The sequence below is a fragment of the Paraburkholderia aspalathi genome, from assembly GCF_900116445.1.
GTDB lineage: Bacteria > Pseudomonadota > Gammaproteobacteria > Burkholderiales > Burkholderiaceae > Paraburkholderia > Paraburkholderia aspalathi.
In genome coordinates, this window is sequence record NZ_FPBH01000002.1 from 57,322 (window position 1) to 114,992 (window position 57,671).

Annotated in this window: 49 protein-coding genes and 1 pseudogene (2 of these 50 only partly in view); 21 read left to right on the top strand and 29 right to left on the bottom strand. The window is 61.7% G+C overall.

Going from position 1 to position 57,671, the window contains the following annotated elements; translation table 11 throughout:
- On the bottom strand, positions 1-916 hold the 5' end (the start) of the coding sequence (gene katG, locus BM438_RS02940) for a catalase/peroxidase HPI (protein WP_093632832.1). It extends 1,334 nt beyond the left edge of the window; only the first 916 of its 2,250 coding nucleotides appear in the window; its start codon is at positions 914-916; its stop codon lies beyond the left edge, outside the window.
- Positions 917-1,442: 526 nt separating this feature from the next.
- Between katG and BM438_RS02945 the strand changes: the two genes are divergently transcribed.
- Together BM438_RS02945 and BM438_RS02950 are read left to right on the top strand one after the other, a co-directional pair.
- Positions 1,443-1,745 carry an ArsR/SmtB family transcription factor gene (locus BM438_RS02945; protein WP_093632833.1) on the top strand — a complete coding sequence of 101 codons (303 nt, stop codon included), beginning with the start codon at positions 1,443-1,445 and terminating at the stop codon, positions 1,743-1,745.
- A gap of 94 nt (positions 1,746-1,839) precedes the next feature.
- Entirely contained in the window at positions 1,840-2,901 is a 1,062-nt protein-coding gene (locus tag BM438_RS02950) for an alkene reductase (protein WP_093632834.1), read from the top strand.
- Positions 2,902-2,921: 20 nt separating this feature from the next.
- Here the strand turns inward: BM438_RS02950 and BM438_RS02955 are convergent, their stop codons facing one another.
- Entirely contained in the window at positions 2,922-3,449 is a 528-nt protein-coding gene (locus BM438_RS02955; RefSeq protein WP_093632835.1) for a GNAT family N-acetyltransferase, read from the bottom strand.
- Positions 3,450-3,584: 135 nt separating this feature from the next.
- On the opposite strand from BM438_RS02955, the gene BM438_RS02960 reads away from it, so the two are divergent.
- Both BM438_RS02960 and BM438_RS02965 read left to right on the top strand, forming a co-directional pair.
- Positions 3,585-4,232: a VTT domain-containing protein gene (locus BM438_RS02960; protein WP_093632836.1), complete on the top strand. Its 648-nt coding sequence runs from the start codon at positions 3,585-3,587 to the stop codon at positions 4,230-4,232.
- Between the two features lie 64 nt (positions 4,233-4,296).
- On the top strand, positions 4,297-4,908 hold the full coding sequence (locus BM438_RS02965; RefSeq protein ID WP_093632837.1) for a LysE family translocator: 612 nt from the start codon (positions 4,297-4,299) through the stop codon (positions 4,906-4,908).
- A 28-nt stretch (positions 4,909-4,936) separates the two neighbouring features.
- Here the strand turns inward: BM438_RS02965 and BM438_RS02970 are convergent, their stop codons facing one another.
- From BM438_RS02970 to BM438_RS02990, 5 genes are all read right to left on the bottom strand, one after another.
- Positions 4,937-5,443 carry an SRPBCC domain-containing protein gene (locus tag BM438_RS02970; protein ID WP_093632838.1) on the bottom strand — a complete coding sequence of 169 codons (507 nt, stop codon included), beginning with the start codon at positions 5,441-5,443 and terminating at the stop codon, positions 4,937-4,939.
- Complete coding sequence (locus tag BM438_RS02975; protein ID WP_093632839.1) at positions 5,440-5,778, bottom strand: ArsR/SmtB family transcription factor; 339 nt, start codon at positions 5,776-5,778, stop codon at positions 5,440-5,442. The genes BM438_RS02970 and BM438_RS02975 overlap by 4 nt, the downstream gene beginning before the upstream one ends.
- Positions 5,779-5,781: 3 nt before the next feature.
- Positions 5,782-6,243, bottom strand: coding sequence for a VOC family protein (locus BM438_RS02980; protein ID WP_093632840.1), 462 nt, complete (start codon positions 6,241-6,243; stop codon positions 5,782-5,784).
- A gap of 133 nt (positions 6,244-6,376) precedes the next feature.
- Complete coding sequence (locus tag BM438_RS02985) at positions 6,377-8,128, bottom strand: IlvD/Edd family dehydratase (RefSeq protein WP_093632841.1); 1,752 nt, start codon at positions 8,126-8,128, stop codon at positions 6,377-6,379.
- Positions 8,129-8,176: 48 nt separating this feature from the next.
- Positions 8,177-9,127 carry a GlxA family transcriptional regulator gene (locus BM438_RS02990; RefSeq protein WP_093632842.1) on the bottom strand — a complete coding sequence of 317 codons (951 nt, stop codon included), beginning with the start codon at positions 9,125-9,127 and terminating at the stop codon, positions 8,177-8,179.
- A 204-nt stretch (positions 9,128-9,331) separates the two neighbouring features.
- On the opposite strand from BM438_RS02990, the gene BM438_RS02995 reads away from it, so the two are divergent.
- Genes BM438_RS02995 through BM438_RS03005 form a run of 3 tightly spaced genes read left to right on the top strand, consistent with a single transcriptional unit; the run spans position 9,332 to position 12,524 of the window.
- Positions 9,332-10,639, top strand: coding sequence for an epoxide hydrolase family protein (locus tag BM438_RS02995; protein WP_093632843.1), 1,308 nt, complete (start codon positions 9,332-9,334; stop codon positions 10,637-10,639).
- A gap of 50 nt (positions 10,640-10,689) precedes the next feature.
- Complete coding sequence (locus BM438_RS03000; protein ID WP_093633232.1) at positions 10,690-11,433, top strand: SDR family oxidoreductase; 744 nt, start codon at positions 10,690-10,692, stop codon at positions 11,431-11,433.
- A gap of 23 nt (positions 11,434-11,456) precedes the next feature.
- A complete protein-coding gene (locus tag BM438_RS03005) occupies positions 11,457-12,524 on the top strand; it encodes an alpha/beta fold hydrolase (RefSeq protein ID WP_425270721.1) in 1,068 nt (355 codons plus the stop codon).
- Positions 12,525-12,658: 134 nt separating this feature from the next.
- Here the strand turns inward: BM438_RS03005 and BM438_RS03010 are convergent, their stop codons facing one another.
- The 4 genes and pseudogenes from BM438_RS03010 to sauS form a co-directional block, all read right to left on the bottom strand.
- Complete coding sequence (locus BM438_RS03010; RefSeq protein WP_208620602.1) at positions 12,659-13,570, bottom strand: NAD(P)-dependent oxidoreductase; 912 nt, start codon at positions 13,568-13,570, stop codon at positions 12,659-12,661.
- A 272-nt stretch (positions 13,571-13,842) separates the two neighbouring features.
- Positions 13,843-15,224 (bottom strand): annotated as a pseudogene (locus tag BM438_RS03015) (MFS transporter).
- A 155-nt stretch (positions 15,225-15,379) separates the two neighbouring features.
- Positions 15,380-17,056, bottom strand: coding sequence for an AMP-binding protein (locus tag BM438_RS03020; protein WP_093632846.1), 1,677 nt, complete (start codon positions 17,054-17,056; stop codon positions 15,380-15,382).
- Positions 17,053-18,498 (bottom strand): acylating sulfoacetaldehyde dehydrogenase, encoded by a 1,446-nt coding sequence (gene sauS, locus BM438_RS03025; protein WP_093632847.1) that lies wholly within the window; start codon positions 18,496-18,498, stop codon positions 17,053-17,055. The genes BM438_RS03020 and sauS overlap by 4 nt, the downstream gene beginning before the upstream one ends.
- Positions 18,499-18,699: 201 nt before the next feature.
- Here sauS and BM438_RS03030 point away from each other — a divergent pair, with 201 nt between their 5' ends.
- Together BM438_RS03030 and BM438_RS03035 are read left to right on the top strand one after the other, a co-directional pair.
- Positions 18,700-19,464: an IclR family transcriptional regulator gene (locus tag BM438_RS03030; protein WP_093632848.1), complete on the top strand. Its 765-nt coding sequence runs from the start codon at positions 18,700-18,702 to the stop codon at positions 19,462-19,464.
- Between the two features lie 146 nt (positions 19,465-19,610).
- Complete coding sequence (locus tag BM438_RS03035; RefSeq protein WP_093632849.1) at positions 19,611-20,363, top strand: IclR family transcriptional regulator; 753 nt, start codon at positions 19,611-19,613, stop codon at positions 20,361-20,363.
- 10 nt (positions 20,364-20,373) lie between these two features.
- On the opposite strand, the gene pdxR is transcribed toward BM438_RS03035, so the two are convergent.
- A complete protein-coding gene (pdxR, locus tag BM438_RS03040) occupies positions 20,374-21,900 on the bottom strand; it encodes a MocR-like pyridoxine biosynthesis transcription factor PdxR (RefSeq protein WP_093632850.1) in 1,527 nt (508 codons plus the stop codon).
- 354 nt (positions 21,901-22,254) lie between these two features.
- Here pdxR and tauA point away from each other — a divergent pair, with 354 nt between their 5' ends.
- The 6 genes from tauA (at position 22,255) to pta (ending at position 29,799) form a co-directional block, all read left to right on the top strand.
- On the top strand, positions 22,255-23,256 hold the full coding sequence (tauA, locus tag BM438_RS03045) for a taurine ABC transporter substrate-binding protein (protein WP_093633233.1): 1,002 nt from the start codon (positions 22,255-22,257) through the stop codon (positions 23,254-23,256).
- A gap of 32 nt (positions 23,257-23,288) precedes the next feature.
- Positions 23,289-24,104, top strand: coding sequence for a taurine ABC transporter ATP-binding protein (locus BM438_RS03050; protein WP_093632851.1), 816 nt, complete (start codon positions 23,289-23,291; stop codon positions 24,102-24,104).
- Positions 24,097-25,017, top strand: coding sequence for an ABC transporter permease subunit (locus BM438_RS03055; RefSeq protein WP_200619660.1), 921 nt, complete (start codon positions 24,097-24,099; stop codon positions 25,015-25,017). Before BM438_RS03050 ends, BM438_RS03055 begins: the two co-directional genes overlap by 8 nt.
- Before the next feature lie 104 nt (positions 25,018-25,121).
- Positions 25,122-26,579 carry a phosphonoacetaldehyde dehydrogenase gene (phnY, locus tag BM438_RS03060; RefSeq protein ID WP_093632852.1) on the top strand — a complete coding sequence of 486 codons (1,458 nt, stop codon included), beginning with the start codon at positions 25,122-25,124 and terminating at the stop codon, positions 26,577-26,579.
- Between the two features lie 166 nt (positions 26,580-26,745).
- Positions 26,746-28,548, top strand: a complete 1,803-nt coding sequence (xsc, locus tag BM438_RS03065) for a sulfoacetaldehyde acetyltransferase (protein ID WP_208620603.1) — start codon at positions 26,746-26,748, stop codon at positions 28,546-28,548.
- A 213-nt stretch (positions 28,549-28,761) separates the two neighbouring features.
- A complete protein-coding gene (pta, locus tag BM438_RS03070; RefSeq protein WP_093632854.1) occupies positions 28,762-29,799 on the top strand; it encodes a phosphate acetyltransferase in 1,038 nt (345 codons plus the stop codon).
- 31 nt (positions 29,800-29,830) lie between these two features.
- Here the strand turns inward: pta and BM438_RS03075 are convergent, their stop codons facing one another.
- The 4 genes from BM438_RS03075 to BM438_RS03090 all read right to left on the bottom strand — a co-directional run bounded on the left by BM438_RS03075 (position 29,831) and on the right by BM438_RS03090 (position 35,862).
- Positions 29,831-31,573 (bottom strand): cobaltochelatase CobT-related protein, encoded by a 1,743-nt coding sequence (locus tag BM438_RS03075; protein ID WP_093632855.1) that lies wholly within the window; start codon positions 31,571-31,573, stop codon positions 29,831-29,833.
- Positions 31,573-32,562 (bottom strand): AAA family ATPase, encoded by a 990-nt coding sequence (locus tag BM438_RS03080; protein WP_093632856.1) that lies wholly within the window; start codon positions 32,560-32,562, stop codon positions 31,573-31,575. Before BM438_RS03080 ends, BM438_RS03075 begins: the two co-directional genes overlap by 1 nt.
- 145 nt (positions 32,563-32,707) lie before the next feature.
- Positions 32,708-34,012, bottom strand: a complete 1,305-nt coding sequence (locus BM438_RS03085) for an MFS transporter (RefSeq protein WP_093632857.1) — start codon at positions 34,010-34,012, stop codon at positions 32,708-32,710.
- A 188-nt stretch (positions 34,013-34,200) separates the two neighbouring features.
- On the bottom strand, positions 34,201-35,862 hold the full coding sequence (locus BM438_RS03090; protein WP_093632858.1) for a GMC family oxidoreductase: 1,662 nt from the start codon (positions 35,860-35,862) through the stop codon (positions 34,201-34,203).
- Between the two features lie 218 nt (positions 35,863-36,080).
- Between BM438_RS03090 and BM438_RS03095 the strand changes: the two genes are divergently transcribed.
- The gene (locus tag BM438_RS03095) at positions 36,081-36,914 is read left to right on the top strand and encodes an IclR family transcriptional regulator (protein WP_093632859.1); all 834 of its coding nucleotides are present in this window, start codon (positions 36,081-36,083) and stop codon (positions 36,912-36,914) included.
- Positions 36,915-37,008: 94 nt separating this feature from the next.
- Here BM438_RS03095 and BM438_RS03100 read toward each other — a convergent pair whose 3' ends face one another.
- The 8 genes from BM438_RS03100 to BM438_RS03135 form a co-directional block, all read right to left on the bottom strand.
- The gene (locus BM438_RS03100; protein WP_093632860.1) at positions 37,009-38,436 is read right to left on the bottom strand and encodes an amino acid permease; all 1,428 of its coding nucleotides are present in this window, start codon (positions 38,434-38,436) and stop codon (positions 37,009-37,011) included.
- A 236-nt stretch (positions 38,437-38,672) separates the two neighbouring features.
- Positions 38,673-40,088 carry an NAD(P)/FAD-dependent oxidoreductase gene (locus BM438_RS03105; RefSeq protein ID WP_093632861.1) on the bottom strand — a complete coding sequence of 472 codons (1,416 nt, stop codon included), beginning with the start codon at positions 40,086-40,088 and terminating at the stop codon, positions 38,673-38,675.
- A 19-nt stretch (positions 40,089-40,107) separates the two neighbouring features.
- The gene (locus BM438_RS03110; protein WP_093632862.1) at positions 40,108-40,512 is read right to left on the bottom strand and encodes a nuclear transport factor 2 family protein; all 405 of its coding nucleotides are present in this window, start codon (positions 40,510-40,512) and stop codon (positions 40,108-40,110) included.
- A gap of 260 nt (positions 40,513-40,772) precedes the next feature.
- Positions 40,773-41,750 carry a CobW family GTP-binding protein gene (locus BM438_RS03115; RefSeq protein ID WP_093632863.1) on the bottom strand — a complete coding sequence of 326 codons (978 nt, stop codon included), beginning with the start codon at positions 41,748-41,750 and terminating at the stop codon, positions 40,773-40,775.
- On the bottom strand, positions 41,747-43,402 hold the full coding sequence (locus BM438_RS03120; protein WP_093632864.1) for an amidohydrolase: 1,656 nt from the start codon (positions 43,400-43,402) through the stop codon (positions 41,747-41,749). The genes BM438_RS03115 and BM438_RS03120 overlap by 4 nt, the downstream gene beginning before the upstream one ends.
- 38 nt (positions 43,403-43,440) lie before the next feature.
- Positions 43,441-44,826, bottom strand: coding sequence for a sodium:solute symporter family protein (locus BM438_RS03125; protein ID WP_093632865.1), 1,386 nt, complete (start codon positions 44,824-44,826; stop codon positions 43,441-43,443).
- An 18-nt stretch (positions 44,827-44,844) separates the two neighbouring features.
- Entirely contained in the window at positions 44,845-45,054 is a 210-nt protein-coding gene (locus BM438_RS03130) for a DUF3311 domain-containing protein (RefSeq protein ID WP_093632866.1), read from the bottom strand.
- 362 nt (positions 45,055-45,416) lie between these two features.
- Complete coding sequence (locus tag BM438_RS03135; RefSeq protein WP_244179237.1) at positions 45,417-46,796, bottom strand: MFS transporter; 1,380 nt, start codon at positions 46,794-46,796, stop codon at positions 45,417-45,419.
- Between the two features lie 148 nt (positions 46,797-46,944).
- Here BM438_RS03135 and BM438_RS03140 point away from each other — a divergent pair, with 148 nt between their 5' ends.
- Both BM438_RS03140 and BM438_RS03145 read left to right on the top strand, forming a co-directional pair.
- Positions 46,945-47,649, top strand: a complete 705-nt coding sequence (locus BM438_RS03140; RefSeq protein ID WP_093632868.1) for an ArsR/SmtB family transcription factor — start codon at positions 46,945-46,947, stop codon at positions 47,647-47,649.
- A 289-nt stretch (positions 47,650-47,938) separates the two neighbouring features.
- A complete protein-coding gene (locus BM438_RS03145) occupies positions 47,939-49,327 on the top strand; it encodes a tetratricopeptide repeat protein (RefSeq protein ID WP_143131636.1) in 1,389 nt (462 codons plus the stop codon).
- A 36-nt stretch (positions 49,328-49,363) separates the two neighbouring features.
- On the opposite strand, the gene BM438_RS03150 is transcribed toward BM438_RS03145, so the two are convergent.
- From BM438_RS03150 to BM438_RS03170, 5 genes are all read right to left on the bottom strand, one after another.
- The gene (locus tag BM438_RS03150; RefSeq protein WP_093632870.1) at positions 49,364-50,197 is read right to left on the bottom strand and encodes a quaternary amine ABC transporter ATP-binding protein; all 834 of its coding nucleotides are present in this window, start codon (positions 50,195-50,197) and stop codon (positions 49,364-49,366) included.
- Positions 50,198-50,220: 23 nt separating this feature from the next.
- The gene (locus tag BM438_RS03155; protein WP_093632871.1) at positions 50,221-51,189 is read right to left on the bottom strand and encodes an ABC transporter permease; all 969 of its coding nucleotides are present in this window, start codon (positions 51,187-51,189) and stop codon (positions 50,221-50,223) included.
- Between the two features lie 91 nt (positions 51,190-51,280).
- Positions 51,281-52,318 carry an ABC transporter substrate-binding protein gene (locus BM438_RS03160; protein WP_093632872.1) on the bottom strand — a complete coding sequence of 346 codons (1,038 nt, stop codon included), beginning with the start codon at positions 52,316-52,318 and terminating at the stop codon, positions 51,281-51,283.
- 94 nt (positions 52,319-52,412) lie between these two features.
- Positions 52,413-53,639, bottom strand: a complete 1,227-nt coding sequence (locus BM438_RS03165; protein WP_093632873.1) for a M24 family metallopeptidase — start codon at positions 53,637-53,639, stop codon at positions 52,413-52,415.
- A 40-nt stretch (positions 53,640-53,679) separates the two neighbouring features.
- Positions 53,680-54,564 carry a HalD/BesD family halogenase gene (locus tag BM438_RS03170; protein ID WP_093632874.1) on the bottom strand — a complete coding sequence of 295 codons (885 nt, stop codon included), beginning with the start codon at positions 54,562-54,564 and terminating at the stop codon, positions 53,680-53,682.
- A gap of 121 nt (positions 54,565-54,685) precedes the next feature.
- Here BM438_RS03170 and BM438_RS03175 point away from each other — a divergent pair, with 121 nt between their 5' ends.
- From BM438_RS03175 to BM438_RS03185, 3 genes are all read left to right on the top strand, one after another.
- A complete protein-coding gene (locus BM438_RS03175; RefSeq protein WP_093632875.1) occupies positions 54,686-55,600 on the top strand; it encodes a LysR substrate-binding domain-containing protein in 915 nt (304 codons plus the stop codon).
- Positions 55,601-56,206: 606 nt separating this feature from the next.
- On the top strand, positions 56,207-57,352 hold the full coding sequence (locus BM438_RS03180; protein WP_093632876.1) for a porin: 1,146 nt from the start codon (positions 56,207-56,209) through the stop codon (positions 57,350-57,352).
- Positions 57,353-57,496: 144 nt separating this feature from the next.
- Positions 57,497-57,671 carry the beginning of a MarR family winged helix-turn-helix transcriptional regulator gene (locus BM438_RS03185; RefSeq protein WP_093632877.1) on the top strand. 293 nt of this gene lie beyond the right edge of the window, so only the first 175 of its 468 coding nucleotides appear in the window; its start codon is at positions 57,497-57,499; its stop codon lies off the right edge, out of view.

Consider the following 57,671-nt stretch of genomic DNA (forward strand, 5'->3'; position numbering starts at 1 on the left):
GGTCTGCGGCCTCGGGTACCGGACCCACATTGTCGGCAGGACCGGCGCCGTGCGTCTTGCCAAAGCTGTGGCCACCGGCGATCAGCGCGACCGTTTCCTCGTCGTTCATGGCCATGCGAGCGAAGGTCTCACGGATGTCATGTGCCGCGGCGAGCGGGTCAGGATTGCCGTCGGGACCTTCCGGGTTGACATATATCAGGCCCATCTGCACGGCGCCCAGCGGGTTTTCCAGGTTGCGCCCGTTGTCGTCGCGGCTGACTTCGCTGCCGTGCAGTGCTGGATCGGCCACGATCACGCCTTCGCCCTCATTGCCGGCAGCGCCCTTGCCGTAACGGACATCGCCGCCCAGCCAGGTCTTTTCGTTGCCCCAGTAGACGTCCAGGTCCGGTTCCCAGGTGTCCGCGCGACCGCCACCGAAGCCGAAGGTCTTGAAGCCCATGGTTTCGAGCGCGACGTTGCCGGTCAGGATCAGCAGATCGGCCCAGGAAATTTTCTGACCGTACTTCTGCTTGATCGGCCACAACAGGCGGCGAGCTTTATCGAGGCTGACGTTGTCCGGCCAGCTATTGAGCGGCGCGAAACGCTGCTGGCCACGCCCGGCGCCACCGCGGCCGTCGCCGATGCGGTACGTGCCGGCACTGTGCCAGGCCATGCGGATGAAGAATGGACCATAGTGGCCGAAGTCTGCCGGCCACCATTCCTGCGAGTCGGTCATCAGTGCCGCAAGATCCTTCTTCACCGCGGCGAGATCGAGGCTCTTGAACGCCTCGGCATAGTTGAAGCCGCTGTCCAGCGGGTCCGACTTGCTGGAGTGTTGGCTAAGCAGATCCACCCGCAGCTGCTTTGGCCACCAGTCACGGTTGGTCGTGCCACCTCCGGCAGCATGATTGAACGGGCACTTTGCATCGTTAGACATGCACTATCTCCTTGGGGAATATACCCACTACCAGTTCTTCCACGGCGTCTGGCTTCTACGGTGCATCGCCGAACCAGTGCCGTCGGGCGGTCGGGGAATCACATGATGGACTCTTTTTGATGTACTGGCACTGTCACCCGACGCGCATAGTCTTCGTCCGATGATGGACGTCGTGGCGTGTATTGGACCAGGATGGGTCCGCGTCGGCAGGCCTACTGCACATAAAAATATATGTGAGAGCGGCCATCAACAGAATGCGATTTTCGCAATGCTATTGATAGATCGTAACTATAACGTGACAGATGCCTTACATATTTGCCGTCATGTGCGCCGTCCCGCGCCGTAGGAAGTGCAGGCTTATTTGTGCGCCGACATCTATCGACCCCATAGCGAGTAGTGGCTTCAAGCATATCGTCAAATTCCGATATATGATTCGTCTTGTAGCGATGCAGATGCATGGCCGCTAACGTGCGCCATGCCTGCCTGTTGTTGACGATCTGAAGTTGATGCCCTGAAACCGACCCACATGACGCTCGATATCGACGCGATTCACAAAGCGCTTGCCAACCCTGTACGGCGGGAGATTCTCGGCTGGCTGCGCGAGCCGTATGCGCATTTCTCCGACCAGGAGCTCCCGCTCGACCACGGCGTGTGCGCCGGCAAGATCGACGCGCACTGCGGCCTGTCGCAGTCCACCGTGTCGGCGCACCTCGCCGCGTTGCAGCGCGCCGGTCTCGTTACGTCGAAGCGGGTCGGTCAATGGGTGTTTTTCAAACGCAATGAGGCAGTCATTCAAGCCTTTCTCGAGCACATGAACAGCCAGCTCTGAGCGCTTCATCCGCATCGCCGCGTTTTTTCGCTTATTTCATCATGCAGTTTTTTTAAGGCCGGGGCCACGCGCCCGCCACCTAAGGTGAACTCATATGCCGACTCTTTTTGACCCGCTCCAGATTGGCGACATCACGTTGTCGAACCGCATCATCATGGCGCCGCTCACGCGCCAACGCGCTGAAGAAATCCGCGTACCGAACGCGCTGATGGCGAAGTACTACGCCGAACGCGCCACGGCAGGCCTGATCATCAGCGAAGCCACGTCCGTTACGCCGCAAGGCGTCGGTTACGCCGACACCCCGGGTATCTGGTCGCAGGAGCAGGTGGAAGGCTGGAAGATCGTCACGAACGCCGTGCATGCAGCCGGCGGCAAGATTTTCCTGCAGTTGTGGCACGTCGGCCGTATTTCGGACCCGCTGTTCCTCAATGGCGAACTGCCGGTTGCGCCTAGCGCCATCCCGGCTCAAGGCCACGTGAGCCTGGTGCGTCCGGAGCGTCCATACGTGACGCCGCGCGCACTCGAACTCGACGAAATCGCGGGTGTGGTCGAAGCGTTCCGCAAGGGCGCCGAAAACGCGAAAGCAGCAGGTTTCGACGGTGTGGAAGTGCACGGCGCGAACGGCTATCTGCTCGACCAGTTCCTGCAGGACAGCACCAACAAGCGTACCGACGCCTACGGCGGCCCGGTCGAAAACCGCGCCCGCCTGCTGCTCGAAATCACTGACGCCTGTATCGACGTCTGGGGTGCGAACCGTGTCGGCGTGCACCTCGCACCGCGTCGCGACTCGCACAACATGGGCGATTCGGATCCGGCAGCGACATTCGGCTACGTGGCACGCGAACTCGGCAAGCGCAAGATCGCGTTCATCGCCGCCCGCGAAGCACTCGGCGACGACCGCCTCGGCCCGCAACTGAAGAAGGCATTCGGCGGCCCGTACATCGCGAACGAAAAGTTCACCAAGGAAACCGCACAGCACGTACTCGACGCGGGTGAAGCGGACGCGGTGGCGTGGGGTCAACTGTTCATCGCGAATCCGGATCTGGTGCGCCGCTTCGAAACGAATGCGCCGCTGAACAAGCCGAATCCGGCAACGTACTATGCACGTGGCGAAACTGGCTACGTGGATTATCCGACGCTGGAAGCAGTGGAATAAGACGTTCGGTTCATGCGGCGTTACGCAAGGTCACGCCGCATGAATACGCGTTTCGATTCGTCGAGTCCGCGCGCGATGTGCGCATCGCGCCGCGCGATCAGTGCCGCATCCAGATCGGCCTCCTCGATATCGCGAAAGCCGAGCCGCCGATAGTACGGTGCGTTCCACGGCACCTCGCGAAACGTCGACAAAATGAGTTGCGTGATCTGTTGCGCACGCGCGAGTTGCGCGACCTGCTCGATCAGCGCCGCGCCGATGCGTTGCCCGGCATGCGAACTCAGCACATCAAGTTCCTGAACATAGAAGCGCGCGGGCTGCGGCTCGAACATCACAAACCCCACACACGTCTCATCAGCTTTCACGGCAACGATGATCTGCTGCGCGTCGATCTTGCGGCGAACAAGTTCCAGCTCCATCGGCGGGGCATCGGCGATACCCGTCATGCCGACGCTGACAAAGCGCTGGCCGGCCTCGAATTCGATCATACGGATAGCGTCCGCATCGTGCGGCGCGGCAAAGCGGAACGTGAGGCTGGGAGTGTGTTGCATAGGGGTTTCTTAACTTTTTTCGGACACGATTCTGGAAATCACACCCCGATATTGACATCCGCACCGAGAAATAAACAAGTGCCCACGCCGCGACGGGACTAAAATCCCGAACACCCAAATCCCTTTCGAACCACGATGGATTTCATGCATGTGCTGCAGGTCGCCCTGCACTTCGACCAGCACCTGAGCGGTTTGATCGTGCAATACGGCACGGCCGTCTACGCGATGCTGTTCCTCGTCGTGTTCGTCGAAATCGGTTTCCTGCCGCTATTCTTTTTGCCTGGCGATCCGCTGATCTTCATCTGTGGCGGTCTCGCCGCGACAGGCGCGCTGAACGTCTGGCTCGTGATCCCCGTGCTGTTCGCCGCAACGGTGGCCGGCAGCATCGTCGACTATGCGATCGGCCGCGCCATCGGCGAAAAAGTCTATACCGCCGACTACCGTTGGCTTGACAAGAACGCACTGCGTAAAGCGCACGCGTTTTACGAAGCACGCGGCGGCCTGACCTTTCTGCTGTCGCCGTTCATTGCCGTCGTGCGCACGTTCGCGCCGTTCGTCGCCGGTGTTTCGCGCATGACGTTTGCACGTTTCGTGTCGTTCGTCACCGCCGGCGCGGCGCTGTGGATCGTGTCGCTGGTGGCGGCCGGTTATCTGTTCGGCAACGTGCCACTGGTACGCGATCATATGAGTTCGATCGTGCTGCTGGGCGTCTCGCTCGGTGTCGGATCGCTGCTGGTGAGCGCCGTGTGGCGCTTCGTCAACCGAAGGTTGCGCGCTCATTAAACCGAAGGTTGCGCGCACACTGAGCCGATGGTTGCGCGCGCACTGAATTTCGTGGAGGGACACTATGTCGCTATCTGCTTTGCTCGTCTTCGCACTGGCGCTGATCATCGCGGCCGGCACGCCCGGTCCTAGCATCGCCGCGCTGGTCGCGCGCGTGCTGACCAACGGCTTTCGCGACGTCTTGCCGTTTCTCGCCGCGATGTGGCTCGGCGAAGCATTGTGGCTCACCTGCGCGGTGGCCGGCCTGGCCGTGATCGCGCGCAGCTTCGGCATGGTGTTTATCGTGCTGAAATTTGTCGGCGTCGCCTATCTGCTGTTCCTTGCCTGGAAGATGTGGCGCGCACCGGCCGACGTGCAAGGCAGCGACCTGCCGAGCGGCCAGTCGCCGTGGCGCATGTTCATCGCCGGCCTGCTGGTGACGCTCGGCAATCCGAAGATCATGATGTTCTACCTCGCGTTGCTGCCGACCATCATCGATCTGTCGCGCATCGGCACCGTCGCTTGGTTCGAACTCACGCTCACCATGCTGATCGTACTGATGGCCGTCGACTTCGGCTGGGCGCTGCTCGCCACACGTGCGCGCAAATTGCTGAACACGCGCCGCGCGGTGAAGTTCACCAACCGCGCCAGCGCTACGGTCATGGCCGGTGTTGCCGCCGCGATCGCCACGCGCTGACGAGAACGTACGACGCACGCGCAGCCATTCAGCCCGGCGGCGCAGCCGATTGCACTTCAGTCCGTAGCGAAGCCAGCAACACCTGCCACCATTCGCCATGCCGCAACAGAAACACGCGCTCGGGGAAATGGTGGCGTGCGACATGCTCCTGCGGCACCGTATCCCAGCCGCGATGCTCCACCGTCACGCGTGTTTCGTCGCCCACCGCTTCGAAACGCACTTCGACCTGAGTGTGCTGCGCGTCGGTGAAACTGGCCTGACGCCAGCCGAATGCCAAACGCTCGCCCGGCTCCCAGGCCGTCACGCGGCCGATCTCGAACACGCTGCCGTCCGGCTGCGTTTCGATCAGACGGCCGTGCTCTCCGGGCGTGTGAGGCGCCGCAGCCTGCTCGAACGACAACACACCCGCGCCTTGCGGCGTGAACTGAAACAGGCCATTCGGACGCCACCATCTGCCGATCTCACGCGTAAACACTTCGAACGCGCGCTTCGGCGTTGCCGCGACCGGTAGCGACACCTGCACGCGAGAACTCATTCCTGCTGCTCCAGATGCGCCTTGAACGACAGCAATTGCTCGGACCATAAGGCTTCGGTCTGTTCGAGCCATGCCTTCAACTCGTTCATTGGCGCCGACCTCAGCACGTAGAGACGCACGCGCGCATCGACGCCGTCGTGCGATTCCTCGATCAGTTCGCTCGAGCGCAGCACACGCAAATGCCGGCTCATTGCCTGCGGCGAAAGACCGGTTGCTTGCGCGAGTTCACCCGCGCGCATCGGTTGCTGGCTGAGCAGTTCGACCACCTGACGCCGATTCGGGTCGGCCAGTGCAGCCAGAGTGCGGTCGAGCGAGACGCTGGCAGGCAGTCCCATCGCTTATACCCACCCTTCGATTTTCAGGCCGCTCACGCGCTCGGCTTCCTCGCGCGACACCTCACGAACCGTCTGGCCGAAGCTCCAGACATGCCCTTCCGGATCGCGCGCCGCATAGACGCGGTCGCCATAGAACTGATCCGCCGGCTCGCGCGTGATCACAGCGCCTGCGGCACGCGCACGAGCGCAATGTTCATCGATCCCTTCGCGCAGTTGCACGTGTACCGACTGTGTATTCTTGCCGCCGATCGAAGCCGGGCTCGCAGCGTCTTCCGACCATTCGCGGCAGATCATCACGTAGCTGTCGCCGAAACGCATCTCCGAGTGGCCCAACTGACCGTCGCTATCCGTGACCACCAGTTGACGCTCGAAGCCGAACGCATTCTCGAGCCAGTCGAGCGCGGCAAACGGGTCCTTGTAGTACACCGACGCGCCCAGCGAAGGACGATGAAACGGTTCGTTCATGATTGCCTCCTTTTATAAACCTTTCGGTTGATATTTAACACTATAGTTAAACAAATCGAAAAGGCAAGGATGGCGTATTCGTACTGGTGACTCTTCCCAAATGAAATCTGGATCGCGGTGCCGCACGCAACCGCTATCCCTTCGGCGTTGTGTCGTGAATCCTCGCGGCGCGCAAGAAATCGAAATCGACGCCTTTATCGGCCTGCAGCACCGTATCGAGGAACAGTTTCCGATACCCGCGTTCGGCCGTCGGCACGTCTACGGGTGCAGCGGCCTCGCGGCGCGCGAGCTCGGAGTCCGATACGAGCAGCGTGATTTCACGCGCTGCTACGCTGAGCCGGATACGATCGCCGTTCTGAACATAGGCCAGCGGCCCACCAACGGCCGCCTCAGGCGTCACGTGCAACACGATGGTGCCGAAGGCGGTCCCGCTCATGCGCCCGTCGGAAATGCGCACCATGTCCTTGACGCCGGTACGCGCCAGTTTTTTCGGAATCGGAATATAGCCGGCCTCTGGCATTCCCGGCGCGCCTTTCGGTCCGATGTTTTTCAGCACCAGAATATCGTCGGCTGTGACGTCGAGGTCGTCCGAGTCGATGCGCTCGGCCATGTTCTGACCGTTCTCGAACACCACGGCGCGCCCCTCGTGCTGCATGAGTCTGGCATCGGCAGCGGATTGCTTGATGATCGCGCCGCCAGGTGCGAGGTTGCCATGCAAGACGGCAATGCCGCCTTGCGGATAGATCGGATCGGCGATTGTCCGCACCACGTCCTGTTCAAAGCCGGGACCGGCCAGTTCGATCTCTTCGCCCAAGGTACGCCCGGTGACAGTCATCGCGTCGAGCTTGAGCAGCGGCCTGAGTTCACGCAGCAAGGTCGCCATGCCGCCGGCGTGGTGGAAGTCTTCCATGTAGTGCTGACCGGACGGTTTCAGGTCCAGCAACACCGGCGTTTCGCGGCCCATGCGATCCAGCGCCTTCAGATCGACATCCAGTCCCATGCGTCCCGCAATCGCGGTCAGGTGCACGATGCCATTGGTCGAGCCACCGATCGCCAGTAACACGCGGATGGCGTTCTCGAATGCATCGGCGGTCAGAATCTTGTCGATCGTGAGGCCGCTGCGCGCCATGCGCACTGCCTGGGCGCCGGTCTCTTCTGCGATGCGGATACGATCGGCCGTCACGGCCGGCGGCGATGCGCCGCCCGGAACGGTCATCCCCAGTGCTTCGGCCACGCAAGCCATGGTGCTGGCCGTGCCCATCACCGAACAGGTGCCGACGCTGGCCACCAGTTGGTTGTTCACCGCGGCAATTTCCGCGCTATCGATTTCGTCCGCGCGGAATTTGCCCCAGTAGCGACGGCAATCGGTGCACGCACCCACGCGCTCGCCGCGGTGCGAGCCAGTCAGCATGGAGCCCGTGATCAACTGGATGGCGGGAATATTAGCCGATGCCGCGCCCATCAACTGCGCCGGCACAGTCTTGTCGCAGCCCCCGATCAGCACAACCGCGTCCATCGGCTGGGCGCGGATCATCTCCTCGGTATCCATCGACATCAGGTTGCGCAGGTACATGCTGGTGGGCTGCGAAAAACTCTCATGGATGGAAATGGTCGGAAAATCCATCGGCAAGCCGCCGGCCAGCATCACGCCGCGCTTGACTGCCTCGATCAGTTGCGGTGCGTTGCCGTGGCACGGGTTGTAAGCGCTGCCGGTGTTGCAGATGCCGACTACCGGTCGATCCAGTGCTTCATCGGTATAGCCTGCCCCCTTGATGAAAGCTTTGCGCAAAAACAGGGAGAAGCCGCTGTCGCCATAGTTGGTGAGACCTTTGCGGATCCCGGTGGCCGGTGCGTCGAGCGAGTCTTCTGGTTTGGTCTTGGACATTGAGAAACCCGGTATAGGGTGACACGTGAACGTAGGGACGAGACGATCTCACGGTGCGCCCGTCGCCGTGCGTGCGTGGCGACGAAATGCTTGCGGCGGTTGCCCGAACACACGCAGGAACACTTCCCGCATTCTCCTTGGATCCGAGAACCCGGTCGCGCTGGCGACCTGATCGATCGTGTGCCGGCTCTCTTCGAGCATCAAGCGTGCAGTTTCAATGCGCAGCCTCTCGACGGCCTTTGCAGGAGTCTGCCCTGTCTCCGCACGAAACGCGCGGCTAAATTGACGCGGACTCAACCGCGCGACATCCGCCAATTGCTCGACCGAAAGGGGCTCGTTGAGATTCTTTTTCGCATACGTCAGCGCGGATTGAATGCGATCGGACTTGGGCTCGAGTTCGAGCAGCGCTGAGTGCTGCGACTGTCCGCCGCTACGCCAATGATAGACAACAAGCTTTCGCGCGACCGACCGCGCGACCTTGGCGCCAAGGTCCTTCTCCACCAACGCGAGTGCGAGATCGATGCCCGCCGTCATGCCGGCCGAGGTCCAGATCGGCCCGTCCGCAATGAAAATCCGATCCTCGTCCACCGTAACAGAGGGAAAGCGGGTGCGCAGATCGTGCGCATAGTGCCAGTGCGTGGTTGCGCGGCGGCCATCGAGCAAGCCAGCCTCCGCGAGCACGAATGCGCCCGTGCACATCGAGGCAGTGCGCCGCGCGGTCTCGGCGCTGCGACGCACGTATGCGAGCACACCTGGCGGCGGCACGACGGTGATGGGGTTGCTTCCGGCGAAGATGACCGTGTCGAAGACGCGATCGTCGATCGCCTCGGTCAAGACTGTCAGACCGCTCGAAGCGCGCACCAGGCCGCCTGCTTCGGAAACGTTGAGCGTCTGATAGAACGGTTCGCCAGCCGCCACGTTTGCGAACTCGAACACGGATTCCGCAACGAGCGCCATGGAATAGAAGCCGTCGAACACCACAAACGCAACTGTCGGCACGGCTGCCTCCTGAAAGGACACGTCCTGAAAACGTAGTTTATACGTCCTTTGAGCCATCAACAATTGACCGTATAAATATCGGTAAGGAGCACGGATCGCGTTACGCGGACGCGCTGTTCGCATACCGTGTCGGCTGCGACACGATCTCGTTGGCCTTCGATTTGATCAGATTTATATCTTCCATTTAATTAGGCATACGTAAATATGTTTTCCATTTCATCCTTGCGTCGACTGGCGTTCGGCTCGTTGAGGGCACGCGCGTTTAGCCTCAGCTTTCTTACTGCGGCCGCTTTTGCACCACCTGTCTTTGCTGCTGTCGAATTGCCCGTACCGGCATCGACTGGCGATACGGCGATCCGCCCGTTCCACGCTCATTTTTCCGATGCCCAACTCGCCGATCTGCGCAAACGCATCGCGGCGACTCGCTGGCCGGACAAGGAGACGGTTGACGACCGAGCGCAAGGCGCGCAACTCGCGAAGCTGAAAGAGCTCGTGAACTACTGGCGCACGGACTACGACTGGCGCAAGGCCGAGGCGAAGCTCAATGCCCTGCCGCAATACGTCACCACAATCGATGGAGTCGATATTCACTTCATCTGGGTGCGCTCACGCAATCCGAACGCGCTGCCGATGATCATGACCCATGGCTGGCCCGGCTCGGTATTCGAGGAACTGAAAGTCATCGGGCCGCTCACCGATCCAGTCGCCTATGGCGGACGCGCGGAAGATTCGTTCGACCTGGTCCTGCCTTCGATGCCCGGGTACGGGTTCTCAGGCAAACCCAAAGGCACTGGGTGGACACCTGACCATATCGCCCGCGCCTGGGAGGAACTGATGCGCCGCCTCGGCTACCAGCACTATGTCGCGCAGGGCGGCGACTGGGGCTCCGTGATCGCCGACAAAATGGCCGCCCAGAAACCACCCGGACTGCTCGGCATTCACGTCAACATGCCGGCGACAGTACCGCCGGACGTCGCGAAATCGCTGAAAGCGGGTGACCCACCGCCGGCCGGCCTCTCCGACAAGGAGAAAGCCGCGTACAGGTCGCTCGATAACCTCTATACGCGCGGCGGCGGTTACGCAGCGATGATGGTCACGCGTCCACAGACAGTGGGTTATGCACTCGCGGATTCTCCGGTCGGCCAGGCCGCATGGATGTACGACAAATTTGCGGACTGGACTTATAGCGGCGGCGATCCCGAACGCTCGCTGACCAAGGACGAGATGCTCGACGACATCACGCTGTACTGGCTGACCAACACGTCTACGTCCGCGGCGCAGCTCTACTGGGAAAACAATGCGAACAACTTCAACGCCGTCGATATCTCAATCCCTGCGGCAGTGACGGTGTTCCCCGGCGAGATCTATCAGGCGCCCCGTAGCTGGACCGAACGCAGCTACCACAAGCTCATCTACTTTAATGAAGTGAACAAGGGCGGCCATTTCGCGGCCTGGGAACAGCCACAACTTTTCTCGGAAGAGCTCAGGGCCTCTTTCAAGTCCTTGCGTTGAATGACGCGAATCCATTCACGCATGAAAACCATTTATTTCAAGAGCAATCGATGAAGACGACTGGCAACACCATTTTCATTACCGGCGGCGGCTCTGGCATTGGCCGCGGTCTCGCCGAAGCATTCCATCGACTCGGCAATCAGGTCATCATTTCCGGACGGCGTCGCGCGAATCTCGACGAAACGATCGCAGCCAACCCCGGCATGCAGGCGATCGAACTCGACATCACCGACCCGAAGAACATCATTTCGGTTGCCGAGGAACTCGTTGCCGGATGGCCATCGCTGAACGTGTTAATCAACAATGCAGGTGTGATGCACGTCGACGATCTCGGGGCACCGGTTGACGAAACGCTGCTCACGTCGACGCTGAGCACCAATCTCATGGGCCCAATACGGATGACGGGCGCGCTTGTCGAACACCTGAAACAGCGGGACGATGCGACGATCATCAATGTTTCGTCGGTTCTGGCCTTCGTGCCGATGGCAATGGCCGCTGTCTATTCGTCGACCAAGGCGGCTATTCACTCCTACACGCAATCGCTACGTTATGTGCTCAAAGATACGTCTGTAAGCGTGATTGAAATCGCGCCACCCTGGGTTCAGACGGACTTGCTGAACAGTAAGAACGAACCGCGAGCCATGCCGCTCGCCCCGTATATCGAACAGACCATGCGCGAACTCAGCACCGATGCAATCGAGGCACTGGTCGAGGCAGCGCGACCGATGCGCAACAACGTCGGTCCGAATGAATCGGCGTTCGTAACGCAGTTCAACGACAAGTTCAAAAGCTGATTCGCTGTTCGACAACCCTGATCATGAAGAGGAGACTTCTGGTGTCGAATGAGATGAGCAGCCATCGCCGACGCTTTCTTAGGACGGCTGCCGTCGGCGTCGGCGCGCTGGAGTTGTCCTTGAGCGGGTTCGCGCACTCGCAGTCCGCAGAAGGAGACGCGAATCCACGCGCAAACGCCGCGGCGTCGAAGGCATCGTTTGCCGGGATCAAGCAGATCGATGCTGGTGTCCTGAACGTCGGCTATGCGGAGGTCGGCCCGGGCAACGGGCCAGTCGTGATCCTGCTCCACGGCTGGCCTTATGACATCCACAGCTTTGGCGAGGTAGCGCATCGGCTTGCCGCGGCCGGCTATAGGGTAATCGTCCCGTACCTGCGCGGTTATGGGACGACGCGGTTTCTTGCCAGCGAAACAGTCCGCAATGGCCAGCAGTCAGTGCTCGCCGTCGATGTCATCGCGCTGATGGATGCGCTGAAAATTCAGCAGGCGATCATCGGTGGATTCGACTGGGGCGCGCGCACGGCCAATGTCGTCGCAGCGCTCTGGCCGGAGCGCTGCAAGGCATTGGTCTCGGTGAGCGGCTATCTGATCGGCAGCCAGGCGGGCAACAAGGCGCCCTTGCCGCCGAAGGCGGAGCTCGCGTGGTGGTACCAGTTCTACTTCGCCACGGAGCGGGGTAAGCAGGGCTATGAAGCCAATCGGCAAGGCTTCGCGAAGCTCATCTGGCAACTTGCGTCGCCGAAATGGCGCTTCGACGACGCCACGTTCGAGCGATCCGCAAATGCCTTCCAGAACCCGGACCATGTTGCGATCGTGATCGACAACTACCGCTGGCGATTGAGTCTCTCAGATGGGGAGCCGCAGTATACCGATCTGGAAAGGCGTCTTGCGGCCGCACCAACCATCGCTGTGCCGACGATTACCCTTGAAGGCGACGCGAACGGCGCGCCTCATCCGGAGCCCACGGCATATGCGAAGAAATTCGTCAGCAGATATGCGCACCGCACCATCACCGGTGGAATCGGTCACAATCTGCCGCAAGAAGCCCCCAAGGCCTTTGCGGACGCTGTGATCGAGGTTGCCAGCTATTGAATGTCGCGGACGGCATCGCCGAAGGGCCAGGTCGCTCGACGGATTTGACGCCCGTGGCAGGCTCCGATTGGGTCCCGTTGGGGTGCGCTTTCGCTTGGCACGGCAACGCGCCGTGCCGGGACGCTCAAGCGGATTCAAGCAGACGCGCCCTTCGCACTCCCCCTCGCCTCGCTGCGCGCTTCGATCGCACGCACAACGGCCGCCATATCGGCTTGACCATGACCCAACTCAACGGTCTCGGTGTACAGATCAAAGCAGACATCCAGCAGCGGCGACGCAAGATTCGCATGGCGCGCCGCCTCAGCCGCAAGCCGGTTGTTCTTCAGCACGTCGACAATCGAGGCCTGCACCGTGAAATCTTCGTTCACGAGCTTGTCGACCTTCACGCGCGAAACGTTGCTCGCCATCGGGCCAGCGTCGAGCACGGCCTGGAATTGCTTCATGTCGAGCCCGTAGCTTCGCGCAAGATGCGCCGCCTCGGCAAGCGCGGTCACCATCGGAATCAGGAACGTGTTGATCGACAGTTTCATCAGAATCCCCGCGGGCACCGGGCCGCAGATCACCGTCTCGTGGCACATCGGTTTGAGAAGTGGACGCACTTCTTCGACAGCCGCCAGTTCGCCCGCCAGCATCGCCACCAGTTGACCCGCTTCGGCCGGCTTGCGCGAGCCCGAGACGGGCGCCTCGACATACTGTCCGCCTGCCGCGCGGATGTCGGCTTCGAGACCACGCGAATAGTCGGCCGATGTCGTGCCCATGTGCACGATGATGTGCTGTGCGACGTTCGTTGCGAAATCCGCGGTGTGGCGGCCGAGCACCGCGTCGAGCGCCGTATCGGTCGCCATCATCAGGATGACGATGCGGGCCTGCCGGAAGACCTCGCCGACGCTGTCCGCAACCTGCGCACCTGCGTCGCGCAACGCGGCGCAACGGTCCGGCGTGCGGTTCCACACGACCAGTGGGGTGCCGGCGCGCGCGAGGTTGAGCGCCATCGGCTGCCCCATCACGCCGAGACCGATGAATCCTGTTTTCATGGGAGTCTCCATTTCTTATCCGTTGCTTGTGGCCACGGTTCGGTGGATCGATCGAGCCGGGCGACGCCGCCCAGTCTATCCAAATTGCCGCGATCACGCCCGCACACCGAGGGGGCGATTTTCATAAGAAAAACGCAGCAACGCCGCAACTATTTTCATTTTACTGTTTGCGGCGCGGCGCTCAGGATGAGGGCACAGCAAGGAGACGGAGCCGCCTATTTATGCGCGAGCCGCGGCATGCCATGGGCGGAGCCGTCTGCCGTCCGCCCATTCACCTGAACACCCTATCTCCACCAGCGCAGCGGACGGCGCAGATGATGCCGCTCCAGCCGCACCGCGGCGCTCGCCTGGAGAAACGCGGGCATGCTGTCCAGCGGCCTGCCTTCGAGCCGCTCGCGCTCCTCGTCGGCCTCGACGGTCCTCGCCGGATCGATGAAAAACGCGGCCACGATCCCCACCCCGAGCAAGCACGCGGAAATCGTGAACGGCACGTTATAGCTGCCCGTCGTCTCAATCAAATAGCCGAACACGACGGGCGAGATCATGCCGGCGACGCCGAAGCCCGTATTCATCATGCCGCCCGCCGTGCCCGCGTAGCGACCGCCGATGTCTAGCGGCAAAGTCCACAACACCGGATTCGTGATCTCAAGAAAGAAGAACGACGCCGACAGGTACAGCACCGCCATCAGCGGATTGGTCGCAGACACCATCGGCAACAGAAACACGAGCGAGCCGCCCATGCCCACCACCAGCACGGCGCAGCGCGCAAAGCGCAGCCGGCCGGTGCGCTTGTAAAGCCGATCCGAAACGACGCCACCCAGGGTGTCGCCGATCACGCCCGCGAGCAGCGGCAGCGCCGTGAACAGCGCCAGTTGCTTGAGATCGAAACCGCGGGCTTCCTTCAGGTACGAAGGCAACCAGGTGAGATAGACCCACAGCAGCCAGCCGTAACAGAAGTCGACGAACGTGACGAGCCACATACGACGGATCAGCTTGCGCCACGGCGTGGCCGCACGCTTGGCGCGTTCGCAGTCGCCCGCGCGATAGCCGATCTCGGCCGTTTCCTCAGGCGTCACACGCCGGTTCTGCTCCGGTGAGTTCGTAAAGACGCAGAGGTACAGCACCGTCCACGCGAGACTCGCCACGCCGAGCAGAATGAACGCGTCGCGCCAGCCGCCCGCCACCACCACCGCGAGCACGAGCGGCGGCGTGACCGCGCCGCCGAGGCGGGCGAAGCTATGGGTAATACCTTGTGCGAAACCCCGCTCCGCCACCGGCATCCAGTAGGTAAAGGCACGCGTCGCCGTCGGAAACCTCCGCCCTCGCCGATGCCCAGCGCGAAGCGCAACGCGACGAGCATTGCCACACTGCCGGCGAAGCCGGTGGCGAGCGTCGCCGCCCCCCAGATCAGCGACAGCACCGTCAACACCAGCTTCGGCCCGTACTTGTCCGACAGCCAGCCGCCGATGACCTGCATGAACGCGTACGGATAAGCGAAAGCGGAAAACACGAGGCCGAGCTGAACCGTCGTCAGACCCATTTCATGCCGGATGATAGGACCGGCCACGGCAATATTCACACGGTCGATGTACGAGATGAAATACATCAGGCACATGACGGCCAGGATGATGTGGCGCGTCTTCACACGCCGCTTGTGCGCTTGCATGCTGTCTCCTGTGTCTCTTATGTGACGCCGGGGGCGTCTGTGTTCGTTCGATCCGTACGTCGTACTGCGTCGCGCCGCGTACGCCTCGACTCGCGCCCTCCTCTGCTTGCTGGCGCGATCCGGGCATGCCGCTGCGCATGCCGATACGCGGCCCGTCAGGTGGGCACGAGCTTTAGCCGCTGCACCTTGCCCGATGGTCCGCGAGGCAGTTCCGCGATGAAGCGAAACTCCTTCGGCGTCTTGTAGCGGCCCAGTTCGCGTAGACAGTGCTCACGCAGATCCGCGATATCGAGCGCGCCCGCCCCCTCTGAAATGCGAGGCACGATGAAGGCGACGATCTCCTGGCCGTAAGCGGAATCCGGCACGCCCACCACCGCCGCATCCAGCACACCGGGGTGTTTGAGCAACGCTTCATCGATCTCGCGCGGGGCGATGTTTTCGCCGCCCTTGATGATCAATTCCTTTGCACGGCCGTTGATGTAGAAATAACCGTCGCTGTCGCGATAGCCGAGGTCGCCGGTGCGCAGCCAGCCGTCGGCGGTAAAGGCCGCCCGCGTCTCTCCCGCGCGCTTGTAATAGCCGCGCATGACCTGTTCGCCACGCAGCACCAGTTCGCCGCATTCGTCGGCTGCGCATTCGCGGCCGTCACGGTCGATCACCTTCGCTTCGCCGCCTGACGGCAGACCGATGCTGCCGATTCTCCGGCTTGCCGGGTCGTATGGATTGCTGAACATGGGGGCAGCGGTTTCGGTCATGCCCATCGTTTCGATGATGCCGATTCCGAAACGCGCCTCGAACGCGCGGTGATGCTCGACCGGCAGCGCCGCCGACGCACTGCGGCAAAATCTCAGCGCGGACAGATCGGCCGTGCACGGTTCGTCGTTGTTGAGCAGATAGGCGACGATCGTCGGCACCACGTTGATCCATGTGCAACCGTGGCGCGCGACATCGCGCCAGTAGGTACGCGCGGAAAACCGCGGCGCCATGACCACCGACCCGCCATGAAAAAGCGGCGCAAGCAGCGTCACGACGAGACCATTGATGTGATAAAGCGGCAAGGCTGCGAAGACCCGGTCACCAGTGCCGAGCCGATGTTCGCGCGAGATATTGCGCGCATTGGCCAGCAGGTTTCGCTGGTCCAGCAGAACACCCTTTGGGGCGCCTGTGGTGCCGGACGTGTACATGAGTAGTGCTACGTCGCTCGCAGCCGGGTCGCCGGTTGTGGGCGTTTCGGTATCCCATGTTTCTATATGTTTCGCGTGTGCCTCGTATGTCGCACGTGACACACGCTGAGCCGGTTTTGCGTGCACATCCAAAGACACTGCCGCTTCCGCCAGCACGGGTTCGACGGAGGTCGGCACCGGTGCAACATCGGCATCGGGCGACGTCCGCAACAACGCGATGTCGCGGGTCAATCCCTGCTCGCGCAACTCCGCGATCGCGCCCGACATCGCCGCGTGCGTCTCGCCGGAAACGAAAACCATGCGCGTGTCCGAATGCTCCACGATGTAGCGCAACTGCGACGGCTGGCACAAGAGATTGAGCGGATTGGCGACGAGCCCGCTGTACATCGCCGCGAGCAGCAGCCTTGCCGTATGGATGCCGTTGCCCATGAAGACCGACACGACATCGCCGGCCTGCAAGCCTGCTTCCTGGAAAACCGTCTCGAGCGCACGGCAGTCGTCGCGCAGTTCCGCGAAGGTCAGCACGTCGGGCCGCAGCACAGCGCCGCCGTCTTCAGCACATTCAGGCGCGGCCAGCAGGAATGGCTTGTCGGGATACTGCGCAGCACGCGCGTCGATCAGCGCACGGATGGTGTGAGGCGTCGTCATTTGCCATACCTCACGAAGAAATCCCCGAGTACGTCGTCCAGTTCGGGGACGCGCTCTTCGATCGGGTAGGCCACGCGCGTGATGTTCAGGTAATGCTGAAAGTTGAGGTTGCTCGAGAAATTGTTGCGGCCCCACGTTCCACATCCCATCGAAAGCGAGAATGGCAAGCCGTTATCGAAGTTGCCGCCGGTCGCAAGGCAATGCGCCTGATTCACGATCACGCGCGCAACCGGCAACGCTGAACCGAGCAGCTCCGCCTGGCCCGCGTCGCTGGAGTGCAGGCCGACCGAGTGTCCCGCACCCATGTAGCCGTAGATGCCGCGCACGATGTCGGCAGCGGCGTCGAAGGTTTGCGCGCGATAAACAGTCAGCACCGGCGCAAGCTTCTCGCCCGAGAAGGGGTAATCAGCGCCGAAGCCGGTCTCCTCCACCATCAGAAACGCGGGCTCGCGTGCGGCGATGTCGTCGAGTCCCGCCGCGCGTGCAATCGCCGTGGCCGAGCGCGCGGTGCAATGTGCCGCCAGCTTGCCGTTCGACCACAAGGCGGCCTGCAATTGCGCCTTTTGTGCGGCGTCGAGCATCACGCCGCCGCAGGCAGTCAGTTCGGCCAGCATGTCTGCGTACACCGCGTCTTCGATCACGACGCTGTTTTCGGATGAACAACTCGTAGCGTTGTCGAACGTTTTCGAGCGCGCGATCTTGTGCGCCGCATCGTGCAAATCGGCAGACGCCGTGACGATCGACGCAACGTTCCCTGCGCCCACGCCGAACGCAGGCGTTCCGCTGGCGTAGGCCATCCGCACATTCGCCTGCGAGCCGGTCGCCACGACCAGATCGCACTGCCGCATCAGTTCAGCGGTGGCCGCCTTGCTGATCGGTGCCGGCAACATCTGGACAAGGTCGGCCGCGAGCCCGACTCTGGCGAATTGCGCGTGAATGAATTCGATCAGCAGCGCGCACGACGAATAGCCCTTCGGAGAAGGCGCCACGATGACCGCATTGCCGCATTTGAGCGCGTTGACGATCTTGTTGATTGGCGTGGCCGCCGGATTGGTGGACGGTGTGATCGCCGCCACCACGCCGACCGCCCGCGCGATCTCAACGATGCCGGTGGCCTCATGACGCGCGATCACACCCGTGGTCTTCTGCCCGCGCAAATCGCGCAACAGCCCGAGCGTCTTGCGATAGTTCTTGCGGAACTTGTCGTCCGCGTTGCCGAGACCGGTGTCGCGCACCGCCAGCTCGGCAAGCCGTCGGTTGCGGGCGGGCTCCATGATCGCCCACGCGGCAGCAGCGGCGGCGGCATCGAGCACGTCCTGCCCCGCGACCTCGAATTCGCGCTGTGCGGCGCGCGCACGCCCGACCAGTAACGCGACGACGCGCTCGACTTCGCTGTGTGTAGCAGCGTGCGCAGCTTCCGCTTCTGTGGCCCTAACGTTCATACGGTTCACTCCGGACTGAAAAAATTGGCGTTGGTACCAATCTAGTGAGCCGTACCTGCTTCGGAGTCCCGTTTTTTGAACTATCCCTTGCGCTAAGCGGGCCAGAATCGAAAAGTGCGAAATTCGGGACTTTCCATAGTCCCGAAAACTAAACAGACCGATGCACAATCCAACCTATAACTACGACATTGAGGAGACAGCGTGACGACTTCGAATCAATCGAATGCGGCAGCCGTACGCGCATTTCGCGTACTCGAGACGTTGGCTGAGGCAAGCGGCCCGCTTTCCATGACGGATCTCGTCCATGCCCTCGAACTGCCCAAGCAGACCGTGCATCGCATTCTGGTGCAGTTGATGGATGCGTGGCTGGTCACGCGCAGCGCCGGCGACCGGCTGTATGAGTGTTCGCCGCGCGTGCGCATGCTGGCGGTCAATGTGCTGATGCATGCGGGCCCGGCCGCTGCCCGCCATGTGCTGCTTGAACAGCTGGTGGCCAAAATCGGCGAGACCTGCAATCTGACGATGCTGGCCGGCAACGACGTGGTCTATGTGGACCGGGTGGAAACGGAGTGGCCGCTGCGCATGCACCTTCAACCCGGCTCGCACGTGCCGCTGCACTGTTCGGCAAGCGGCAAGCTGTTGCTCAGCTTTCTTCCCAAAGACCGGCGCGAACGGGTGATCGAAACCTTGCCGCTGCGCGCCTATTCCGAGCGGACGATTACGGATCGCGGCGAGCTACGCAAGGAGTTGACCATCACGCGGCGGCGCCAGCTCGCGATCAACAATCAGGAACATTTGCAGGGGCTCATCGCGATCGCGGTGCCGGTCATGCTGGATCGCAATCGCGCGTGCGCGGCCATCGCCGTCCAGGCGCCCGTCGGGCGGGTGGTACTCGACGATCTGCTGGCCTTCCTGCCCGATCTGCGGCTGGCCGCGGAGGAAACCGCCAAGACATTCCGGCAGTAGCGCCGAAATAGCGCGCCGCAGCGCATTCCGAAAAACGGGATGATCTGCGCTGGAATTACACGCCGGATCTGCCCCAATCCTGCGAAAACCTTGGCCGACAAAGGCACACGGTACAATGACGCCGATCCATTTTCCGGAACGGCACCATGACTAAAGCGGATACTCCCACCCTGCGCGCGTTCGCCCTGCTGGAACATCTCGTCCGCGCCGAAGGTCCGGTGTCGCTAGCCGACATTGCTCAGGACGTCGATCTACCCAAGGCTTCGCTGCATCGCATGCTGGCTTCGCTCGAAGCCGGTGGTCTCGTGATCCGCGAACCCGGTCAGAAGAATGCCTACGTGATCGGGCCGCGTCTCGCGCAACTCGGTCTTGGCGTCATGATGCACTCGGGTGCCCGCCGGTTGCGGCATGCGATCCTGTCGAATCTGGTGGCCGATCTCGGCGAGACCTGCAACCTTACGATGCTGCACGAAACCGAGGTGCTCTACCTCGACCGGCTCGAAGCGCCCTGGCCGTTGCGGCTCGATCTCAAGCCCGGCTCGCACGTACCGGCGCATTGCAGCGCGAGCGGCAAGCTGCTGCTGGCCATGCTGCCGCGCGAACAACGCAGCGCGCTCGTCCGCACGCTGAAGCTCGAACGCTTCACGCCGAATACCATCACCGACCCCCAACTGCTCGAAGCGGAACTCGACCGCACCGCGCACAAGCGCATCGCCATCGACAATGAGGAATTTGTCGCTGGCATCGCGTGTGTCGCCGCGCCGGTGATGGATGAGAACAACACCTGCATCGCGGCGATCGCCGTTCATGCGCCGGTTTCGCGGGCGCCGCTGTCGCGCGCCCTCGAGTTCGTGCCGCGCCTGCAGGAAGCCGCTCAGCAACTCGCTAAAACGTTCTAGCGCGGCCCGCCTATTCCTCGGGCTGCTGCGCGCGCACAAGCTCCGCGAGCAGGCGCACGCCCTCATCGATCTTTTCGAGCTTGATGGCCGAAAAGCCCATCCGGAAGCAGTGGTTCTGCTCCAGTCCCGTCATGAAGAAAACCCGGCCGAGCTCGATCAGGATGCCGTGTGCCTGCGCATCCGCGGCGAGCTGTGTCGCATCGAGCCACGGCGGCCCTTCGACCCAGCACGACGCGCCACCGCCGACCGGCAGATAACGCGCTTCCGGAAGGTGCGTGTCGAGCGCCGTCATCAGCGCCTGCGCGCGTTCCCGATAGGCGTGAGCGAGCCGCCGCAGCAGCGCATCGTGGTGCCCGAGCGCCAGAAAGGTGGCAAAGGCGCGTTGAATATAGGCGGCCGGATGCCGCACCATCAGGCGCCGCAGCGCGCGCAATTCGCGGACCAGTTCGCGCGGCCCGACGATATAACCCAGCCGCAACCCGGGCGCAAACGTCTTCGACAAACTGCCGATATAGATCACCCGGTCTGCGGTATCCAGGCTCTTCAACGCCGGATGCGGTGTGCCTGAGAAGTTGTTTTCACTCTCGTAGTCGTCCTCGATCAGGACGAAGTCATGGGCCTGCGCCTGTTCCAGCAGCGCATGACGCCGCTCGATGGGCATGGTGGCCGTGGTCGGGCACTGATGACTCGGCGTCACATAGACGTAATCGCATTGCGCGAGCAGATCGGCGTCCTCGGCCGGGCGCACGCCGCCGCTATCCACAGGCAGCGGCTGCAGCCGCGCATTGCGGTTCTCGAAGATATTGCGGGCATCCGGATAGCCGGGGTTTTCGAAACCAATCGTGGTCCGCTCGCTCGCGAGCAGATCCGCGATCAGATAGAGCGCCTGCTGGCAGCCGATCGTCACGACGATTTCGTCGGGCATCGCAAACACGCCGCGCCGCGGCAGCACTCGTGTGCGGATCTGCTGGATCAGCGTATCGTCATCGCGTTCGATCAGATCCGGCGCCCAGTTGCGAATCTCCATCACCGACAGCGCTTTCATGCAGCATTCGCGCCAGTCGTTAGTCGGAAACAGCGACTGGTCGAACTGCCCGTAGATAAAGGGGTATTCGTAGCTCAGCCAGTTGCCCGGCTTGACGATATTGCGCTGCGAGGACGGCCGTCTTCTGACGCGCTGGTCCCAATCCGGCCTTGCGAGCGCCTCGTTGGCCGCCTGTCCAGGGACCGTCTGCAGCGGCGCAAATTCGTGCCGCCCCTCGAGGATGGCCGGGTTGACGAAATGCCCGCTGCGCTCACGCGAAAGCAGATAGCCCTCCTCAACCAGTTGCTGGTAAGCCAACACGACCGTATTGCGCGCAACGCTCAATTGGTCGGCCAGCTCCCGGCTGGACGGCAGCGCGTGATTCGGCAGCAGTTGGCCGTCCAGAATCGCGGCCACCAGCATCTGGCGAATCTGACCCTGGAGGCTCATGTTCGACTCGGGTGAGCGCTGGAACCGCTGGGTCCATAGGGCCACCGAGGTGCGACTTGCCATGCTTTCTCCTGATTTTTATAGGCGGGGCCCACCCGCGCAAAGGCGGACACCGGCATTGTGAACGCGCAAAAAAGCGTGAGCCACCAGCCCGGCCGGCTGCCGGCGAGATCGGCGCAACGGCCCACTCTGGTGCAAGGGTGTGGACTCAACGATCAGCCACGTCTGGCCCTAACCCGCAACATTTTTTACTGACGATACTCGCATCACCCCATTGCCGGCGATTGGGACAAGCCCCCGTCGGCGAAGGTTGGATTCACGTGTACTCGCGTGCCTGCACGGCCATTCTGGAGACCTACGATGAAAAGCGACAACCCCCAAAAGCTGTCCCGCTGGTTCGGCCATCTGACGCGCCGCATGACGGTAGCGGCATTCGCAGCACTCGCCTGCGTGGTGGCGCCAGCCAGTCACGCGCAGGACAAGGAGGTCACGATAGCCTATCAACAGATCGTCGACCCATGGGTCGTCGCGATCGCGAGCGGCTCCATCGAGAAGGACACGGGCTACAAGATCAACTGGCGCCAGTTCGAATCCGGCGCGAAGGTCGCGACCGCCATGGCGTCGGGCGACGTGAAGGTCGGCGTGATCGGTTCGAGCCCGCTCGCCGCCGCAGTCAGCCAGGGCCTCGACCTGCAGCTCTTCTGGATTCTGGACAACATCAACCAGGCCGAGGCGATGGTCGTACGCAACGGCTCCGGCATCACCAAACCAGCCGATCTGAAGGGCAAGACGATCGGCGTGCCGTTCGTATCGACGACGCACTATCACACCATGTTCGCGCTGCAGCATTGGGGCATCAATCCGTCCGAGGTGAAGATCCTCAACATGCAGCCGAACCAGCTGGTCGCAGCGTGGGAGCGCGGCGATATCGACGCCGCCTACGTGTGGGACCCGGCGCTCGCGCAATTGAAGAAGAACGGCAAGGTCCTGATTACGTCCGGCGACCTGTCGAAGCTCGGCAAACCGACCTTCGACGGCATTGCTGTCGATCGCCAATGGGGAGAGGCGCATAAGGACTTCATGGCAAAACTCGTGAAAGCCATCGCCGACGCCGACGATCAATACCGCAAGAACACGGCGCAATGGAATGCGACTTCGCCGCAGGCTACGGCCATCGCCAAGATGATCGGCGGCTCGCCGGCCGACGTGCCGGAATCGCTCTCGCTCTATGCGTTCCCGACGCTCCAGGAGCAGGCCTCATCGCAATGGCTGGGCGGCGGCAGTGCCGGCCGCGCCACCTTCGCGCTGAAGGACACGGCGAACTTCCTGAAGGATCAGAAACAGATCAGCGCGGTGTTGCCCGATTACTCGAAGTTCGTGACCCCGGCTTACGCCGAAGCGGCAATGAAACTCAAATGACGTAGGCCGGTTCCGTCGAATCAGGAGGCAACATGGAAAGCATGAGAGTCAAGAATGTGAGCGTGGTCTTTCCGGGGCGCAAGGCCGGCCAGACCGTGCACGCGCTCGACAACATCAATCTGACGATCAACTCGGGCGACTTCGTCGTCGCGCTCGGTGCATCGGGTTGCGGCAAGACAACCCTGCTCTCGCTCATGGCGGGCTTCATCGCGCCGACCAGCGGCGAGTTGCTGCTCGGCGGTTCGCCGATCGCCGGACCGGGTGCCGACCGTGGCGTCGTGTTCCAGAAGCATGCCCTGTTGCCGTGGCTCAACGTGATCGACAACGCCGAGTTCGGCTTGAAGCTTCAGGGCGTGCCGAAAGCGCAGCGGCGCGACATCGCCGCGCGCAATCTCGCGCTGGTCGGCTTGCAGGACTTTCACAAGCACATGATCTATCAGCTTTCCGGCGGGATGCAGCAGCGTGTGGGCATCGCCCGCGCGCTGACCTGCGACCCCGCCATGCTGCTGATGGACGAGCCGATGGCCGCGCTCGACGCGCTGACCCGCGAAACCATCCAGGAGCTGCTGCTCGACGTCTGGACGAAAACCAGCAAGATGTTCTTCTTCATCACGCACAGCGTGGAGGAAGCGCTCTTTCTGGCCAGCCACCTGATCGTGATGTCGCCGCGCCCTGGGCGCATCACGCATACCTACGAACTGGATTTCAATCGACGCTTCCTGGAGACGCGCGACGCGCGCGCCATCAAGTCGAGCCCCGATTTCATAGAAATGCGCGAACGCGTGCTCAGCATCATTTACGGCGACGAGAAAATGCACGCCGCCGAAGCCGAGGTGACACATGTTTAGTTCAAAACGGGCTCATGCACTGGCGCACGGCCAGCAAGCCTCGCTCGGATCCGACACGCCGATGGAGCCTCCACGCACACCCGGTCGACGTCCACGACTGCTCGCCAAGAAACCCGCGCGGCCAGGCGACACCTTCGGCGTGCCCGGCCAGGGCAGCAGCGTTGTCACGAGCCTCATCACGGTCTCTCTGTTCATCGGGCTGTGGTTTGTCGCGACTAACCTGCATTGGATCAAGCCGCTCTTTCTGCCGTCGCCGCAAGCGGTGTACGCCAAGTTCATCTACGTCGCGACAGAAGGCTTCGCCAACTCCACGCTCGCGCAACATACCGGCATCAGCTTGCTGCGCGTGTTCGGCGCCTTCGCGCTAGCCTGCGTGACCGCGATTCCCATCGGCGTGATGATGGGCGTCTCACGCTTTGCACGCGGCATCTTCGATCCGCCTATCGAGTTCTATCGGCCGCTGCCGCCGCTCGCCTATTTGCCGCTCATCATCATCTGGTTCGGCATCGGCGAATTCTCCAAGGTCTTTCTCATCTATCTGGCCATCTTCGCGCCGCTCGCAATTGCCGCGCGATCAGGCGTACGGTCCGTGTCGATCGAGCAGATTCATGCGGCCTATTCGATGGGCGCCTCGCGCACACAGGTGGTGTTGTATGTGATTCTGAAATCCGCGTTGCCGGAGATTTTCACAGGTATGCGGATCGGCATCGGTGTCGGCTGGACGACGCTCGTCGCCGCGGAAATGGTGGCGTCGACCAGCGGTCTCGGCTTCATGGTGCTCAACGCCGCGGAGTTTCTCGCCAGCGACGTGGTGATCATGGGCATCATCGTCATCGGCTTCTTTGCTCTGTGCTTTGACCTGTTGATGCGCCACCTCGAACGCGTGCTGGTGCCGTGGAAAGGCCGGGTGTGATGGTAGAAGACCGGCGTGGACTCAGCGATTGGCGGCGGCTGGCACTACTCCGATGACGGTGCCCTCCGCAATACTTCAGCTGTCTGTTATCGCTGGAGCGCAGTATGAATTCGATCGCGAAAGTCTGGCCGTCGCCGCAGGTTCGTCATGAAGCGCTGCGCATCGGCGGAGAAGCAATCCGGCGCGCGGAGATCATCGATGTTTTTAACCCCTACAACGGTGAACTGGTCGGCACGGTGCCCAAGGCGACGGTGGCCGACGTACGGCGCGCCTTTGCCTGGGCACACCAATATCGGGCGCGGCTGACGCGCTACGAGCGCTCACAGATCCTGCTGCGCGCAGCGGATAGGGTCCGCCGGCGTACTGAAGAAATCGCCGATCTGATCACCGCTGAGTCCGGCCTGTGCAAGAAAGACTCCGTGTACGAAGCAGGCCGCGTGGCCGACGTGATGACGTTCGGCGCCAATGAGGCGCTCAAAGACGACGGCCAGGTGTTTTCCTGCGATCTCACGCCACACGGCAAGAAGCGCCGCGTCTACACCCAGCGCGATCCCCTGCTCGGCGTCATTTCCGCGATCACCCCGTTTAACCATCCGATGAATCAGGTTGCGCACAAAATCGTGCCCTCCATCGCGACCAACAATCGCATCGTCGTTAAACCCTCCGAGAAGGTGCCGCTGTCCACGTACCTGCTAGCGGATATCTTTTACGCGGCCGGTCTGCCGCAAGAAATGCTGCAGGTCATCACCGGCGACCCGAAAGACATTGCCGACGAACTGATCACGAACGAGCACGTCGATCTGATCACCTTCACGGGCGGCGTGCAGATCGGTAAATACATCGCCGGCAAGATGGGCTATCGACGCGCGGTGCTCGAACTCGGCGGCAACGATCCGATCATTGTGATGGAAGACGCCGACCTGGAAGAAGCCAGCACGCTCGCCGTCTCAGGCTCCTACAAGAACTCCGGCCAGCGTTGTACCGCGGTCAAGCGCATTCTGGTGCACGAGGCGGTGGCCGACCGTTTCGTCGAACTGCTGGTGGAAAAGACCCGCGCCATACGTTATGGAGACCCTACCGATCCGGCGAACGACATGGGCGCCGTCATCGACGAAGCCGCAGCGAAATTCTTCGAAGCTCAGGTGAACGATGCGATCAGCCGCGGCGCGAAGCTTCTGGTGGGCAATCGCCGCGAAGGCGCGCTGTATTCGCCCACCGTGGTCGATCACGTCACCCCTGACATGCCGCTCGTCAAATACGAAACCTTCGGACCCGTGTCGCCAGTGATCCGCTTTCGCGATATCGACGACGCGATCCGGATTTCCAATTCGACCGACTACGGGCTCTCGTCTTCGGTTTGCACGAATCGCCTCGATTACATCACGCGCTTTATCGCCGAGCTGCAGGTGGGCAGCGTGAACGTGCGCGAAGTGCCCGGCTACCGGCTCGAGTTGACGCCATTTGGCGGCATCAAGGATTCGGGTCTTGGCTACAAGGAAGGCGTCCAGGAAGCGATGAAAAGCTTCACCAACGTGAAGACCTATTCGCTGCCGTGGGATTGAGCCGCCCACGCATTCCGCCCTGCATCACATTCTTCAATTTTCGAGACAACTTGTACCGTTTATTTCTCATCACCTATTGACCATCATAGGTGCATGCTCTACATTTTAGATAAGCACTTTTCGGAACAAATTGTTTCGGTTTCATTAAACATCGGAGACAACCCTCATGAGCGATCACACCCCCGTTAGCGGCCCGCAGGCCATGACCCCGTCAGAAGCTTTTGTCGAAACCCTGGCCGCAAACGGCGTGACCGACATGTTCGGCATCATGGGTTCGGCCTTCATGGACGCCATGGACATCTTCGCGCCCGCCGGCATCCGCCTCATTCCCGTGGTGCACGAGCAAGGCGCCGGTCACATGGCCGACGGCTATGCCCGTGTGTCAGGCCGCCATGGCGTGGTGATCGGCCAGAATGGCCCGGGTATCAGCAATTGCGTGACAGCTATCGCCGCGGCCTATTGGGCGCACAGCCCCGTGGTCATGATCACGCCCGAGGCGGGCACCATGGGCATCGGCCTGGGCGGCTTCCAGGAAGCGAAGCAACTCCCCATGTTCCAGGAATTCACCAAGTATCAGGGCCACGTCACCCATCCCGCGCGCATGGCTGAATTCACCGGCCGCTGCTTCGATCGCGCGCTGGCCGAGATGGGCCCGACCCAGCTCAACATTCCGCGCGATTATTTCTACGGCCAGATCAAGGCCGAGATTCCGCAACCGCAGCGTCTCGACCGCGGCCCCGGCGGCGATCAGCGCCTGAACGAAGCGGCTGAACTGCTCGCCCAGGCCAAGTTCCCCGTCATCATCTCCGGCGGCGGCGTGGTCATGGCCGATGCGATCGAGGAATGCAAGGCGCTCGCCGAGCGTCTGGGTGCGCCGGTCGTCAACAGCTACCTGCACAACGACTCTTTCCCCGCCGACCACCCGCTGTGGTGCGGCCCGCTCGGCTATCAAGGCTCCAAGGCCGCGATGAAACTGATCCAGCGTGCCGACGTGGTGATCGCGCTCGGTTCGCGTCTGGGACCGTTCGGCACGCTGCCGCAACACGGCATGGACTACTGGCCGCAGAACGCCAAGATCATCCAGATCGATGCCGACCACAAGATGCTTGGCCTTGTGAAGAAGATCTCCGTCGGCATCTGCGGCGACGCCAAGGCCGCAGCGGTTGCACTGGCGCAGCGCCTCGAAGGCCGCACGCTCGTCTGCGACGCCTCGCGTGAAGAACGCGCCGGCGAGATCGCCGCGGAGAAGGCGGCATGGGAGAAGGAGCTCGACGGCTGGACCCACGAGCGCGACCCCTACAGCATGGACATGATCGAGGAGCAGAAAGACGAGCGCACGCCCGGCGGCGGCAACTATCTGCACCCGCGCCAGGTTTTGCGCGAGCTCGAAAAGGCCATGCCGGACGACGTGATGGTCTCCACCGACATCGGCAACATCAACTCGGTGGCCAACAGCTACCTGCGCTTCAAAAAGCCGCGCAGCTTCTTCGCCGCGATGAGCTGGGGCAATTGCGGCTACGCGTTCCCCACCATCATCGGCGCCAAGGTTGCGGCGCCGCATCGCCCCGCTGTCTCTTACGCCGGTGACGGCGCGTGGGGCATGAGTCTGATGGAAACCATGACCTGCGTGCGCCACAACATTCCGGTCACCGCGGTGGTCTTCCACAACCGGCAATGGGGCGCCGAGAAGAAGAACCAGGTCGACTTTTACAACCGCCGCTTCGTCGCCGGTGAACTCGACAACCAGAGCTTCGCGGGCATTGCTCGTGCGATGGGCGCCGAGGGTGTGACGGTGGACCGGCTCGAGGACGTCGGCCCGGCGCTCAAGCGTGCGATCGATGCGCAGATGAACCACGGCAAGACCACCATCATCGAGATCATGTGCACCCGCGAACTCGGCGATCCGTTCCGCCGCGATGCGCTGGCCAAGCCGGTGCGCCTGCTCGACAAGTACAAGGACTATGTCTGATCTTTCCGTTGTCTGATGGTCCGGGCGCGGGGAGCACATCACCTCGCGCCCGGCGGGCCGGAAACGGGATATCCCCTGCCGTTTCCGGCTTCTTTGTCTCAGGCCTGATTTCTGCCCGCTTTGTTTTCGGCCGCATTCGTTGGCTGCCTGTTGCGTCTCCCGCCGCCTTCATTTGCTGCGCCGTCTTTTCAACCATGACTGCCGCCCAGTGCCATGAAAGCCATCAACCGCATCATCGAACGCGCCCGCTCCTCGCCGAGACGCATCGTGCTCTGCGAAGCGGAAGATCCTCGCATACTGGAGGCCGCGCGCCGCGCCACGCGTGAAGGCATCGCCCGCATCGTGTTGGTGGGCCCGAGTGCGCGCATCCGCGCGGCCGCTGCCGAGCAGAACATCGAACTGTCCGGCATGGAACTGGTGGATCCAGCGACCTCGCCGCTCGCGCCCTCGTTTGCCGAAGCGCTCTTCACACTACGCAGCAAGAAAGGCATGACGCCGGACGAAGCCAGGCAGGAGATCCTCAATCCCCTCTGCTTCGCCAACCTGATGGTCCGGCTCGGTCACGCCGACGGCTCGGTGGCCGGCTCCGTGCACACCACCGCCGACGTGGTCCGCACGGCGATCCAGATCATCGGCCTTCATCCGTCCTTCAAGCTCGTATCGAGTTTCTTTCTGATGATGCTGTGCGAGCCCTTCCACACGCTCAAAGGCGGCTTGATCTTCTCCGACTGCGGACTGGTGGTGGACCCGGACGCCGGCGAACTGGCCCAGATCGCGATGGCGGCTGCCGACAGCGCGCAAAGCCTGCTGATGGAGGAGCCGCGCGTGGCCATGCTGTCGTTTTCGACCAGCGGCAGCGCCCGGCACGCTGCAGTCGACAAGGTCGTGGAAGCAACGCGACAGGTGAGGGAACAGCGCCCGCATCTGGCGATCGACGGCGACGTGCAACTGGACGCGGCACTCGTCTCCGAGATCGCCATGCGCAAGATCGAGCATTCGCAGGTTCAAGGGCACGCTAACGTGCTGATTTTCCCGAGTCTCGAGGCCGGCAATATCGGCTACAAGCTGGCTGAGCGGATCGGCGATGCGAAGGCAATCGGCCCCTTGCTGCAAGGCTTGAAAAAGCCGGCCAACGATCTTTCGCGCGGCTGCAGCGCCGACGATATCTACTACGTGATTGCGGTGACTGCCGTGCAGGCGCAAACGGCAGAAGCACCCCAGGACGCACACACTACGCCGCTCGCGTCGTGACCCACTCGGAGTCAGGCCGCGGCGGGAGCGGTCACCGCCTGCCGCCCTGCCCGCGTGCGCCGATCCAACCCACAATCCCTGCCAACAGTTTCATGTCGGGCGGCGCGGAAAGATCCACCGCGAGACAGCGACGGTAATACGGACTGAGATCCAGTCCCACACCCAGGCCCAGCACCTCCACATCGCGCGAGGCCTCATGGCGTGCCACGACGGCCTTGAGATGGTTGTCGAGATAGAAGGCGTCGTTGGCCTGGCCCGTCGCGCTATCCATCGGACTGCCATCCGAGATCACGATCAGAATCCGCCGCGCCTCAGGACGGGCGACGAGACGCGTGCAAGCCCAGTCGACCGCTTCGCCATCCACGCCCTCGCGAAACAGGTCCGCCTTGAAGAGCGCGGCAATGTCGGCGCGGGCGCGTCGCCAGCTCTGATCGGCGTTCTTGAACACCAGATGCGACAGTTCATTGAGCCGGCCCGGATGAGACGGCCGGCCCTGCGCCAGCCAGTCGAGCCGGGCGCGGCCGCCATTCCAGGCGCCGGTGGTAAAACCCAGCACCTCGGTGGTCACGCCGGCCTGGTCGAGCGCGCGCGTGAGGATGTCCACCATGATCGCCACCGGCTCGATATGCGCTTTCATCGAGCCCGAGCAATCGATCAGGAAACCGACTACGCAGTCGGCCACGAGCGTGTTTCGTTCCAGCCGGAACAGACGCCGCTCAGCGGGAGAACTAACCAGTTGGGCGAGACGCCGTCCGTCGATACGGCCATGCTCTTCACCGAACGACCAGCCATCGCGTTGCGGAATCGCCAGCGCCGCCTTCAACGCGTGCGCAAGCCGCGCCACGTTGATGCCCCGGGCAGCGACGCGTTCGTCGAGCCGCTCGCGAAACTCGCCAAGCAAAGCTTTACGGACCAGCGTGCCTGGCGAAATCTCGCGGTCGTAGCGCGCGGTATAGGCCCGATAACCCTGCTCGGAGGCCTCGAGCACGCGGCTTCTGCCGGTGAGCGCAACGGCCATGTCCTTGTACTCGTCGTCCTCGACGTCGAACCAGAGCGAGAACGCTGTGCGCGGGGCTTTCTCGTCGCTCTCCTGCGGATCATCTTGCGCATCGTCCAGCGCCTCGGCGCTCGCGCTTCGGATCATGTCACCCACCAGCCTCGCCAGTTCGAGCGCATGGACAGCGAACGCGCCCTGCTCCTGTCGATGCCTGCGCAAACCCGCCAGCGAGACGCCCACTACCGGAACGATCGCCGCGCGCGTGGCTTCGATCAGGCCTTCGGTCTGTTCGAGCACAGGCCAGCCCGTCAGGCGCGACCACGCAATCTGCGCGACGGTGTACAGGAGGATGCCGAGGTGGTCTTCGGCGAGCCCGGAGCGGTAGAAGGCCAGCGACCAGGCCTCGAAACGATCGCGCAGATTCTGCACCAGACCCGGCATGCCAGGCGGCGTCTGTGTCTCGCACCGTAGTTGCTCGAGCAGTTCGAATACCAGTCGCTCGACACGGTCCGTCGGGCATAGCCGGCTGTGCAGCGCCGCGTCGGAGTGCATGAGTCGCAAGGCAGCGCCATCGGCGGCGCCACGCAGGGATGCGAAATCGTCCTGCTGCGGATCGGTGCGCAGATGCGGCGCGTGCAAGGGCAAAGGCCGCAGGTCGCGGCACAAACGGCCTTCGCGGTAATGCAACGTGGCGTCGCCTGTGAGCGCACGCACGGTCGCGGCGCACAGGGCTTCGCGTTGCTCCGCGCGCAACGTCGCTTGCCTGTCAGACGTCATCAGCGGATGCCCGCTGCGTGGTCTTCAACCTTGGCCGCGGCCTCGAGTTCAATACCGAAGCAGCGCTGGAAATACTCGGCCACGATCGAGCGCTCTGCTTCATCGCACTTGTTCAGGAAGGTCAGGCGAAACGCCATCGCGGGATCATGGAAAATCTGGCAGTTCTCCGCCCAGTTGATCACCGTGCGCGGCGACATCAGCGTCGACAGGTCACCGCTCGCGAAGCCCTTGCGGGTGAGTTCCGCCACGCTCACCATCGACTCGATCAGCGCACGTCCCGCCTCGTCAGCCAGTTCCGGTACCCGTGCAAGCACGATGCCGGCCTCTTCCTCGCGCGGCAGATAGTTGAGCGTGGCCACCACGTTCCAGCGATCCACCTGCGCGTGATTCAGCACCTGCGTGCCGTGATACAACCCGTTCAGATTACCCAGCCCCACCGTATTGGTGGTGGCGAACATGCGGAAATACGGATGCGGATGAATCACGCGATTCTGGTCGAGCAGCGTGAACTTGCCGTCGCGCTCGAGAATGCGCTGGATCACGAACATCACGTCCGGGCGCCCCGCATCGTATTCGTCGAAGATCAGGGCAACCGGGCGCTGCAAGGCCCATGGCACGATCCCCTCCTGAAACTCGGTGACCTGCAGATCGTCGCGCACCACGATCGCGTCTTTACCGACCAGATCGAGGCGGCTGATATGGCCATCGAGATTGACACGCACGCACGGCCAGTTGAGACGAGCCGCAACCTGTTCGACGTGCGTCGACTTCCCGGTACCGTGCAAGCCCTGCACCATCACCCGGCGATCGCGGCTGAAGCCGGCCAGAATCGCCAGCGTCACTTCCGGATTGAAGCGGTAGACCTCGTCGATCTCCGGCACATGGTCGTCGCGCTCGCTGAAAGCCGGCACCATCAGGCTGGAATCGATGCCGAAAACGGTTCGTACCGCGACCATTCTGTCGGGTTTGGCAGTCACGAAATCAGTCACTTCATTCTCCTCCCCGCTGCGGGGATGTTTGCTCGGCGCCGCCGGATCATGTTAATTTTCGGTACATTTTGTTCCGTTTTTATTATAAACAGAATCCCACGTCCTGGGCAGCACCTCGCCCACATCAAACCGGCAGGCCGCGCCATCAACGCACGGTCGCCATCTCATCGAAGGGTTTCGTGCGCCGCTCCATCGCTCGCGCCGCCCACGCTGAGAGCAGCGCGGACAGAATCACGTAGCCGCACACATACCAAGGCTTGCCGCCGTCGAGACGCAGCAGCGCCGTCGCGACGATCGGCGTGAGGCCGCTCGCGAAGATGCCCGAGAACTGATACACGAACGAGATGCCGGTATAGCGCACCTCCGGATCGAACAGCTCGGCAAAGAGCGCGGCTTCCGGACCGTAGACCATCGCGTAGAAGATGCCGAACGGAATCACCACGCCGAGCCACACGGCCAACGTATTGCCGGACTGTGTCTCCATCAGCCAGAACGCCGGCAGCACCGAGGCGCCGCAGATCAGCGAACCCCAGCGATACACGCGCGCACGTCCCATCAGGTCCGACATCCTGCCGAAGAAGGGGATGAAGAAGCACATCACCATGGCCGCGATCATCACGCCGGTGAGCGCTTCAGTGCGGCTCATCGAAAGACGCTGCGTGAGGTAGCCGATCATGAACACCGCGAAAATGTTGAAGAACACCCCGTCGATCCAGCGCGCGCCCATGCCGAGCAGCACCGAACTACGGTAGCGCGTGATCATATCGACGAAGGGGATTTTCACGTCGCGGCGGTTGCGCTTGAGCGCGAGAAACTCAGGCGTCTCCATCACCTTGAGGCGGATGTAGAGGCCGAGCACGACGAGCAGCAACGAAGCGCCGAACGCGACCCGCCAGCCCCAAGAAAGAAACGCCGCTTCCGGCAGCAGCCGGGAAATGCCCGCGACAATGCCCGACGCGAGGCACAAGCCGATCGACAAACCGATCTGCGGCAAGCTCGCGTAGAGACCACGCCGGTTCGGCGGCGCATATTCATAGGCCATCAGCACCGCGCCGCCCCACTCGCCCCCGAGCCCGATGCCCTGCAACACGCGCAGGAAGAGCAACAGAATCGGCGCCCAGATGCCGATCTGATCGAAGGTCGGCACGAAGGCAACCCCTGCCGTCGAAACCCCCATGATGATCAACGTGCAGATCAATGCGGACTTGCGTCCGACCTTGTCGCCGAAGTGGCCGAAGATCACGCCGCCGAGCGGCCGCGTGATGAAGCCGACGGCGAATGTGCCGTAGGCCAACATGGTCGAGACGAGCGGATCGTGAGCGGGAAAGTAAAGCTTGTTGAACACAATGCCCGCGACGACGCCGTACAGAAAAAAGTCATACCATTCGACCGTCGCGCCGATCACGCTCGCGAATGCAACGCGGCGGATAACCCGCTTATCGATTGCCATAGCGCCTCCTCCAATGGATGGCCGCGTGCCGTCCCGGCAACGCAGCACATTTGAGCCCCCGTCTGTCTCCTCCTGGGGCACGAATTCCGCCGCTTGCACGCTGCTTTTATCGACTTCGGATGCAGCGAGTCAGGTAGCGATCGTTTTACTTCTTGTGGCCACTTCGCTTCGTTGTTTCTGCTGTTGCTTCAGTATTGCGCTTCCATGCTCCGCGATTGCACTTGCCCAGCCGGAAGATCGCCGGCGCGGGCATCCTCGAGAATCATGCTGGACGCCTTCTCAGCGACCATCACGATCGGTACGTTGGTATTGCCGGAGACCAGCGTCGGCATGATCGAACAATCGACCACCCGCAAGCCTTGCGTGCCATACACACGCAATCGTTCGTCGACCACAGCGCCCGGATCGCTCGCGACGCCCATCTTCGCAGTACCCGACGGATGAAAAATCGTCTGACCGTATTCGCGGCAAAAATGCAGCAACTCGTCGTCGCTTTGCGCTTCCCGGCCCGGCCGCACTTCGCGTTTCATCAGCGATGCCATCGGTTCCGTGGCGGCGACGCGGCGCGCGAAACGCACACCCGCGACCGTCGTGCGCCGGTCGAGATCGGTTGCCAGATAATTCGGCTGGATCGACGGAGCGTCGCGCATGTCGCTCGTGCGGATCCGCACGCTTCCGCGCGACTCCGGCCGCAACTGGCAAATCGAATAGGTGCAGCCGGGAAATGCGTGGACGTCGCCGCCTGCGGTATCGGCTGAGAGCGTGGAGAAGTGGAACTGGATGTCGGGCGTTTTCGCCTCATCCGGCAATGCGCGGCAGAACATGCCGCCCTGATTGATGCCGACAGACAATGGCCCCTCGCGAAACAGCGCCCATTGCAGCCCCATCTTTGCGCGGCCCGTCCAGGAGTGCAGCAGGTCGTTTGTGGTGATGGGCCGGGTCACTTCATAGGTCAGACGAACTTGCAGGTGGTCCTGCAGGTTCTCGCCGACACCGGCTCGATTGGCGACCACCGGAATACCGAGCTCATTGAGCAATTTTGCCGGCCCAACGCCCGACACCTGCAGCAATTGCGGCGACTGCAGCGCGCCTGCGGTCAGCACCACCTCGCGGTGCGCACGCACTTCGTGAACCTTGCCGTGCTGCACATAGCGAACACCCGTAGCACGGGTGCCTTCGAAGAGGATCTTCGACGCCAGCGCGTTGGTCTCGATTAGCAGATTCGGACGGCTACGCGCGGGCTTGAGGTAAGCGACGGCCGTCGAACACCGCCAGCCACGTCGAGTGGTCAGCTGATAGTAGCCGACGCCTTCCTGATCACCCTGATTGAAGTCGTCGACCGTTGGGACGCCCAGGCGATTTGACGCCGCGATGAACGAGTCCACGAGTTCGTGGCGCTGCTTGATCGTGGAGGCCCACAACGGGCCGTTCACGCCACGTGTCGGCGACTCACCCAGTTCGTTGTGTTCGAGCCGCCGGAAGTATGGCAGGCAATCCTTCCAGCTCCAGCCGCGATTGCCGAGTGCGGCCCAGTGGTCGTAATCCTCTTTCTGACCGCGAATGTAGATCAGCCCGTTGATGGAACTGGAGCCACCCAGCGTGCGCCCGCGCGGCCAGTAGAGCTTGCGGTCGTGCATGTTCGGGTCCGGGTCGGTGTAAAAGCCCCAGTTGTAGACCGGATGGAACATGGTTTTGCCGTAGCCGATCGGGATATGGATCCACAGAAAGCGGTCGGGCGGCCCGGCTTCGAGCAGGCATACCGAGTAGCGGCCATTCTCGGAGAGGCGATTGGCCAGTACACAACCGGCCGATCCCGCGCCGACGACCACGTAGTCGAAACTCCGTACCATTGATGTCTCCGTGCTGCTGGCTTGTTTTTAAAACCGGATCATTTCGTCCCAATTTATTGGATGGCAGTTTCGACTTCAAGCAAATCCGGTTACGATCGAATAATCCGGTACGAAAACCGACTTTTTCGTTTCATTTTTCAATCTGTCCGCGCGCGTTCATCCGGGTTGTCACTGATCCGTTCGGGCTGCATTTATCGTTATCTGCTTCGGGAAGGACAATGAGAGACACCACGCATCTCCCCTCACCCGCTCACGAACCCGCCGACGACACCCGCGTCCTGCGTGCGCTCAGCGTGCTGGAGCAACTTGCGTCCGCCGGACAACCGTCCTCGCTCTCCCAGTTGTCCTCACGTCTGCAGATTCCGAAGGCGACCCTGATGCGCCTGATCGAGTCGCTCGAAGCACGCGGTTACGTCACGCACATGCCGGACTCGCGCGGCGCCGATCGCGCGATTGCACTCGGGCCACGCGCCGCGCAGCTCGCCCTGACCACGCTCGCTAACAGCACGTTTACGCGTGCGTGCCGCTCGTTGCTGCGCACGCTCGTGGAGTCGCTCGGCGAGACCTGCAATCTCACCGTACTCGACGGCGATACCGTGCTGTACGTCGAGCGTGTCGAGACGAGTGAACCTTTGCGTCTGCATATGCAACCGGGCACGCGCGTCCCGCTTCATTGCACCGCCAGCGGCAAGCTGTTTCTTTCGCAGATGAGCTCGGCCGAGCGCGGACTTGTCATCCGGCGCTTGCCGCTCAAATCGATGACGTATCGCACCCTGACCGATATCGATCTACTGGAAGCGGAACTCGACCGCCTCGCCATGCGCGGCATCGGCGTCGACAACGAAGAGTTCGTGCGCGGGATGGTGGCGGTCGCCGTGCCGGTGCGCAACGTCGAGGACGGCCGCGTGCTCGCGGCGCTTGCCGTTCATTCGCCCACGGCGCGTTCCAGTCTTGAGGATCTCCTGAAAGCGGTGCCGAAGCTCAAGGAGATCGCCGTGCGCATCGGACCACTGCTCCAGCCTGCTGCGGCGACGGTGACCGCGACAAAGTAGCGACGCCGCGCCCCCAACCTCTCATTAGCAAAGCGCGGCGGCGATCGCGAACGACCCACCGCCGCACATCAAACAGTCCCCTCCTGGACAAGCCTCAGTGAGTACGCGGCCGATAGTCCACGAATTCCGGCTCAGTTGACGCTACGCCGCTTTTCCGGGCCCGCCATACATACGCCACAAGCAGCACGCCGAGACTCACCACCCCGAGCCACAGCGGCGTGCGCTGGTCCGGAATGAACGCCATCGCCACCAGAATGCCGATCATGCCGACGATCGCGAAGCAGGTCAGATACGGATAGCACCACATCCTCACGCGCAGCATCTCCGGCGCCTCGCGCTCGAGCCGGGCGCGCAGTTTCAACTGCGACACGGCGATCAGCACGTAGACGAAAATGGCCACCGTGCCGTATGAATTGACAAGGAATGCGAACACCGTGTCGGGCGATACGTAAGACATGACGACCGACACATAGCCGAACAAGGTGCCGATCAGAATCGCGCGAACGGGAACGCCGCGGCGATTGACCTTGGCAAGCGCAGCCGGCGCATCGCCGTGGCGAGTCAACGCAAACATCATCCGCGATGCAGCGTAAAGACCGGAATTGAGTGCGGACAGCACCGCAGTCAGCACGATCGCATTCATGACGTTCGCGGCGGCCGGAATACCCATCGCATCGAGCGCGCTTACATACGGTGTCGCCATCTTCGGCGAGTCCCACGGCACCAGCGCCACGACCAGCAGAATCGAGCCGACATAGAAAATCAGCACGCGGGTGATTACCGAATTGGTGGCTTTGGCGACGGCCTTGACCGGCTCATGTGCTTCAGCGGCGGCAATCGTGACGATCTCGGCGCCAAAGTAAAAACCGGTCGCGGCAACTGCGCCGCTCAGCACCGGTCCGATCCCCTTCGGCATCAACCCGCCATGCGACAGCAGCGTCGGCATCACCGAGGTGGTATGCATCGACGCAGGCCACAGACCCAGCACGTAGAGCGCGCCGAGGAACAGGAACACGATGATCGCCGCCACCTTGATGGACGCGAACCAGAACTCGAACTCCCCGTAGCTGCCCACCGAGATCAGGTTGGTCGCGGTCAACACGACCAGCAGCACGAGACTGATCGCCCATGCCGGCGTATCCGGCAGCCAGAATTGAACCAGCTTCGCGCCGGCCACCGCCTCGACGGCCACAACAATGACCCAGAAATACCAGTACATCCAGCCGGTCAGAAAGCCAGCCAGTTTGCCCGGCCCGCGCTTGCCGGCAAAGGCGAGGCGCGCGTATTCATAAAACGAACCCACCGCCGGCATGGCGCACGCCATTTCTCCGAGCATGCGCATGACGAGCACAATCAGGCCGCCGGTAATCAGAAACGACAGAACTGCCGCCGGGCCGGCCTGCTGGACCACCACGCCGCTGCCGACAAACAGGCCCGCGCCGATCACGCCGCCTAGCGCGATCATGGTCATGTGACGCTCTTTAAGGCCGGTCTTCAGTTCACTCTTGTTCGATACCTGCATGTCACCTCCACATCCTGTTGATGGCGGCGCCGGTCGTGCGGGATGCGAAGCTGCGCGCATCCCCGGAACCTGAGCGCCGTCAATTCGGATCGAGCGAGGACGCTTGCGCGTTCCGCTGCATCGTGTCTTTTCTTATGATTTAACGCGCAGACCTGTCTGGCTGCGCAACGCCGCGCAAGTGACGCACGACGGCTGGCGAACAACGTGCTGCGGATAACGCGGCACGCAGGCCGCGCTCAAGGTTTCTCGTCGCGCCGGAAATACAACTGGTAGAGCATCCGTTGTCCAATGCGACGGAACGGCGCGAACGGATGGCCGGGCAATGGAGACGTGAAGATCGGCAACGTCTGCTTCGACCCTTTACCTGCAATCCGTTCGGCAAGGCGTCGCCCCGCCTGCTGGGAATATGACACACCGTTGCCACCATAGCCCAGTGCGTAAAACACCGACTGTTTCGGATCCGGCTGGCACACGCGCGGCATCATGTCGTGACTCACATCCACCCAGCCCCACCATGAATAGTCGATCTGGACACCGCGCAATGCCGGAAACTTGCGGCCCATCCCTTCGATGAGCAACTCGTAGTGGCGTGGATTCGGCGCATCCGCACCGGTGATCGCGCTACGACTGCCGATCTGCAGCCGGTTGTCCGGCAGGAAGCGGTAGTAGAAACGCAGCGTGCGCGTATCGGTGAGCACCTGGGTCGTTCGAAAATTGCAGGCGGCGATTTCCTGCTGCGTGAGTGGACGCGTCACCATCGAATTCGACAGGATCGGCATCACCCGGCTCGTCAGGGAAGGATGAAGGTCCGGCGCCGTGTACGCGCCGGTTGCAATACCCACGGAGCGGGCCCGCACGACGCCGCCCGGCGTGCGCAAATGATGAATGCCGTTGATGGTTTCCCAGCCGATCACCGGGCTCGCCGGATGAACGCGCGCACCTACTTCGCGTGCGAGCCGCAGATAGCCATACGCGAGCTTCAACGCGTGGATGCCGATGCCTTCGGGTTCATGGAGCGCGCCAGCCGCCTCGCAATCGTTGACGTATTCGCGGCGCAACGTGGCCTGATCGATGAGCTCGGACGGATAACCGAAAACGTCTTTCCAGACTTTGGCTTCGGCGGCGAGTTTGTCCATCATGCGCGGCCGGTGTGCAATCAGAAAGTGGCCACCCGGTTGCGGATCGCAATCGATTTCCGCTACCAGCGACTTGAAGTTGTCGAAGCCTTCCTGGATCTCGTCGTGCATTTTCAACGCGACGTCTTTACCCCAACGCTCGATCCATTGGGAACGCGACAGGCGTCCCGACGCATTCTGCCCTTGTCCGCCGTTGCGGCTGCTGCAGCCCCAACTGGTTTTGTTGGCCTCGAGCACCACAGCCTTGATGCCATGCTCGCGCGCGAGACACAGCGCCGTTGCGAGCCCCGTATATCCCGCGCCGATGATCGCCACGTCCACGTCGATATCTTTCGTGATCGGACCATCGTCCGGCGGCGGCGTGCCGGCTGTCGCGGCCCAATAGGTCGGCGCGTATTGCTTGCCGTGCCCCGGTCCCGGCGAGACCAGCGGGTCGTATCTCGGGTCATACTGTGTTGCGCTGTCCCGCCCTGCGGACAAACCTTCGCCGACCCGTGTGATGACACTTTGCTCCATGAGAAGCTCCTCGTCGGCGTCAAACGTTCTGCTTGGGACGTTCCTTGCGGAACGCGCGCTTGACTGCGATCAGACCATCGCGGAACTCGAAGAGATCGCAGCCTTCTGCTTCGATGCGCCAACCTTCTGCATGTGTCCCCGTGAATACCCATTCGGACACACCGCGTTCCCCGAACACGTAGTGACGGCCCTTCCCCCAATGCGCATCCCGGAAAGTCTTGAAGACTGCTTCGAACGCTGCGCGCACCGCATCGCGGCCGACGAAGCGCGCGCCATAGACTTCACTTCCTCCTGCCGCGTCGAACACACAGTCTTCGGTCATGAAGTCCATCAGCGCATTCGCATCGTGACGATTGAACGCGGCGGAAAATGCGGCGAGCGTGTCCGCGGTGACTTTCGATGCGGACGTTTCTGTTGTGGCCATGCAATGTCTCCTGCTTGGTGAATTGGGTGCGACTCGTGAGCTTGCCTAAGCGGCGATCTCTTATGGAAAAGTGTAAGTTTGGTGACCACTCGACGGTAGGGCCAGTGCGCTGGTTTCGCCTGGTGCAGCGTGCGGCGAGGAGACGCGGGTTGACTGGCCTCGAACCGGGTTTTCGGAATCGGGCCGTTGGGGGCTTGGGGGCCTTACTGTGCCTGACGTGCCGGGCGCGATGATCGCGGCACGCTCGCGCGAGGCTGACGCTAGTTCAGCACTTGCGTGCTTTCGAGGCAGCGCTTCACGGTACGCTCGTCTTCGTCGCTGAAGCGACCGATCAGAACGATCGTCGATTCGCCCGCTGCGTGACCCGCGAAATGACCCGCGAACGGCGTGATCAGAATGCGACCGCCGACCACATGGAGCTCCTGCGGAGAAGCATCCTGGTCGAGCCATACGATGCCCTTCGCTCGCAATAGCGGGACCGTCAACGTGCGAAACACGTCCTTGAGTTTCTTCCTGTCGAGGCGAAAGTCCGAGCGGAAGGAAAAACTGCAGATGTCCTGATGGCTACTGACGTGCCCGCTCGCCGCGAGAGCGGGCTCACCGGTGCGATGACGAGGCACGACACTCGCGTCGAAGATCAATTCCAGCGGGATGGACCCGTTTGCGGATTCGAGCAGGATAGACGTGGTCGCGAGCGCTAACACCGCCTCTGTCGTCGCGACCTTCTCCTGCTCCGTCACAAGATCGGTCTTGGTGAGCACAAGGGCCGTCGCACCCGCGATCTGCCGGCGCACAATATCGCCGACATACGGGTCGAGCAAGGTCACACCGATCCGCTCCGCGTCCACGGCAACGATGATCCCGACCAACCTGAATGCCCGGTCGAGCAGACCGATCTGCGCGATCTTCACGGGATCGGAAACACCACTGGCTTCGATGATCAACAACTCGGGACGCTCAGGACGCGCGCTGATTTTCACGAGCGCATCGACGAGGCGACCGCCAATCGAGCAGCAAACGCAACCATTCTCCAGATTGATGACATCGTCCGTGCGTTCGCGGATCAGTGCGGCGTCGATATTGATATCGCCGAAATCGTTAACCAGCACCGCCACCCTGCGCTGCCCCGCATTCGAGAGCACATGATTGAGCAGCGTCGTCTTTCCCGCACCGAGATAGCCGCCGAGCACCACCAGCGGAACGGGTGGCCGAACGCCAGATTGCGCCACGTCGTTCATTTTGCCGGCGACTGAAACACACGGCCGCCCAGCACCGTGCCCCACACTTCGACGTCTTTCAACTTCTCAGCCGCGACCTCGGTCGGGTCATCCGCCAGCACGGCGAAGTCCGCGAATTTGCCCACCTCGATACTACCGATCAGATGCTCCATCTTGAGCGTATAGGCGGCCCCCAGCGTAATCGCGCGCAATGCGTCCGCCACGGGGATGCATTCGCTCTCACCCAGCACGCGACCGCTGGCCGTCTTGCGCTGCACCGCGCACCACGCTGTAAACAGCGGGCTTAACTGCGTAATCGGCGCATCCGAATGAAAGGCATAGGGAATGCCCAGACGCCGCGCCGTTCCCGCGGCGTTCATCCGGTTCGCCCGGTCGGGGCCCATGGTCTGCGCGTAGTGCGCGTCGCCCCAGTAGTAGATATGGTTGGAGAAAAAGTTGATGCACATGCCGAGTTTCGCCGCGCGGGCCAACTGGCTCGCGTTGGCCATCTGACAGTGCTGCAGCGTGTGGCGGTGATCGCTGCGCGGACAGGCGTCGAGCATCTTCTCGATCGCGTTCAACACGACCTCGGTGGCTTCATCGCCGTTGGTATGAATATGAAGCTGCAGCCCCGCGCGGTGAAACGGCGTAAACACTTCTTCCAACTGGCTCGGCGGAATCAGCCACAAGCCGTTCGGGTGCCCGCCGACATAACCCGGCCATTTAAGCCGCGCCGTAAAGCCCTGAATCGACCCATCGACGATAAATTTAACCGGGCCAAACCGCAATTTCTCCGTGCTGTCGTGAATGGCCGCCAGTACTTTTTCGACGCCGTTATCGGGGCTTCGCTGCGGAGCAAACGCGGGCACGATTCTGACCGGATACTGCGGGTCGGCTGTGACTTCGCGCAGGTTGCGATTGCCCAGCGCGGACAGATCGTTGACCAGATCCGTCGCGGTGGTCACGCCCGCGAGTTGCGCGACCTTGCCGAAGTTCCAGATGGCCTCGGTCTTTTCGCTCGCCGCAATGGAAAGCTGGCTGCCTATCACCTGATACACCGGGAACATGGCGGCGAATTCCTGCAGCTCGCCGGTTGGCCGGCCTTCGCTATCCTTGTCGATCCCGTCGATGTCCGTGTCTTCGTCAATACCGGCGAGCGCCAGCATGGCGGAGTTGACGTTCATCAGGTGCACACTCGCGTGCAGCACGACAATGGGGCGGCTCGCGGAAACGGTATCGAGTTCTCTAACCGACAGACGGCTCGCGCCGAAGAAAATCGGATCGAAGCCCCACGCGAGCAGCGGCGCCTCAGCGTCCGTCATGACGCGTTGCGCTTCGGCGAGCCGTTCGATCACCTCGTCCAGCGTTTTTAGTCCTCGCCACAGTTTGCCGTCAGGGCCGAGCCGGTCGTAGTAGCCGAGATACACGGCATCCCACATGGCGCCTTCCATCAGATGACAATGCCCTTCGACGAGACCGGGCATCAGCACCTTGTCCTGGAACGTGTCGACGATCTCAGCCTCGCCCCAGCGGCTCACGTCCTCCAGATTACCGACGGAGAGAATTCTGCCGTCTCGCACGGCAACATGCGTGGCCTGCGGCTGGGCCGGATTCATCGTCAGAATTTTTCTGGCAACGAAGACAGTGATGGGACTTCGTTCAATCCGATTCATGGATAGCTGTTCTTTGGTTTAGGACACAGGCCGAATGATCAGGACAGCGCATGCACCGGCTTACGCTTCCAACCATGGTTCAGCACCGCAGTCACCGCGATATTGATCACGAGACACAGCAGGCCAAGGTTGAATCCGCCGAGATCGACATGAAGGATGTAAAGGATGATCGCGAGGATCTGGCCAGTCAGAATACCCGTTGCGACAGCGGCTGGCTTGACTCGAAGCGAAAACAGAATGACCATCACGCCCGGGAAAAACTGGGTCACGCCGTAGTACGCGGTATTGATTAGGGTGAGCATCAGATTCGGCGTCAGCAAGGTCATCACGATCGAGACCAGCAGGTAGACCACGATCACGGTCTTAGCGGTGGCTTTCTGCCTGCTCTCGGGCATCTTCGGCAACAGATTGCGCGTCACGAGCGGGCCGATGGCGAGGCAGATACCCGTCAGTACCAGCAGACCCGAAAGCGCGGCGCCGGCCGCGACCAGACCCAGCAACCAGCCCGGCAGCAGCCGGATCGCTGCCGCAAAGAACGCTTCATTCGGCGACGCGAGATGCAGGTTCTGACTGATCGCATAGTACGAAGCGATGACCAGAAACGGATACATCAGCATGTACAGCGGCATGGCAACCTGCGTGCGCCGGATCGTGTTCGGACTGGTGGCCGTGAAGAAGACCTGCACGGCGAACGGCATCACGTAGAACCCCAGCGACTGGAAGAGCATGGTGCTCATCGAAAACGTCAATTGACTGGCGATCATGCTGTTGCTGACGTGCAGGCTCGCTGCATGAAAGACTTCCGTGACGCCGGATTGCCACGAAACCGCGAGTCCGGTAATCACAATCGCCACGACCATCAGCACGTCTTTCAGGATCGCAATGTACGCCGAAGCCCGCACACCGGAAATGGCGATGTAGGTAAATGCCAGCATCGCTGAAATCAGAATCAGATAGAGCGGCTGAAAATTCCAGCCGAGGCCCTTGAACGCGGCAACGAGCCCCGTGAACTGCAACTCGCCCCAGGGCAGCAGGAACAGAATCGCCGACCCGGCGACGATCACCTCAAGCGCACGGTTGCTGAAATAGCCTTTGAACAGGTCGGGCAGCGTAATCGCGTTATAGCGTTTGCCGGCCTCCCAGATTTTCGGCCCGATGAAATAGCCGACGGGATACGCCAGCAGGATGTATCCCAGGAACCAGACTCCATACGTGGGGCCCTTCGCATAGATGCCGCCTGGAAAGCCAACCATCGTGCCGATACTGTAGATTTCGCCCGCAGCGAGAAAGAACACCAGATACGCGCCAAACTGCCGGGACGCGACAAAGAAGTCATGAACGCTTTGCGCGCCATGTCCTTTCTTGGACCGTATCGCCAGATACAGCGAAAAGAGAATCAAACCGAGAAAGACAACGGTGGACATCCTGGCTCTCCTGCTGCTTCAGTGGGTTTGCGGATCGGCTTCTTCCGCGCGACGATCGAACAGACGCCAGCACACCTGCAGGCAGATGGACGTCAGGACAAACCACGCGAAAATCCACGCATAGATGAACGGCACGCCGAAGACGAATCGATCGACCGAAGCGACCCAGGGCAGCAGGCCTATCACACCGATATAGGGGATGCCGATCCCGATCAGGAACTTGAGCATGAAGTCTCCGTCTGCTTTTCGTAAGCGATGAAATCGTCTCTGCTGAATCCGCCTGCCTATGCAGGACTGGCCCGGGGTAGCGGCGATCCGCGGCGAGCGGATGTGGCACAGCGGCCATAGCAGATGAGTTCAGTATCGGTGGCCGAAAATGCACCTGACTAGTACCAGCGATAATAAATCGCCTGGTCCACATGAGGGGCCATGAGCGGGCATTGCACCCGCTTCTACGAATATGGCCAGGTCGTTTTTACGTGACTAACGCGATCAACCGGCAACGCAGCAGCCAAGCTGCTCACGAGATGTTCGAGCCGGCGAAGCGCCGATACTGCCCAGCGCGCCGCTCTTTTTACGGTTCGTCCCGCTTACCAGGCATCGCTGCCCGCATAACGCGCCGCCACGGCCAAAGCGACACTCCAAACCAGCGCGCCCAGCAGCGACAGGCCGATCGCCAGATAGACCGCCACACGAATCCCAACGTCGACTGGCTGGATCGCGCTCATCAGCGCGCCGAAGATCGCGACGCCAAAAGCGGCCCCTGTCTGCCGGCTCGCATTGAGCACGCCCGCCCCGACGCCGGCACGCGCCTTGTCCACTGCTGTCATCAGCGCAGCGGTCGCCGCCGGCGAAATCGCCCCCGCCGCGAAACCGACGGCGGGAAAGCAAAGCGCAATACGCCAGTACGGCGCATCGTCCGCGAGCGCGACGAGCCCAACGAAACCCACTGCATACAGCAGGAAGCCGGCACAAACGAGCCGGTGCGCACCATACGTCCGGTTCAACGCACCGGATGCAAAGCTGCCGATGGCCACCATCACGGTCAGCGGCAGGAATGCGAGGCCGGTCTGCAATGGCGACCATCCGCGGGCAGACTGGAAGTACAAGCTCAGCAGGAAAAACAGGCCATAGAAAATCAGACCGGAAATCAGCGAAACGAATGCCGACGCGGAAAACACGGGACTACGAAAGAAGCCTAACGGCAGCATCGGTTGTTTGCGCCTGCCCTCGGCCAGCGCGAATGCAACCCAGGCGGCAAGCGCAATCACCGCACCAGCCCGTATCACGGCCGCCTGCCATCCGAGCTTCGCCCCCTCGATCAGCACGGCTACCGACGCGCCAAGCGCAACAACGGCAAGCAGTTGCCCGGCGACATCCATCGACCTGTCCGAGCTGGCCGGCCGCACCGCACCGATGCGCGTGGTCAGCCACGCGCCGATCAGCGCGATCGGCACGTTCACCAGAAAAATACTGCGCCAGCCGAGCAGATGAGTTAGCAGACCACCGGCGAGAGGCCCCGCCGCCATCGCGATACCGCCGCATCCGGCCAATACGCCGATCGCGCTCGCGCGCTGCCGGGCAACCGGAAAGGCATGATTGATCAGGGTCAGCGAACACGGCACCAATAATGCCGCGCCGACACCTTGCAATACCCGCGCAACCACCAGAATCTGCAAATCCGGCGCCAATCCACATAACGCCGATGCGCAAGCGAAGACCAGCAGTCCGGCGAGATAGACCGTTTTCGCGCCGATCCGGTCGCCTAGCGCGCCGCCGCTAAACAGCAGGCTGGCAAACGTCAGCGTGTAAGCGTTGACCACCCACTGCAGCCCGGCAATATCCGAACCCAGACTGGCCGCAACCGGCTCAAGCGCGACGTTTACGATCGACGTATCCAGGATGACAATGACGTAGCTGAGGCTCGTCGCAATCAACACCCGCTTCTGATATTCACGTTTATCGTTCAAGAGTTTCAGCCCCTATTTTCTGCTTCGCCGTTGACTATAAGGCGACCCACACAGAGAATGCTTCGGGCTGTATCGAAGTATGCGTACGGACAACTGTTCACCTGCCGGCAGGCGTCGCTCACGCATTAATGACGGACATTGCACATAAATGGGTCAGCACAATATTTCGAGCGTTGCACACCTGATCGCCGAACCGGTTCGTTCGGTGATGCTGATCACGCTCGCCGACGGCAGCACCATGTCGGCCGGCGCGCTTGCAGCCGCGGCGGGCGTGACTGCCCAGACCGCCAGCTCGCACCTCGCCAAGCTGCTCGACGGCGGCTTGCTGAGCGTGGAAAGCAAGGGCCGGCATCGCTATTACCGGCTCGCCGGCGCGCACGTTTCGCACGTGCTTGAAAGCCTCGCGTCGGTTGGCCCGGTCACCCCGGCCTGGCGCAATACGCCGAATCGCTCGGCGCAGGCGCTACGTTTCGCGCGCTGCTGCTATGACCATCTGGCGGGCCAGATCAGCATCGCTGTGACGCAAAGCATGCTCACGCGGGGTTTCATCGTCGAGGCGAGCGAGCGCCGCTACGCGCTCACCACATCCGGCCACACGTGGCTGCAGCAACTCGGCATCGATATCGGCGAGCTGCCCGTCGGCCAAACGGAACTGGCCCGCCAATGTCTCGATTGGACCGAGCGGCAGTTTCACGTCGCGGGGCCGTTAGGCGCCCGGCTGATGGATGCCTTTCTTGCATGGGGCTGGGTGCGCAAATCTTCCACCACGCGATCGGTGGCCGTCACGGCGCTCGGCTGGGATGGACTCAAGACGCACTTCGGCATAGTGCGCGAGACAGTCGAAACTGGTTAAAAGCGTCAGGTCACGTAGACCGCTCAATTGTTAAATCCTCGCCTCGCAGCTTCGTTTTGTTGAAGCCGGCTCACCGAGGGGAGGCAACATGCACGCACCGAGACATCATCGCGGAGCTGATCGGCCGCCGCATCTGAGAGCGGTCAAGCCAACCCATCAGTCGCACCCGGGATCCGGACCCGAGCCGGAACAGAAACCCAGGCAGAAGCCAGGGCCGACGCCCAAGGAAACGGGCACCCCGCACGAAGACCGTCTTGCGAAGCTCGCAACCTTCACGTCCAACCTGCGCATGGTTTCGCTGAACCTGCTGCTTCTGATCGGCGCATGTCTTGCCGGCGCCGTGCTGTGGAAACTGCTCTCCGCACGCGAGACCGTCATCGAAAATATCTCGGTTCCCGAGGAAATCGCCAAAATCGGCTACTCCAGCGACGTGGTCCAGTCACTCGTCGCGGGCCAACTGATCTCCCTCGAAGAGAGTGCGGCAAACGTGATACCCGCCTCTGCCAAAGAAGAAATCAGGCTCGATTCCGACATGCCGGATTTCTCGGTGCCCGGCACCTCCATTTCCGCGAAGACGATCCTGCAGTACGTGCGCGAGGCGCTGCCGCTTCCGGTTTCGACCATCTCAGGCAGCGTAACCTGCGCCAAGGACCTCTGCACTCTGCACCTGGTCCTGGTGGAACGCGGCCACGTTTATAATTTCGACACGGACGAAGGCGCAATCGCCGATCTGAAGAAAAAACTCCCCAAAGTCGCCATTGATGTGCTGAAGAAGCACAGTCCTTATATCTACGCCTCGTACCAGTCGGCCGAAGCCCAGACGCGCTGCTACGATGACAAGAAAGCCTGCGATTTTTCCGAGCCTGAGCGGATATTTTCGAGCATCGTCAACGCCGGAGACGAACAGCCGAACTACAAATGGGCCCTCCTCGGACTCTCGAAGATCAACGAGGCGAACCACGACTACAAAGGCGAAATCAACGCGGTCAGCCGCCTATCCACGGAATACCCGTCGTCCTGGAGCTTCTATAACTGGGGCGTCGCACTCAGCGAGCTCGGTTGCCACAAACAGGCGATCGGCGCGTTCGAACGATCCATTGCCTTGCATTCGTCACGGGAGGCGGCGTTCAATGCAATTGGCCGCGCCTGGCTGGCACTGGCGAGGCAAGCACCTGACCGCCATTCCGCCGAAGCGGAGTCCGACCTGCAAAATGCGCGCGACGATTTCCATATCGCCGTTTATCTGAAACCGGACTATCAGGAAGCGCACGTCAATCTGGCGGAGTCGCTCAAGCTGCTCGACGATGACAGCGGCGCGCGCCGCGAATACTTGAGCGCCATCAAGATGGATCCGACACGCGCGGGGCTCGCCTATGCCAGGTACGCCGAACTGGTCCGGAATCCGAAAGAGCGGAGTGAGCTCCTCGGCCTTGCAAGCTGGGCCGACAGCTTGCACAAGGAATGCCGCGCGAGTAACTCGACCTCACTGCTCGAGTCGCAAGGTTGCAGCGTCGCCATGCAGGCGGAAACAACTCACTTCGCTGACACAGGAAGTTATGCTGGAATCGAGACCGTTGCAGCAACGGCGGCTTCGGCACCCGACTGCCAAAGCCTCGCGGTCGATAACATACTCGGGCCCAAAGATGGCTTGCCCGACATTCCGGAGATTGCACCGTAAAATCGGGCGCAGCACCCCGCGCATACAAGCACTGTATCAATGGCTGACTGCGCCGCGATCCGAGCGGCGCTCGACAAAACGCCTCACGTAGTCATCCGCGGGGCGCGTCAGGATCTCGTTGGGCGTCCCTTCCTGCACGAGTTTGCCGTCGCGCAGAATCGCGATGCGGTTGCCGATCCGCAGTGCTTCGTCGAGATCGTGCGTGATAAATACGATGGTCTTCTTCAGCGTCGCCTGCAGTTGCAGCAACTGGTCCTGCATTTCCGTGCGAATCAGCGGGTCGAGCGCGGAAAATGCTTCGTCCATCAGCAGCACGTCCGTATCCGCGGCAAGCGCACGGGCCAAGCCGACCCGCTGACGCATGCCACCGGATAACTCGTCCGGATAGTGTTCGTCGTAGCCGTTCAGGCCCACCTTGCCGAGCCAGACACGGGCTTTCTCATTGGCTTCGGTCTTGCGTTCGCCACGCACACGCAATGCATACGCCGTATTGTCGAGCACGGTCTGATGCGGCAACAGTCCGAAATTCTGGAACACCATGCTGACCTTATAGCGGCGCAGGTCACGCAGGCCTTGCGCGCCGAGCTTGATGACATCTGAACCGTCGATCACGATCTCGCCCGCGGTCGGCTCGATCAGCCGGTTGAAATGGCGCACCAGGGTCGACTTCCCGGAACCGGACAGTCCCATGATCACGAAGATTTCGCCCGCGCCGATATTCAGGCTGACGTCGTTCAAGCCGACATTGCATCCGGTCTGGACCAGCACATCGGCTTTGCCCTTGCCGCTTCGCAACAGGTCGAGCACGCGCGCATGACTGGCCGGCGGACCGAAAAGCTTGTACACGTGGTTGACTTCAATCGCTGCCATGTCGCTCTCCTCGCTTTTTCCAGTCATTTGGCCGTGCGGGTTTCGAGCCCGCCATCAGCCGCCGATGTTTCGTCCGTATTCGCGCTGCCCACACGATAAGGAATGCGCGAAGCCGCCCGGGCCTTTCTGCGCTGCGCTAATACCCGTCGCGCACGGCGGTCCTGTCCATAGCCCTGGCTGATACGGTCGATCACGATTGCGAGGATCACGATGGCAATACCCGCCTGCGTCCCCTTGCCCACGTCGAGGGTCTGAATGCCGGCGAGCACATCTTCGCCGAGGCCGCGCGAACCGATCATCGAGGCGATCACCACCATGGAAAGCGCCATCATCGTCGTCTGGTTGATGCCGGCCATGATGCTGGGCCGCGCCAGCGGCATCTGCACGTTCACCAGCAATTGCCAGCGCGTCGTGCCGAAGGCGCGCGCCGCCTCCACCACCTCGCTGTCCACATGGCGGATGCCGAGATCGGTCAGGCGAATCAGCGGTGGCAGCGCATAGATGATGGTGGCAAGGATCGCCGGCACCTTGCCGAGGCCGAACAGCATCAGCACCGGAATCAGATAGACGAAGCTGGGCAGCGTTTGCATGACGTCGAGCGTGGGTAACAGCACGCGCCGCAGCCATGCGCTGCGCGAGGTGAGAATGCCGAGCGGCACACCTAGCGAGACCGACAGCACCGTCGCCACCAGCATCAACGCGAGAGTCTGCATCAGCTTTTCCCAGAGGCCGAAACAACCGATCGCATAGAGCAGCAGCATGAAGAAGCCGGCAACGCTCAGGCGCCGCGTTGCATTCCACGTCACCGCGCCGACCGCCAGCAGGATCAGCCACGGCGGTAGCGCGCGCAAAGCGCCTTCGAGCGGCACGAGCACATAGCGTAAGAGCGCAATGCTGAACTGGTGAAAGCTGTCGCCGTAGCGGGTAACGAACGATTGCACGGCGTCGTTCACCCAGTCGGCAATCGAAAGATGCAGAAAAAACGAATGCATGACCCATCCTCCACTACACGTACACCACCTGCAGTCCGGCACGAAGCCGCAAGACTTCGTGCCGTCGAAATCCGCCTGACGTTACCGCCCGTCAGGCGCCAGCGAGTCCGGCCTGCACTTTCGACGCGACGTCGGCAGGCACCCATTGCTTCCACATCTCCGGATGCTCGCGCAGGAATTGCGTGGCCATGGCCGAGCCGTCGAGTTTCTTCGTGCTCATCTCGAGAATCGTGCTGTTCAGGAAGTCCATCGGAAACTTGACCTTGCCGAGCATCGACACGAGTTGCGGGTCGGCGTCGTAGAACGGCGTGGATACGCCTACCGTGACATGCGAGACCATGTACGAGGAAGCGCATTGCGAGGTGCTGCTTTCGTCGCGCAAGGTCTTCCAGCACGCGTCGTTATAGGCAGGCATCTTCAATTCGACGAACTTATACTTCGCCATTAACGCGGCCGGGCCCCAGTAATAGAACACGATCGGCGCGCCACGCTGGTAAGCGGAAGCGATAGCGGCATCGAGCGCGGCGCCGGTGCCTGGGTGGAAGTTGGTGTAGGTCGCATCGAGATTCAGCACCTTCAGCAAGCGCGTGTTGACCCGCTCGCAATCCCAACCCGTCGGGCAGTTTAGAAAGCGGCCCTTGTCCGGTTCCTCGTCGTCGGCGAATACGCTCTTGTACTTGGGCAGGTCGGTCACTGAAACAAGACCTGCTGCGAGCGGCTTGATACCGCGTTTGGGATCACCCTTCACTACATATTCCGGCACGAACCAGCCTTCCTTCGTGCCACCCGGCAAGGTGTCGCCCACCAGCTTGACGCTGCCCGAGGCCACGGCCTTCGCGGTGATCTCGCTGCGCCCGGTCCATTGTTCGGCCCATACCTGCACGTCGTTGTGCGCGAGCGCGGTTTCGGTAGCGGCCGTGCTGCCGGGCACGACATCGGTCTTGCAGCCGTAACCCTTCTCCAGAATCTGCCGCAGCACTTCGGTCGCAAAGGAGCCGCTTTCCCACGTAATGCCGGCGAAATGCACCGTCTTGCCCTGCGCGCACCAGCTATCCGCAGCGTGCGCGCTAACGCCGGTCAAAGCCATGGCGGCGGCGCACAGCACCGTCCGAAGTTGTCTGAATTGCATCGTCGATCACCCTTGGAGCGTTGAATTGCAATGAGCCGGCATGTGCGAGGGCCTTGGCCCTTGCCTCACATGCCGATGAGGACACGCCATGCACTCAGGCGAGCAGGCGCTTCTCGAACGGATAGTCGGACAGCAGTTCCACGCGGCCGTCATCGCGCACATACACCTGCTCTTCCAGCTTGACGCCTTCGCCGCCATCTTCATGGCCGATATAGCTTTCGATGCACAGCGTCATGCCGGGCTCGATCACGCCGTCATAGCCCTTGGCGTCGTTGTCCTCGCGATGGACGATGTACGGATACTCGCCGGTCATGCCGACGCCATGCGCAAGCGCGAAATAGCGGCGCGCCTGATAAGGGCCGGGAATCTTCCAGGCCTTCCCAATGAACTCCTGAAACGTCGTGCCGGCGCGCACGTTCTCCATATTCGAATGCACCTGTTCGTAGGCGAGTCTGTAGAGCGTTTTCTGTGCTGTCGTAGCGGGAGCGTCGCCGCACAGGAAGGTGCGCGAGAAGTCCGCGTAATAGCCGAAGCGCCCCACGACGTCCGTATCGAGGCCAACGAGCTCGCCTGTCTGGATCTTGCGCGGGCTGCTTTCCTGGAACCACGGATTGGTGCGCGGACCCGAGCTGATCAAACGTGTTTCCACGTAGTCGCCGTCCGTTTCAATGATGTGCTTATGCAGATGCGACCAGAGTTCGTTTTCGCTGATGCCTGGCACGAGAGCGGCCTCCAGCTTACGCACGCCCTCTTCGGCGGCGCGCAAAGATGAGCGGATCATCTTGATCTCGTTCGGCACTTTGATCGAGCGGGCCCGTTCGAGCGGTTCCTGCGCGTCGCTGATCTGATAGCCGCGCGCTTGCAACGCAAAAGCCGCCGCCGACGTCGCGCTCTCGATGGCGATGCGTTTGCCGCCGCCGCTCTGCTTGACCAGCTCGTCGATTTCGTCGGCCCAGCGTTCGGTGACGCGGCCCAGCATGTCGTCGCAGAAGTAATAGGAAATCGCGGTAGCGGGCCGCACTTCGTCGACGGTGTCGAGCCCGTCGGCGAGAAAATCGCAGCCGGCGTATTCGAACAGCACGACCTTGCCTTCGGCCGGTACGAACAGATAGCGCGCCGGATTGCGCATCGAATAGACCTGCATGTTGCGCGAGCCGGTCGCGTAGCGCATATGCGTGGGGTCGAACAGGATCGCGGCGGTCAGATCGCGCTTCTTTAGCTCGCGACGTACGGCGGCAAGCCGGTCACGCTGAATCTGCGCGATTTCCTGCTCAGTGGGTTCGCAATCTTCCGGGCGGTGAGTCGGGCGAATAATCGTCATGTTTTTGAAGGGGATGTGGGGTAGTTTTATAAAAACAGCTTCAATCGACGAGGTCGTCCGCGCGCACAAGCCGCTGTTCAGCTTCCAGATGCATTTCGGAAACTCGTCCATACAGTTGACGCGTGCGTTCGAGCCTGCCGATCACACCGGGCTTCTGCGAGTACGCGAAGATCGCGGTATGCCGGTCGATGCCGCCCTGCACCTTGGTGACGCGGTGCAATGAAAAACGTCCTTTGAACAGTTGCAGATCGCCGGGCTGCAACGTGATCACATTGATCGGCGCACGAGTCTCGCCGCGCACCACGCTGCCGACGTCGCCATAGTTCTCGCCTTGGGGAGAACGGATGTTCGGGCAATACTCGAAATCGCCGCCCGCTTCCGGCTGTTGCGTCATCATCGAGACGATGAATTCGTTGGTGTCGTAGTGCCACGGCTGTTCGGTGCCCGGCGGCATGACGTTCTGAACCAGTCCGGCATAGGGGTCCGCGTATTCCCAGACACGCGTTTCGCCGAGGCAGGCCGCGACGAAACGCTTCATCGCCTGGGCCACATAGATGCGATGCACGATCGCGTCGGCGGGAATCACATCGCGGGTGACGAAGCCGCTGGTGCGGTCCATGAAGACGCGGCGCGGATCGTCGGCGGGCAGCGACGGGTCGTCCGCCGTGAAGTAGGCGTTGACCTTACGAGTCGAAAAGTAGGTCTTGGCCGCCAGCGCGACACCTTCGGCCCGCGCCTGGACGAGCGCCTCGGGTCGCAGAAAACCGTGCAGCACCGCGCTGCCGTTGCCCGCCAGGTGTGCGCGGCAGCTTGCGATCAGCTCGCGCATACGGGGATGGTCCGGATCGTGCAACGGATAGCGCCCGGTATCGACGATGTCGCTCAAATCGTTGCATTCGGCATCGGCAAGAGGAAGGACTGACACGGCGGGACTCCAGATTAGGGGTTCAGACTGATTTGTGACGCGAATTGTTTTCGACAACAATCACCTCACTGACGCCCCCATGTTTTGATCGCCAAATTTCTTTGGAAAGCGAGTAATTCCGATGGCTTCCATCAGCGGACCCGATTGGTCGAAACTGAGTTCTCTGGACCCCGAACTGGTGCGGGCGTTCGTTGCCGTGGTCGATAGCGGCGGGTTTACCGCGGCGGCCAAATTGCTGCACCGCACACAGTCGACCATCAGTCTGCGAATCCGCACGCTGGAGGACCGGTTGGAAACGCACATGTTTCTGCGTAACAGTCGGCGGTTGGCTTTGTCGCGCGATGGCGAGAATTTTTTGATTCACGCCCGACGGATTATTCAGGTGCAGAACGAGGCGATTGCCGCGCTGAACCGGAGTAATAGTGATGGGGTGATCCGGTTTGGGCTGCCCGAGGACTATGCGGAGTTATGGCTGCCTGAGTTGCTCAAGAAGTTTTATGCGCTGAGGCCGGGCGCGCGGCCGCATATTCATTGCCGGATGTCGTTGGAGTTGCTGGAACGGTTGCAGGCCGGGGAGCTGGATCTGGCGCTAGTGGTGCGGCATGGGTCGCAGACCAGTGGGCGGCATCTCGGGCGTGAAGAGGTGGTGTGGGCGGCGCATCGGGATTTTGTTCTGGAGCCTGAGGTTCCTGTGCCGTTGGCTTTGTTTCCTGAGACTTGTTGTTATCGGCAGCGGGGGCTTGAAGCGCTTGCCGCGCTTGAGCGGCAGTATCAGGTCGTTTATACCAGTCAGAGTCCTACTGGGATTAAGGTTGCTGTTAATCATGGGGCTGCTGTTACGATTATTGATCGATGTACTTTGCCGGATAATTGGCGGGTTTTGGGGGTTCAGGATGGGTTGCCGGTTTTGCCTGCGGCTGATCTGGAGTTGCATCGGGCTTCGGTTAATCGGGATCCTGCGGTGGATGTGTTGGCTGGGTTGATTGAGGAGATGGTGGTGGAGAGGCGCAATGTTGGTGTGGGGGTTGCTGCCTAGCTTTTGCTGGTTTGTTGCCTGCGCGGCGCTTGCTGTCAGTGTTCTTAGGGTTTTGGCCTTTCCTTGTTCTGGCTTTGGTGCCTTTCCTTGCATTGTTAGTGGTCTATTAGCGTTGCCCCTGTGCGGGGCGGCACTTACTTTCTTTGCCGCCGCAAAGAAAGTAAGCAAAGAAAGCGGCTAGATGCCCCTGCTAAGCGGGTCCCGCAGCTCGCTCACGGTAGTGGTGCGACTGGAATCTGTGTTCGTGCCACTACATGCTCTTGTGACAAGGGCGTCATTCTTCCGGCGGCGCTGCGCGCGCCGAAGCGTTGTTCTTAACACCGTTTGGTTTGTCACCCTTCTCGCTTGGTCCTTGGTCCTTGGTCCTTCGCCCTGCGTCTCGTTCGGTTGTGCCTACCTCCTCTTGCCCTGGCTTCTCTCGCGTGTTGTTCGCGCGCTCCTCAGCTGATTAATTCGGATCGCAAAGGGTTTGCGGTTGGTTTGTCGTCTCTCCTGTGATTGCTCCATCGGGGTTTCCGATTGGTGCCATCAGAATTCCTCGCTTTGCAAAAAGTATTGTCCGGAAAATCATGCGTCGGCCACTTGCCAAACCATTCCGGAGATCTTATGAAAAAGAATGTCCTCGCTGTCGCCCTGGTCGGCGTCGTCGCCTCCCCCGCTTTCGCGCAGAGCAGCGTGACGCTGTATGGGGTCATCGATGAAGGGATCGACTATACGAATAACGTCGGGCACGGTAGCGTCGTGGAGCTCGCCAGCGGTTACGCTCAAGGCAGTCGCTGGGGCTTGAAAGGCTCCGAAGATCTCGGTGGTGGTCTCAAAGCAATCTTTCAACTCGAAAATGGCTTCGATCTGAATTCCGGGCGGCTCAATCAGGGCGGTCGGATGTTCGGGCGGCAAGCCTATGTGGGGCTGAGCAGCGATCGCTTCGGCTCCGTTACGCTTGGCCGTCAATACGATTCGGTCGTCGATTACCTCGCGCAAACTACCGCCAACGGCAATTGGGCAGGCTATCTGTTTGCGCACCCGTACGACAATGACAATACCGATAACTCGTTTCGTGTCGATAACACCATCAAGTACGCCAGCCCGGATTTCTCGGGGTTCCAGTTCGGTGGCACGTATAGCTTCAGCAACGATACGAATTTCGCCAACAATCGTCAGTACAGCTTCGGCGCTCAATACGCAAATGGCGGGCTGCTGGTCGCGGCGGCCTATTTGCAGGCGAATAATCCCGGCGTGGGTTCGAACGGGGCAATTACCGCCAACGATGCAAGCTTCATCGCCGGACGCATGCGCGTGTTCGGCGGCGGGATCAATTACACGTTCGGCTCTGCGACGGTCGGCTTCGCGTATACCAACTCGAACTACAAGGACCCCACCGGTAACGGGTATATCGGCATCCCGCTTGCCGCGAACGGCGTCCTGCTGAACACGCTCAAATACCAGAACTTCGAAGTGAACGGCAAATACCAGATCACACCCGCGTTCTTTGTCGGCGCGCAGTATGTCTACACGATGGAGACATACGACGCATCCACTGGCAGCGTGAAGCCCAAAATCCACTCCGTTGGACTGATGGCGGATTACAACCTGTCCAAACGCACGGACGTCTACGTTCAAGGCGAGTATCAGAAGGTCGCAGGCAGTTCGACCAACTCGATTCTCGACGACGCATTCGTCCCAGGCACGCAGTCTCCCTCGTCGACGCAGAATCAGGTCGTGGCCCGCGTGGCGCTTCGCCATAAGTTCTAAACGGCGCGTCGCCGCGCGCCAACCCGATTACTCAAGCCCAACACGGAATGCGTGGCTCACCTTGCATTCCGCTGTCAATCCAGTCAACTTGACTCCCGGCAGATACGAAGGTAACCTTCGTAGGTAACCTTCACATCTGCCGGTATGTCCAGCAACGACACTCAGCCCACACGGCCCCTCTCCGATCCCGACGCGTTGCATGCAACGGCGGAAGATCTGCGCGTACTGGTCGGTAAGTTACGCCGCCGGTTGCGCGAAGAAGCACATGTGGGCGATTTCACGCCGTCGCAGGTGCAGGTTCTCAGTCTGCTCGAACGCG

Bases quoted from the DNA above. Each gene is read 5' to 3' on its own strand.
- BM438_RS02945 (WP_093632833.1), top strand. From the start codon at position 1,443: ATGACGCTCGATATCGACGCGATTCACAAAGCGCTTGCCAACCCTGTA.
- BM438_RS02950 (WP_093632834.1), top strand. From the start codon at position 1,840: ATGCCGACTCTTTTTGACCCGCTCCAGATTGGCGACATCACGTTGTCG.
- BM438_RS02955 (WP_093632835.1), bottom strand. From the start codon at position 3,449: ATGCAACACACTCCCAGCCTCACGTTCCGCTTTGCCGCGCCGCACGAT.
- BM438_RS02960 (WP_093632836.1), top strand. From the start codon at position 3,585: ATGGATTTCATGCATGTGCTGCAGGTCGCCCTGCACTTCGACCAGCAC.
- BM438_RS02965 (WP_093632837.1), top strand. From the start codon at position 4,297: ATGTCGCTATCTGCTTTGCTCGTCTTCGCACTGGCGCTGATCATCGCG.
- BM438_RS02970 (WP_093632838.1), bottom strand. From the start codon at position 5,443: ATGAGTTCTCGCGTGCAGGTGTCGCTACCGGTCGCGGCAACGCCGAAG.
- BM438_RS02975 (WP_093632839.1), bottom strand. From the start codon at position 5,778: ATGGGACTGCCTGCCAGCGTCTCGCTCGACCGCACTCTGGCTGCACTG.
- BM438_RS02980 (WP_093632840.1), bottom strand. From the start codon at position 6,243: ATGAACGAACCGTTTCATCGTCCTTCGCTGGGCGCGTCGGTGTACTAC.
- BM438_RS02985 (WP_093632841.1), bottom strand. From the start codon at position 8,128: ATGTCCAAGACCAAACCAGAAGACTCGCTCGACGCACCGGCCACCGGG.
- BM438_RS02995 (WP_093632843.1), top strand. From the start codon at position 9,332: ATGTTTTCCATTTCATCCTTGCGTCGACTGGCGTTCGGCTCGTTGAGG.
- BM438_RS03000 (WP_093633232.1), top strand. From the start codon at position 10,690: ATGAAGACGACTGGCAACACCATTTTCATTACCGGCGGCGGCTCTGGC.
- BM438_RS03005 (WP_425270721.1), top strand. From the start codon at position 11,457: ATGAAGAGGAGACTTCTGGTGTCGAATGAGATGAGCAGCCATCGCCGA.
- BM438_RS03010 (WP_208620602.1), bottom strand. From the start codon at position 13,570: ATGGAGACTCCCATGAAAACAGGATTCATCGGTCTCGGCGTGATGGGG.
- BM438_RS03020 (WP_093632846.1), bottom strand. From the start codon at position 17,056: ATGACGACGCCTCACACCATCCGTGCGCTGATCGACGCGCGTGCTGCG.
- sauS (WP_093632847.1), bottom strand. From the start codon at position 18,498: ATGAACGTTAGGGCCACAGAAGCGGAAGCTGCGCACGCTGCTACACAC.
- BM438_RS03035 (WP_093632849.1), top strand. From the start codon at position 19,611: ATGACTAAAGCGGATACTCCCACCCTGCGCGCGTTCGCCCTGCTGGAA.
- pdxR (WP_093632850.1), bottom strand. From the start codon at position 21,900: ATGGCAAGTCGCACCTCGGTGGCCCTATGGACCCAGCGGTTCCAGCGC.
- tauA (WP_093633233.1), top strand. From the start codon at position 22,255: ATGACGGTAGCGGCATTCGCAGCACTCGCCTGCGTGGTGGCGCCAGCC.
- BM438_RS03050 (WP_093632851.1), top strand. From the start codon at position 23,289: ATGGAAAGCATGAGAGTCAAGAATGTGAGCGTGGTCTTTCCGGGGCGC.
- BM438_RS03055 (WP_200619660.1), top strand. From the start codon at position 24,097: ATGTTTAGTTCAAAACGGGCTCATGCACTGGCGCACGGCCAGCAAGCC.
- phnY (WP_093632852.1), top strand. From the start codon at position 25,122: ATGAATTCGATCGCGAAAGTCTGGCCGTCGCCGCAGGTTCGTCATGAA.
- xsc (WP_208620603.1), top strand. From the start codon at position 26,746: ATGAGCGATCACACCCCCGTTAGCGGCCCGCAGGCCATGACCCCGTCA.
- pta (WP_093632854.1), top strand. From the start codon at position 28,762: ATGAAAGCCATCAACCGCATCATCGAACGCGCCCGCTCCTCGCCGAGA.
- BM438_RS03075 (WP_093632855.1), bottom strand. From the start codon at position 31,573: ATGACGTCTGACAGGCAAGCGACGTTGCGCGCGGAGCAACGCGAAGCC.
- BM438_RS03085 (WP_093632857.1), bottom strand. From the start codon at position 34,012: ATGGCAATCGATAAGCGGGTTATCCGCCGCGTTGCATTCGCGAGCGTG.
- BM438_RS03090 (WP_093632858.1), bottom strand. From the start codon at position 35,862: ATGGTACGGAGTTTCGACTACGTGGTCGTCGGCGCGGGATCGGCCGGT.
- BM438_RS03095 (WP_093632859.1), top strand. From the start codon at position 36,081: ATGAGAGACACCACGCATCTCCCCTCACCCGCTCACGAACCCGCCGAC.
- BM438_RS03100 (WP_093632860.1), bottom strand. From the start codon at position 38,436: ATGCAGGTATCGAACAAGAGTGAACTGAAGACCGGCCTTAAAGAGCGT.
- BM438_RS03105 (WP_093632861.1), bottom strand. From the start codon at position 40,088: ATGGAGCAAAGTGTCATCACACGGGTCGGCGAAGGTTTGTCCGCAGGG.
- BM438_RS03110 (WP_093632862.1), bottom strand. From the start codon at position 40,512: ATGGCCACAACAGAAACGTCCGCATCGAAAGTCACCGCGGACACGCTC.
- BM438_RS03115 (WP_093632863.1), bottom strand. From the start codon at position 41,750: ATGAACGACGTGGCGCAATCTGGCGTTCGGCCACCCGTTCCGCTGGTG.
- BM438_RS03120 (WP_093632864.1), bottom strand. From the start codon at position 43,402: ATGAATCGGATTGAACGAAGTCCCATCACTGTCTTCGTTGCCAGAAAA.
- BM438_RS03125 (WP_093632865.1), bottom strand. From the start codon at position 44,826: ATGTCCACCGTTGTCTTTCTCGGTTTGATTCTCTTTTCGCTGTATCTG.
- BM438_RS03130 (WP_093632866.1), bottom strand. From the start codon at position 45,054: ATGCTCAAGTTCCTGATCGGGATCGGCATCCCCTATATCGGTGTGATA.
- BM438_RS03140 (WP_093632868.1), top strand. From the start codon at position 46,945: ATGGGTCAGCACAATATTTCGAGCGTTGCACACCTGATCGCCGAACCG.
- BM438_RS03145 (WP_143131636.1), top strand. From the start codon at position 47,939: ATGGTTTCGCTGAACCTGCTGCTTCTGATCGGCGCATGTCTTGCCGGC.
- BM438_RS03150 (WP_093632870.1), bottom strand. From the start codon at position 50,197: ATGGCAGCGATTGAAGTCAACCACGTGTACAAGCTTTTCGGTCCGCCG.
- BM438_RS03155 (WP_093632871.1), bottom strand. From the start codon at position 51,189: ATGCATTCGTTTTTTCTGCATCTTTCGATTGCCGACTGGGTGAACGAC.
- BM438_RS03160 (WP_093632872.1), bottom strand. From the start codon at position 52,318: ATGCAATTCAGACAACTTCGGACGGTGCTGTGCGCCGCCGCCATGGCT.
- BM438_RS03165 (WP_093632873.1), bottom strand. From the start codon at position 53,639: ATGACGATTATTCGCCCGACTCACCGCCCGGAAGATTGCGAACCCACT.
- BM438_RS03175 (WP_093632875.1), top strand. From the start codon at position 54,686: ATGGCTTCCATCAGCGGACCCGATTGGTCGAAACTGAGTTCTCTGGAC.
- BM438_RS03180 (WP_093632876.1), top strand. From the start codon at position 56,207: ATGAAAAAGAATGTCCTCGCTGTCGCCCTGGTCGGCGTCGTCGCCTCC.